The following is a 55,755-nucleotide window of genomic DNA, read 5'->3' on the forward strand; positions in this document are numbered from 1 at the left end:
AGCGGGATTGGCCGGCGCCTCCGCGGACGGACGCAGGAACGTGGCGATCGGGCGTCGCGGCGGCATCGGAGGCTCGGACATGGGCACGGGACCGGGCAGGAGACAGGCTATTCAAGCACGGCGGACGCCGGTGATGCGCATCCAGTCGCCATCCTGCGCCACGGCCAGCTGTTCGAAGGCCGGGGCGTAGCGCTCCAGCAGTTCCCCTTCCTGCCCGTGCAGGATGCCCGACAGCGCGATGCGGCCGCCCGGGGCGACGCGCGTCGCCAGCACATCGGCCAGCGCATCCAGTGCCGAGGCAAGGATGTTCGCCACCACCACCGGGTACGTCGCCTGCGGTTCGTCTTGCGGCAGATAGACCTGCACGCGATCCTGCAGGCCGTTGCGCTCGGCGTTGTCGCCGGTGGCGAGCACCGCCTGCGGATCATTGTCCACGCCGACCGCGCGGGCCGCGCCCAGCTTCAGCGCGGCCAGGGCGAGGATGCCCGAGCCGCAGCCGAAATCGAGCACGGTGGTGCCGGCCAGCGCGCCCTCGGCGGCCAGGCCGTCCAGCCAGCGCAGGCAGAGCGCGGTGGTCGGGTGGGTGCCCGAGCCGAACGCCAGGCCCGGATCCAGGCGGACCACGGCAGCATCGTCGGCCTGTGCGGCCTCCGGAAGCTCATGGTTCCACGGCACGATCCAGGTGCGATCCCCGAAGGCCATCGGCTGGAACTGGTCGATCCAGGCGCGTTCCCAGTCTTCGTCGGCCACGGCGCGGAAGCTGGCGTTGGCCCAGTCCAGGCCGGGATCGAAGGCGTCCAGCGCGGCCAGCAGGGCCAGCGCATTGGTATCGCCGGGGAACAGCGCGGTCAGTACCAGGTCGTTCCACAGCGGGGTCTCGCCCACGCCCGGTTCCAGGATCGCGCGCTCGTTGCTGGTATCGGCATCGGCATCGAGCAGGGTCACCGCCAGCGCGCCCACGTCGTCCAGCGCATTCTCATAGCGCGGCTGGGTGGCTTCGGTGCAGTGCAGGGTGAGTTCCAGGAAGGGCATGGGGGCAGGGACCGGCGGAAAACCGTGCATGTTAGACCAGTGCGGGGCGATGGTCCCGGCCGTGCCGCCGGGCGCTCGTCTCGCCGGCCGGTAAGATCGGCCCGACGGCTGGTTCAGACACCGCTGCAGCCGCTTGCTAAACTTCAACTCCTGCTGTCCATCACGGACAGCGTGTGACTTCTGCCCATGGCGCTCGTGCCGACCCTGAAAACCTGGTTGCTGGTCGTACCGGCCCTGGCGTTGCTGGGGGTGGTGGGCTATCGCGCGGGCGATCGGGTGCTGCACGCCGATCAGGCCGCCTCGCAGCTGGATGAGCCGCAGGCCGGCAGCGCGTCCACCGCGGTGCCGGCCGAAGCCCGGCAACTGGCCCGGCGCCTGCTCGGCAGCGAGCGCGGCACGGCGGTGGCCTCCGGCCTGCCGCTGGACCTGCGGGCCGATATCGAAGGCGACACCGACCTGTTCGCCTATGCGCAGCGCCTGCAGCTGCAGGCGGCCAACGGCAACGCCGAGGCCGGGTGGATGGTCAGCCGCGTCTACGACTACTGCGCGATGTATGCGATGGACCCGGGCGGCTATCAGCTCGACAACACGCTGTTGACCGGTATGGGCATGAGCGCGTCGGCGCCGATGGTCGCTGCACGCGAGCGCGTCTCGCGGCGCTGTGCGGGCTTCGTCAGCAGCGACAACCTGGGTCGGCCGCTGATCCTGGCGCAGCGCCTGCAGTCGGCCAAGGCCGGCAACCTCGCTGCCGAGGCCTCGCTGTTCGCCGAGGGCCTGCCGCTGGAAACCGGGCCGGGCTATCGCCGCGGGCTGGTCGAGCGGGTGATGGATTCCCGCGATCCGGAAGCCTTCATGGCGCTGGCACCGGGCATGGGCCAGCGTGCCAGCGGCGACAACGCGCTGAGCGGCCTGGTGGCCGGTGACCAGTTCAGCGAACTGGCCTGGCGGCTGGCCGCCTGCGAGCTGGGCATGGCCTGCGGGTCGGACAGCGTGTTGATGAATAATTTCTGCGCGAACGGAGGGATCTGTTCGCAGGACGGTGGGCAGGACTTTGCCACTTTTGTGTATGACGCTGCGGTATCGCGGCAAGGTGCGGGGAAAATGAACGTGTTGGTCGAAGAGCTGGTCAAGCTGAGGAATGGGCGATGAATTACCGTCGAATTCTGCACGGTGCCAAATTCTGGTTCTGGGTGACGTTGTTTGTCGCGTACTCGGCCGGAGCGGTGGGCCTGGTGATGATCGATACCTATGACGATCGTTACCGAAGCCTGTCCAAAGTGCAGTTGACCTCGGTGAAGGCCGATGCCGAAGTGCGTCGCGCCGGTGCCAGTCAGGTCGCTGCGGTGTATCGCGCGCAGAGTGGCATGCCGTTCGCTTCGCTGCCCACCGGCAGCACCTTCCAGGTGGTGTGGCCGGATGGCTCCACCGAAACGATGGTGATCCTGGATCCGACCTCGTCGCTGGGCGTAGAGCCGGTGAAGAACTCGCAGGTCACTGCGGCGGATACCGCCAAGTGACAGCCAGGCAGGGGCGGCGATGGCCGATCTGCCTGCGCTGATCGTATTGCCGGGCATGGATGCCACCGGCACGCTGCATACCGCCTTCATCGATGCGATGGCCGCGCGGGGCGTGGCCACCTCGGTCATCGCCTACCCGCGGGATGTTCCTCTCGATTACCCCGCGCTGTTGTCCTTCGTGCAGGCGGCGCTGCCGCGCGATGCGCCGTTCGTGTTGTTGGGGGAGTCGTTCTCGGGGCCGTTGGCGCTGACCGTCGCCGCCGCTGCGCCCTCGCGACTGCAGGGGCTGATCCTCTCCACGACCTTTGCCCGCGCGCATTGGCCCGCCGGGCGCGCGCTGCGCCCGCTGCTGCCGTATGTGCCGATGCGGGGCATGCCGTCGCCAGCGCTGTCATGGTGGCTGCTGGGTCGCTGGGCAACGCCAGCGTTGCGGGACGGCCTGCGGAAGGCGCTGGCCCAGGTCACTGTTCCGGTCCTGCGCGCGCGCCTGCGTGCCGTGCTTGACGTTGATGCGCGTGCGGCCCTGCCCGACATCGCAGTGCCGATGCTGTGTCTGCAGGCCTCGCATGACCGCCTCCTGCCTGCGCGGGCGCAGCACGAATGGGCACGCCTGCTGCCGCAGGCACAGCAGCACACCGTGGCGGGCCCTCATCTGCTTCTGCAGGCCAACCCGCAGGCGGCCGCCGACGTGGTGCGTCAGTTCATGGGCGGGCTCGGATAGGGCAGCGGAAAAACGCAGACAAACAAAAAGGCGGGGAGATCCCCGCCTTTCTGCTGTCCAGCGTCCCGCGCGAGCGCGTCGATCAGGTCAACGCGATCGACTTGTTCTTGCGTTCGGCCAGGCGCTTTTCCAGGTAGTGGATGTTCTGCCCACCGGCCTGGAAGCCCTTGTCGCGCATGATGCGCTGCTGCAGCGCGACGTTGGTCTTGATGCCGTCCACGACCAGTTCGCTCAGCGCCACGCGCATGCGCGCGATCGCGGTCTCGCGATCCGGGCCGTGCACGATCAGCTTGCCGATCATCGAGTCATAGTTCGGCGGCACGCGGTAACCACTGTAGATGTGGGTATCCACGCGCACGCCGGGGCCACCCGGCGGATGGAAGGCGGTGATCTGGCCCGGGCTCGGCACGAAGGTTTCGGCGTCTTCGGCGTTGATGCGGCACTCGATCGCGTGGCCGCTCAGCACCACGTCGCTCTGCTTGATGCTCAGCTTCTGGCCGGCGGCGATGCGCAGCTGCTCGCAGACCAGGTCGATGCCGGTCACCATCTCCGTCACCGGATGTTCCACCTGCACGCGGGTGTTCATTTCGATGAAGTAGAAACGACCGTCTTCGAACAGGAACTCGAAGGTACCCGCGCCGCGGTAGCCGATGCGGATGCAGGCTTCCACGCAGACCTTGCCGATCTCATCGCGCAGCTCGGTGGTGATGCCCGGTGCCGGCGCTTCTTCCACCACCTTCTGATGGCGGCGCTGCATCGAGCAGTCGCGTTCACCGAGATGGATGGCGTTGCCCTGGCCGTCGGCGAGCACCTGGATTTCCACGTGGCGCGGATTCTCCAGGAACTTCTCCATGTAGACCTGATCGTTGCTGAAAGCGGCCTTGGCTTCGGACTTGGTGGTCTCGATCGCCGCCTTCAACGAGGCCTCGGCATGCACCACGCGCATGCCACGGCCGCCACCGCCACCGGAGGCCTTGATGATGACCGGGTAGCCGATCTCACGGGCGATCTTGGTGTTGGCCACGATGTCGTCGGTCAGCGGGCCGCCCGAGCCGGGCACGCACGGCACGCCGGCGGCCTTCATCGCGCGGATCGCTTCCACCTTGTCGCCCATCAGGCGGATGGTGTCGGCCTTGGGGCCGATGAAGATGAAGCCGGATTCTTCCACGCGCTCGGCGAAGTCGGCGTTCTCCGACAGGAAGCCGTAGCCCGGGTGGATGGCCTGGGCGTCGGTGACTTCCGCCGCGGCGATCAGGGCCGGGATGTTGAGGTAGCTCTCCGAGGACGGTGCCGGACCGATGCAGACCGACTCGTCGGCCATGGCCACGTGCTTGAGGTTGCGGTCGACCGTGGAATGCACAGCCACCGTGCGGATGCCCAGGGTATGGCACGCGCGCAGGATGCGCAGCGCGATCTCCCCTCGGTTGGCAATAACGACTTTGTCGAGCATGGACTAATCCTTAGCCGATCACGAACAGCGGCTGGTCGAATTCGACCGGCTGGCCGTTTTCGCCCAGGATGGCGACGATGGTGCCGGAGACATCGGCTTCGATCGGGTTGAACATCTTCATCGCTTCGATGATCGCCAGCGTTTCACCGGCCTTGACGGCCTGGCCGACCGACACGAAGGCCGGCTTGTCCGGCGAGGACGACGAGTAGAAGGTGCCGACCATCGGTGCGCGCAGTACGTGGCCATCGGGCAGGGCGTTGCCGGCCTTGGCGGTGCCGCCGGTGGAGGCTTCGGTCGGCGACTGCATCGGCATCGCCGGGGCGGCGGGCTGTGCCGGCGCCGGGGCCATCATCATCTGCGGCTGGGCCTGCACCATGCCGTAGCCGGAGACGGGCGCGCGCGACAGGCGCACGGACTCTTCGCCTTCCTTGATTTCGATTTCGGCGAGGTTCGACTCTTCCAGCAGGTCGATCAGTTTCTTGATTTTGCGGAGATCCATAGGGGCCTCTTTAGCTCGTGGTGTCAGTGTGGTGGGAAGCGCGGTGCGCTCGGGTCAAAGCAATTCGTAGAAGTCGCGCAGCTGACGGATGCGGTCGCGCGTGAGGGTGGTCAGGCAGCGCATCTGCGCGCCATTGCGGGCCGAGCCGTCGGAATTCAACAGGTACACCGCGTCGCAGTCGTGGTCGCGCAGTTCGACCCAGGCGCGCTGGGCCAGCACCAGCTGCTGCTCGGCGTTGCGGCACCAGCTGCAGGCACCGCCGTCGGCCGGGGCGCGCAGCTGCCGGCGCGCCTGCGCGTACACGGCATTGAGTTCGACGTCGGCGGCGGCCGCCACGTCCGAGGCGCACAGGTCGCTCTCCATCGTGGTGACCGGGTGCGCGCAGTCGATGCCCTCGTCCTCGCGGTCGCCGGCGATGGCGGCGCCACACAGGCAGCCCCACAGCACGACGCTGGCGAGGACACGCGGCAGTGTCATCACGCGGAGGCGGCCGCCAGCCGGGTCAACGCCGCATCCATCGCATAGCGATAGCTGTCCGCACCGAACCCACAGATCACCCCGACCGCCTTGTCGCTGAAATAGCTGTGCTGGCGGAAGGGCTCGCGTGCATGCGGGTTGGACAGATGGATCTCGATGAAGGGCACGTCCACCGCGGCCAGCGCATCGCGCAGGGCCACCGAGGTATGGGTGAACGCCGCCGGATTGATCAGGATGAAGGCCGTGCCGTCGTCACGGGCCGCCTGGACCCGGTCCACCAGCACGTGCTCGGCGTTGGACTGCAGCGCCTCCACGGCGTGGCCGGTAGCCTGCGCCTGGGCCAGCAGGGCCTGGTCGATCTGCGCCAGCGTGGTGTGCCCATACACGCCCGGCTCGCGCGTACCGAGCAGGTTGAGGTTGGGGCCATGCAGGACCAGCAGTTTCGCCATGGGTGCCGAACAACAGGAAAGGGCGGAGTCTGGCGGAACTGGTGGATCGTGTCCAGTTCGACGAAGTTACGCGTGTTTCAATCGTATGTTTGAAAATTGGTGCAGATCGTTGCGCCAGCGCGGTATCGGTGCGCGGGGACGGGGGAGCGGCGACACCGCAGAAGGGCGGGTGTTGGGTGGAGCCGGGCGCTGAAGGCCCGCGCAGGTCGGGACCCTGCTGCCTTGCCCACCGGCGATCGGCGGGCAAGGCAGGGGTCGATCCGGAACGCCGGCCTCAGCCAGACCTTGGGCGTCGGCGCGGCAGGGCGCCGATCACGGTTTGAGCTGGCCCGTCCACGACTTGCTCATGATCTGCCACTTGCCATCGGTCTTCAGCAGGACAACGTAGTCCACCCCATCCCAACCGGGATAGTCCAGCATCACCTTGACCGCCGCCAGATTCGTGGTCACATCCACGATTTCATAGCGGCGCTTGCGCTGGGCCTCGTTGGCGGCGGGCTTACCGTCGAAGCCTTCCGCGAACTGTTCGCCTGTCCGCATGAGCAGCGAGCTGCCCCGGGCTTCCGAATAGCCGATCATCACGCCATCGGCCCGGAAGACCTCTTTGGCCAGCGCGTTGTCGGCGGTCTTGTAGGCGGCCATGAACGTCTGCATGACCTTGTCCACGGCCTCGCGGTCGGAGTTTTGGGCCGAGGCCATGGCGGGGAGCAGCAGGAGCAGGGAGGCTGCCAGGGCAGCGGATCGGAACGGTCTTTTCATGGTGTTCTCTCAGCACGGTGGGTGGTGGGTGTGTGGGACATCAGCGTTCCGCTGTCGTCCGGCTCGGCGGTGGATCGGCATGTGTGCGCAGCGCCTCGACGACCGCCTGGGCGACTGGCTTGGCAGAGGCATAGTTCTGCCCGGTCACCAGCCGGCCATCGACTTCGACATGCGGGTCACCGCCTTCCACGGTCCGGAATGTGCCGCCGCGGGTCGCGACGGTCTGGCGGATCAGGAACGGGAACTGTTGGAAGTACGCGGCATCCTGTTGCTCGTGCTCTTCCGGGAAGCCGCTGATCCGCTTGCCCGAGACCAGGTACTGGCCGCCGGCAAGCTGGAGGTTCACGATGCCGGCCGTGCCGTGGCAGACGGCCGAGATCACCCCGCCGTTGCGTTCGTAGACCTGCATGGCAATGCGTTGCAGGCCCATGCTCTCCGCGACGCCGTACATGGCATTGCTCCCGCCCACGTAGTACACGGCCCGGTACTGCGTCGGATCGATCTGTGCCGGGGTGGCGGTACCGCGCAGTCCGCGCATGATCCGCAGATCGTCCAGACGGTGCGCCACGTCGTCGCTGACGTAGTCACCGAGAATCGGCACGGCGCCGCCGTCGGGTGACACGAAGTCCACCGCGTAGCCGGCGGCATGGAAGACATCCCAGGCATGCACCACCTCGCCAAAGCTGATGCTGGCCGGGAGCGTTGACGTCCCATGCACCCGGCTGCTGGCGACGATGAACAGAATGCGTTCCTGGTGGCCGCGGGCAGGCGACGCGATCGGGCTGTCTGTGGAAAGGCCGGTGGCGGCGCCGGTGCTGCAGGCGCCGCCCAGCCAGACACTCAGCAGTAGCAATACGAAGGTGGCGATGGCACGTAACGTCTGCATGGCACTGACTCGCAGGAAGGAGCCAGCACCCTACCCAATCACTTTCAAATCAATGTATTGCAGCGTCTTCCCGGAGTGCGGGAATCGATTCTAGGAGTGCGCCGCAGCCGTGCGGTAGGCCGCTGGGGTGACGCCCTCGCACTTCTTGAACGCGCTGTAGAAGGTCGACATGGACTGGAACCCCGCTTCCTGCGCCACGATGTCCAGCGGCTTCGGGGGGCTCTGCTGCAGGATCGCCTTTGCTTCGACCACACGCAGCTGGGTCAGGTACTGCTTGAACGACGTCTGGTTGTTGTCGTTGAGCAACTGCGACAGGCGGGTCTGGGGCATGCCAAGCCGGCGGGCGAGGCGGGGCAGGGTCAGGGCAGGGTCCAGATGCAAGCGCTCACGCGCCATCAGCTCGGCCAGGGCCTGCAGTTGAACGGCCGCGTCGGACGCGGGAATCCGACGATCCTGATAGGGCTCGATCGGTACTTGCCCCGAGCGCAGGCGGACGGCGACCAGGACGCTCACCGCGAGAACGAAGGTGAAGGACAGGGCGCCGACGATGTAGGAGGTGTACCCGGCCGTGTAGTACGCGATCCAGATGATCCAGATACCCGTCAACGCCCCCACCAGCAGCGGGGCCGCCGGCGTGCCACGAAGGCGTGCACGGTGGTGATACATCTGGAAAGTGGTGACGACGAGATACCCCAGCCAGGCGTAGTTGATGCCCGGCGTGATCATGTGCCGCCACAGCTCGATGTTGCGGGCATACGGGAGCAGGATATTCACCGCAACGGCAAGCACCAGCAGCGCGGCGAGGTGCCACCGGCCCCTGCTATCGGTTCCCGCAGCGTCGCGCTGGCTGGAGCGCACCAGAAAGTAGAGGCAGGGCCCGATCAGGAAACACGCGGTCAACCCGAGCTGGAGAACGACAAGCGGAATATCCGGCCAGAAATGGAAGGCCACGGATTTTCCGGTTCGCACACCCACCATCAGGATCAGCAGCGCCAGCCAGCGCTGCGTGGTTTCGCCCCGTGCCCGCCACCACAGTACCGTCGCTGCCACCACGCCATTGAAGGCGCCCAGCATGGCGAAGAAGAACAGGAAGTGTTGGCTGAGCATTGCCGCAGTATTGAGAAAAACCCCTTGCCGTCAAGCGCCGCTCAGCGCACCTCGGCGAGCACCGCCCGCACCCGCAACGCCAGTTCCTCCAGCGTGAACGGCTTGCCGATCAGGTGGACATCGGGGTCGAGCACGCCATCGTTCTCCAGCGCATTGCGGCTGTAGCCGGTGGTGAACAGCACTTTCAGCGTCGGCCGCCGCCTGAGCGCCTCATCCGCCAGCTGCCGCCCGTTGACCTCCGGCATCACCACATCGGTGAACAGCAGCGCGATGTCGGGATGGCGGTCAAGCAGGGTCAGCGCCGTGGCGGCTCCCTCGGCCGCGAGCACCGGGTAGCCCAGTTCGGTCAGCGCTTCGACGGAAAACTGCCGTACGCCGGGTTCGTCTTCGACGACCAGGACGAGTTCCCGACCCCCGCTCAGGGCGCGGTTGTCCTCTCTTCCGGGCGGGGGCGATGGCGCGACATCCACCCTGCGGCGCGGAAGATACAGGGTCACCGTGGTTCCCTGGCCCGGGGTCGAATCGATGTTCACGTGGCCGGCCGACTGTTTGACGAAGCCGTACACCTGGGAAAGGCCCAGGCCGGTGCCTTGCCCCACCTTCTTGGTGGTGAAGAACGGATCGAAGGCCTTGGCGATGACCTCGGGCGGCATGCCGCTGCCGTTGTCTGCCACGGTGATCCGGACATACTCGCCCACGGGGACCTCTGCCGCTGCCGCATCGTCATCGTCGGCGATCGTGCAGTTGGCGGTCTCCACCACCAGGCGCCCGCCACCGGGCAGCGCGTCGCGCGCGTTGACCGCCAGGTTGAGGATCACGTTCTCCAGTTGGTTGGCATCGGCGAAGGTGCACCACACCTGCGCGGCCAGCACGGTTTCCAGGCGGATGCTGCTGCCCAGCGAATGCACGAGCAGGTCCGACATCCCGGCCACCAACCGGTTCACATCCAACGGCACCGGCTGCAAGGGCTGCTGCCGGGAGAACGCCAGCAGGCGCTGGGTGAGCTGCGCGGCGCGGGTCGCGCCATCGATGGCCATGTCGATGTAGCGCTTGGCGCGCGGATCGCTGTCGCCCATCCGCATCGCCAGCAGGTCCAGCGGGCCGATCACGGTGGCAAGCATGTTGTTGAAATCGTGCGCGATGCCGCCGGTCAGCTGGCCCACCGCCTCCATCTTCTGGCTCTGGCGCAGGGCGTCTTCCACGCGCGTACGCTGCGCCACTTCTTCCAGCACCCGGCTCTCCAGGTGCTCGTTCAATTCCTGCAGCCGGGCATCGGCCAGTTTGCGCGCGGTGATCTCGATCGCCACGCCCACGACCCGGACGCAGCGGTCGCCCTCGAAATGCCCGCGTCCCTTCGCCGCCACCCAGCGCACCACGCCGTCTTCCTTGCCGACGGTACGGTATTCCACGTCGTAGAGTGCGCGCCGCGCCGGGTCGGCGGCCGCCGCAAACGCGGCGACAGTGGCGGCGCGGTCGTCGGGATGCAGTCCGTCATGGAAGTCGCGCATCGACACCGCCACCTCGGGCGAGATGCCGAACATCGCCTTTGTCCGCGCCGGCCAGATCAGCGCATCGCGCACGAGGTCGACATCCCAGAAGCCCATGTCGCCGGCCTCGGTGGCAAAGCGCAGGCGCTCTTCGCTCTGCGCCAGCGCGGCTTCGGCCGCCCGGCGGACGGTCAGGTCCAGCATCGCGCCGATCATCCGCAGCGGCTCGCCCACGCCGCCGCGCAGCACGGTGCCGCGGTCGAGCACGGAGGCGAAGCTGCCGTCGGCGCGACGGAACCGGTACTCGCTGTTCCACGCGGTTCCGCCGCCCTCGATCACGGCATGGATGTCCCGGTCCACGCGCGCCCGGTCGTCCGGATGGATGTGATCCAGCCACCACTGCGCGCTGGTCTCGCGCAGCGCATGGCCGAACAGCGTGGTCAGTGCCTCGTTCCAGATGACCTGGCCATCGGAGATGCGCCAGTCCCAGATCGCATCATTGGTGGCCTGGGCGGCCAGCCGATAACGCTCCTCTGCTTCCAGATGGCGGGCCTCGGCGGCCTTGCGGTCGGTGATGTCCAGTGACGTGCCGACCAGCCCCACCACCACACCGTCGGCGTCGCGCAGGGGTGATTTGGTCGACAGCCAATGCGCACGCCTGCCATCGGGAAAACTCACTTCTTCTTCGAGCTGCTCGGTCTGCCCGCTGGCCATGACGCGCTCGTCGGTGGCCATCACGATGGCTGCCTGGGCAGGGTCGCCGAGCAGCTCGGCGTCGGTGCGGCCGACGTAGATCTCCGGCGGCAGGCCGATCAGCTCGGTGGTGCCGCGGTTGCCGATCAGCATCCGGCCCTGCCGGTCCTTGGCGTACAGCACGCCGGGCGCGGCCTCGACGAAGGAGCGCAGCAGGGTCTGCGCCTGGTCGCGCTCCGCTTCGATCCGGCGGCGCTCATCGATATCGATCAGCACCCCGGGGAAACTGACGGCCTGCCCGTGGGCGTCAAGGTCCACCCGGCCGATCGCCTCGATCCAGCGATAGGCGCCGTCGGCGCCGCGGGTTCGATACTGGTGGGCATAGCGGCCACCGCGGCGGACCGCTTCGGCAATCGCCTCGGCCAGGCCGGCGCGATCCTCGGGGTGGACGGCGGAGACGACCTGGTCCAGGCGCAGTTCGGTGCGGGCCAGGGCCGGGTCAAGGCCGTGGGCCAAGGCGAGGGCATCGTCGACGGTCAGGCTGTCCTGGGCCACATCCCAGAACCAGGTGCCGATGATCGCGCCGGCGGCCAGTGCCATCCTGACGCGCTCGGCATCACGCTCGCCGTGGGAACCGGGGGAAGGTGAAGGGCTCAAGCTGTACTCGCGGTCGGCAGGGGGCGGATGCACCGGCCTCGGGACGGCAGGCGGCGCGGGGCGGACACCATAGGGTATCGGCGCGAGGCGAACTGTGAAGCCGTCAGGCGGGCAGCTTGCCTGGGGACGCCGGCGCGCTGCAGCGCAGGCCGCGCAGCAGCAGCTCCAGCGCAACCCCGCTCTGTGCCAGCCGCGCATCGCCATCGTCGCCGTCGGCGATCCAGAACGCCGCCTCGGCGAGGCTGCCGTACACGAGGGAGGCGAGGGCCTGCGGATGGGCCTCGGCGACCACACCCAGATCGATCAGGTGCGCCAGCAGGCGCTGCATGGAATCGATGCAGTGGCGCTGCGATTCCGGCGAGGCACCGCCCAGCACGGCGCGTGCATCGCGCAGCACGATGCGCTGGATGGTGGGTTCGCGGGCCATCTCCAGGTACCCGATGCAGCGCAGCCGGAATCCCTCCCACGGGTCCACGGCGGCGTCGGAGATCGCCTTCAGGCGTGCGTCCATCTCCGCGTCGAGCTCATCGACGACCGCCGCGAGCAGCCCCTGCTTGTCGCCGAAGTGGTGGTAGAGCGCGCCACGGGTGAGGCCGGCCTGCGCGGTGAGGTCGTCCATCGAGGTATCGGCGTAGCCGCGCTCGCTGAAGACCGCGCGGGCGGTCGCCAGCAGGGTGGCGCGGGTCTGCTCCATCTCGGCGCGGGTACGACGGGCCATCGGCCTCTCCTTGGATGCGGGGGCGGACGCTGGTTTACATCCGAAGCGTATGTATATAGGATTTTAAACATACGATGTGTATGTAAAATGGAAGAGACCGGGTGAACCACCCCATGAGCCACTCTTATCGCGCGCTGTTCGCGGCCCCGGGCAGCACCGGCTTCGCCCTGGCGGGCCTGCTGGCACGGCTGCCCTTGCCGATGACCGGCATCGGCATCATCACGCTGCTCGCCCAGGTGCGCGGCAGCTATGCGCTGGCCGGCGCGGTGGCGGCCACGTTCGTGCTGACCTACGCGCTGTTGTCACCGCAGGTCTCCCGTCTAGTGGACCGGCACGGGCAGCGCCGGGTGTTGCCGGTGGCTACCGGCGTCAGTGTGCTCGGCCTGCTGCTCCTGCTCGGCGCATCGTGGTGGGCGGCACCGGCCGCACTGCTGTTCTTCGGCGCAGTGCTGGCCGGCGCCATGCCCAGCATGTCGGCGATGGTGCGGGCGCGCTGGACCGCGATCTACCGCGGGCAACCGCAACTGCAGACGGCGTACGCGCTGGAAACCGTGTTCGATGAAGTCACCTTCATCGCCGGGCCGCCGCTGTCGGTCGGCCTGGCGGTCGCGGTGCTGCCGCAGGCGGGTGTGCTTGCCGCGGCCGTGCTGCTGCCGATCGGCGCGTTTGCGCTGATCGCGCAGCGCAGGACCGAGCCCCCCGTCGAGGCAGCACGACGGAATGCCGCGCCTGTTGCGTCCGTCATCCGTCTGCCCGGCGTGCGCTGTCTGGCCGTGCTGATGGTCGCCATGGGCGTGATCGTCGGCACCGTCGATATCGTCAGCGTCGCCTTCGCCGCACACTTGGGGCAGCCCGCCGCTGCCAGCATCGTGCTGTGCGCGTATGCCGCCGGCTCCTGCCTGTCCGGCGTGCTGTTCGGTGCGCTCACCCTGCAGACGCCCCTGCGCCGCCTGTTGCTGCTGGGCGGGATCGCGACTGCGGTGACCACGGTGCCGCTGTTGCTGGTGGGAAGCATCGGCGCATTGGCCGTGACGGTGTTCGTGGCGGGCGTGTTCTTCGCCCCGACCATGATCGTGGCGATGTCGTTGACCGAGCAGCAGGTGCAGCCGCGCCAGCTCACCGAGGGCATGACCTGGCTGCTGGCGGCGCTGAACGTGGGCGTGGCGCTGGGCGCCGCGATCTCAGGCTATGGAGTGGATGCACACGGTCCGCGTGCTGGGTACCTGGTGGCGCTGTGTGCAGGAGGCGCGGTGCTGCTGACGGCGGCGATCGCGCACGGCGTGTTGCGTCCGCGCGATCCACGCAACCTGGAGGTCTGCTGATGCAGGTGCACGCGCCATCGACACCCCGCCACCCGTGGTGGGCGGTCACTGCGGTCAGTCTGGCGACCTTCTCGGTCGTCACCACGGAGATGCTGCCGGTCGGCCTGCTGACCCCGATCGCCGAAGCGCTGGCCACGAGCACCGGCACCGCGGGCCTGATGATCTCGCTGCCCGCCCTGCTGGCCGCGCTGTTCGCACCGCTGGTGGTGATCAGCGCGGGCGGACTGGATCGGCGCTCGCTGCTGTGCGCGCTGCTGGGCCTGCTGGTGATCGCGAATCTGGGCGCGGCCTTCGCACCCACCTTGGGCTGGATGCTGGCGGCCCGCGTGCTGGTCGGGCTGTGCATGGGAGGGATATGGGCGATTGCCGGCGGGCTGGCGGTGCGGCTGGTGGCGACCCGATCGGTGGGCCTGGCCACATCGCTCATCTTTGGCGGCGTGGCGGCTGCTTCCGTGCTGGGCGTTCCACTCGGCGCGCTGATCGGGGAGCTTCTCGGGTGGCGTTGGGCGTTCGGCAGCATGGCGCTGTTGGGTGCCGCCGTGCTCGCCCTGCATCTGGCCGTCATGCCCGGTCTGCCGCCGTCCGGCACGACGACCCTGCGCCAGTTCGGTCATCAACTGGGCAACCGCGCGCTGCAGCGTGGGTTGATGCTGACCTTCCTGCTGGTCGCGGGACACTTCATCGCCTTTACCTTCGTTCGGCCGCTGCTGCTGTCCGTCCCGGGGTTCGACGCGGGCTGGGTCGGGCCGTTGTTGTTCGGCTACGGCGCCGCAGGCATGGCCGGAAATTTCCTGGCCGGTATCGGGGCAGCACGACGTACCCGACTGACAGTGTCGTTGATCGCAGCGGGTCTGGTACTGGTGCCGTTGCTGTTCCTGTCCATCGGCGAATCGCGCCTGGGCGGTGCCTTGGCGCTGCTGGCGTGGGGACTGGCCTACGGCGGGGTGTCGGTGGGCTTGATGACGTGGATGATGAAGGCCGCGCCGGGGGCGGTCGAAGTCGCCTCCGCACTGTATGTCGGTGCCTTCAATGTCGGGATCGCATCCGGCGCGTGGCTGGGCGGTCAGGCGCTGGATCGGCTCGGCCTGACCGCCAATCTCTGGCTCACCAGCGGCTTCGCGGTTGCCGCTGTGGCGCTGTGCATGGCTGGCCGCTCAGGCCCTACCTCGTTCCCGTCGTCTCCAGCGCCGCCTTCTCAGCCCCGGTCAACGCGCGATGGCCGTAGCTGAGCACCCGCGTGAGCTGCCATTGCCCGTCCTTGTTCTGCCAGACCATCACGAACGTCGCGCTGCCTTCGCAGCGCACTTGTGCCCCGGCCCGTTACAGGGTGCTGGAGTCCACCCGCTGGCGGCCGGCCTGGGTCAGGTCGATGTCGCCATCTTCCGCCTGGGCCGCATAGCCGGCCTTGACGGCCCAGTTGGCCGCTTCATCGCTGACCGGACGCGTGGCGTTGATGTCGCGGAGGATCTGCCGCTGTGCTTCGGTCAGGTGGGGTGCCGCGTTCGTACCGGTGCCGCCGCTCATGGCGCGCGGGCCTCGACGCTGACCACGCCCTGGGCCAATCGGGCGCGCTTCGCCCGCCGATGGTTCACCCACCACACCAGCCCCGGCAGGCCGTACAGCAGTGCACCGGCGAGCAGAAAGATCTTGAAGGCGGCATTCATGGCGGTCTCTCTCCGTGCGGTATGGCGTCAAGCGTCGTGATCAACCTGATGTGCGGTAGAGGGCACACCAGGTCCTGCAGCGGCCCCGGCCGCGATCCCAGTGCTAGTTCAACGCAATCGCCGTGAAGGTGTTGTCCCTTCGTTCACTGTCGCGCGTTCATGCGTCGCGGACCGCCGCGCGCCCCGCCAAGGTCGCCAGCCGTAGTACCGCGCTTGTCGCCTGATCGTCATCACGTCGTCGTCTGGTCCCCTTACAACGGGGAGCCTCCGGGGAGGCCAGGGGCGCGCATCGAGATCGGCGCTAAAGTTCACCGCACGCCCGCCGATACCGATGCGTCCTTCCGCCTGGAGTACGTGATGTCGGCCGTCCCCCGCCGCCTGTCGTTGTTCGTCACCCACCTGGGTGACCGCTATCGAGTCCGCTTGTCCCCCCTGCGCCGGCTTGCCGCGCTCGGCCGTCTCAGCGTCGCACGGAAACTGACGGCCAGTCTGCTGATCTGCTGCCTGGGCTTGTTCGCGGTAGCGATGGCGTACGGCTGGACGCGCCATGATACCGAGCGCGCGGCCGAGGCGTTCGCCGCGCACCAGCAGGAGGCGGCGCTGTCCGCGACGCTGGCCACCGAGATCGCCGATGCACGGCGGCTGCAGACCCGCTATGCCGCCACCTTCGATGACGCCGACCGCGAGGCGTTGCAGACGGCGCAGCAGCGCCTGCAGGCGACCCTGACCCAGCTGCAGCGCGATCCCCACGACGCCGGCAGCGCTGATGCGCTGCGCGAGGTGTCCGCCCGCGCCGGTGACTTCGCGGAAGGCATCGCGGCCCTCAACACCCGTGTGGACGAAATGGGGCGCGGCGACGCCGGCCTGCGCGCGCAACTTGAGGCAGCGGCTGCATCGCTGGAAGCTACCGTGGAGGCAAGCGCGCGTCCCGTGCTGATCGCACAGCTGCAGAAGATGCGCCGCGAGGAGAGCCTGCTGCTGCTCACCGGGGATTCGGCGCATACCGATCGCGCCAGCGAGCAGAAGCTGCCGTTCGATCTGTCCTTGGCCGACGCGCGCCTGGGCGTAGAAGCGCAGGACACGTTGCGGACACAGATGGATGCCTACCAGGGCGCGCTGCTGGCCTACACCGCCGCCCGTATCGGGCTGGATGTGGAGGCGCAGTCACTGGCCGAGACCGCCGCCCAGATCGGCCCCGGTCTGCAGGCGCTGCAGCAGGCACAGACGCAGGCCCTGGCGGCGGCGCGCGAGCGGCAGGCCGCGCGTGCCAGCACCATGGGCATCGTGTTCGCGCTGACCCTGCTGCTGGTGGCGGTGGTGTTGATCGCAACACTGCTGCTGGTGCTGGGCGCGGTTCGTCGGCCGATCGCCGATACGCTGCGCTTCGCCGAGGACATCGCCGAGGATCGTCTCGACACCGTGCTGACCATCCACAATCCGCACGACGAGATCGGCCAGCTCGCTACGCGCCTGCGCCACATGCAGCAGCGCCTGCGCGAGCGGATCGAGGCCGAGCGCGCCGTGGCGCGCGACAACACCCGCGCCCGCCAGGCGCTGGACAGTGCGCAGACCGGGGTGATGGTGCTCGATGGCGAAGGGCGGATCGGCTTCCTCAACCAGGCGTTGCTCACCGAACTGCAACGGGTGCAGGAGGACTGGAGCGGCCAACCCGCTGCCGCCCTGCATCCGGCTTTCGCCACCTTGCTGCCCACGCTGCAGCGCGGCCAGCGTGCCAGCCGGGAGATCGAGCACGCGGGGATCCGCTACCAGCTGGTGATCACCCCGATCGTGGAGCACGACCACCTGCTCGGTGCCGCCGTGGAGTGGCGCAGCCGCGCGCTGGAAACCACGGTGGAGAATGAAGTGGCCGCGCTGGTCGATGCGGCCGCCCGCGGCGATCTGCATGGGCGGATCGCAGTGGAGGGCAAACAGGGTTTCGTGAAGACCCTGGCGCTGAGCATCAATTACCTGCTCGATACCTTCCAGAGCAACCTGTCCGGCGTGCAGGGCCTGCTCTCGGCGCTGGCGCAGGGGGATCTGCGCGTGCGCATGCAGGGCGACTTCCACGGCGTGTTCGCGCGGTTGCGCGACGATGCCAATGCGACGGTCATCCAGCTCACGGACATCGTCGCGCGCATCCAGCAGGCCTCGCTGGCGATCAACGCCGCTTCCGGTGAGATCGTCGCGGGCAACCACGATCTGTCCGACCGCACCGAGCGCCAGGCGGCACACCTGGAAGAGACCGCCTCCTCGATGGAAGAACTCTCCGCCACCGTGCGGCAGAACGCGGACTCGGCGCAGCAGGCGAACCTGCTGGCGATCCGCGCTGCCGAGGTCGCGGCCCGCGGCGGTGAATCGGTCGCGCAGGTGGTGACCACCATGGCCGACATCGCGCTGTCCTCGCGCCGGATCGGAGAGATCACCGGGGTCATCGACGGGATCGCGTTCCAGACCAACATCCTGGCCCTGAACGCCGCCGTGGAAGCGGCACGCGCGGGCGAGCAGGGGCGCAGCTTCGCGGTGGTCGCCAGCGAAGTGCGCCTGCTCGCACAACGCAGCGCCGATGCCGCGCGCCAGATCAAGCAGCTGATCGAGGCGTCGGTCGAGAAGGTCGACGCCGGCACCCGGCAGGTCGACAGCGCGGGCGCGACCATGGGCGAGATTGTCGGCAGCGTGCAGCGGGTCACCGCGATCATGGCCCGTATTTCAGCGGCCTCGCAGCAGCAGACGGTGGGCATCGAGCAGGTGAGCCAGACCCTGCTGCAGATGGATGGGAGCACCCAGCAGAATGCCGCGCTGGTCGAAGAGGCCTCCGCCTCGGCCCGCGCGCTGGAACGGCAGGCGACCGTGCTGGGCGACGCCGTCGATGCGTTCGTGGTGATCCCGACCCCAGGGGCGCGCATGTCGGCGGTAGCCTGACCGTCGCGTCAACGCGGTGCTCACCGGTCTTCACCGGCGGTGAGCCGGCGCTGTGGTTCGCTATTCTTCATCCATGAAGACTTCCACCCGCACGCGCCGCCCATCGCCCAGCACTGCCTCGGATGCCTTCGTGCGGGTCCGGGGCGCACGCGAACACAACCTCAGGAACGTGGATGTCGACATTCCACGCGATGCGCTGGTGGTGTTCTCCGGCATCTCCGGTTCGGGGAAATCCTCGCTGGCCTTCGGGACGCTGTACGCCGAGGCGCAGCGGCGTTACCTGGAATCCTTGTCGCCCTACGCACGCCGGTTGATCGACCAGGTCGGCGTGCCCGATGTGGATGCCATCGAAGGCCTGCCGCCGGCGGTGGCCCTGCAGCAGCAGCGCGGCACCGCCAGCGTGCGCTCCAGCGTCGGCAGCGTCACCACCCTGTCCAGCCTGCTGCGGATGCTGTACTCGCGTGCCGGCACCTATCCGGCCCGGCAGCCCATGTTGTACGCCGAGGATTTCTCGCCGAATACGCCGCAGGGGGCGTGCCCCAACTGTCATGGCCTGGGCTACGTGTATGAAGTCACCGAGCAGTCGATGGTGCCCGATCCGTCGCTGAGCATCCGCGAACGCGCCATCGCCGCATGGCCGCCGGCGTGGCACGGGCAGAACCAGCGCGACATCCTGGTCACGCTCGGCTACGACGTGGATGTCCCCTGGCGCGATCTGCCGAAGAAGCAGCGCGACTGGATCCTGTTCACGGAGGAACAGCCGGTGGTGCCGGTCTATGCTGGCTTTACCCCGGCCGAAACCCGCGCGGCCTTGCGTCGTAAGGAAGAGCCCAGTTACATGGGCACCTTCAGCGGGGCGCGCCGCTATGTGCTGCATACGTTCGCGACCACGCAGAGCGCGATGATGAAAAAACGCGTGGCGCGCTACATGATCGGCGCGCAGTGCCCGGTCTGCGATGGTCGTCGACTGAAGCGCGAGGCATTGTCGGTGACGTTTGCCGGCATGGATATCGGGACGCTGTCACAGCTGCCGCTGAGCGCCATGGCGCAGGCACTGCGGCCAGCCGCGGAAGGCCACTTCGATGCACCGAAAGCCACGGCCACGCGCAGCCGCAGCGCCGGCCGCCAGGCCACCGCCAAGCGCGTGGCGGCCGGCGGCAACGCGCATGCCGGCGGCAGCGACGTACGCCGCACGCCGGATCTGTCCGAGGAGAAACGCATCGCCGCCCAGCGCATCGCGCATGATCTGGTCGAGCGGATCGGCACGCTGCAGTCGCTCGGCCTGGGCTATCTGTCGATGGATCGCGCCACCCCGACATTGTCGCCAGGCGAGCTGCAGCGCCTGCGCCTGGCGACGCAGATCCGCTCCAGCCTGTTCGGCGTCGTGTACGTGCTGGATGAGCCGACTGCCGGCCTGCATCCGGCCGACGGCGAGGCCTTGTATGACGCACTGGCGCAGCTCAAGGCCGGCGGTAATACCTTGTTCGTGGTCGAGCATGATCTGGAGATGCTGCGCCGCGCGGACTGGCTGGTGGACGTCGGCCCGGGCGCAGGCCAGCACGGCGGCCAGGTGCTCTACAGCGGGCCCCCCGAAGGCCTGCGCGCCATCAAGACCTCGGTGACCGCGCCGTATCTGTTCCAGGACGATCACGGACCACGCCGCACGCCGCGGGCGCCGTCCGGTTGGCTGGGCCTGCAGGGCATTCATCGCAACAATCTGCATGGCGTGGACGCGCGCTTTCCGCTGGGCGCGTTCACGGCGGTGACCGGCGTGTCCGGCTCGGGCAAGTCCAGCCTGGTCAGCCAGGCCCTGGTCGAGCTGGTCGGCGAACACCTGGGGCAGGAGCCGGTGATCGAGGAGAACGACAGCGAACTGCCGCAGCCCAGCCGCATCGAACGTACCCGCGGCCGGTTGAACGGCGCCAAGGCGATCAAGCGCTTGGTCAACGTCGACCAGAAGCCGATCGGTCGCACGCCGCGCTCCAACCTCGCCACCTATACGGGCCTGTTCGATCATGTGCGCAAGCTGTTCGCCGGCACGCGCGCGGCCAAGGCGCGCCGCTACAGCGTGGGTCGTTTCTCGTTCAACGTCGCCGCCGGGCGCTGCGAGACCTGCGAGGGCGAAGGCTTCGTCCATGTCGAGCTGCTGTTCATGCCCAGCGTCTACGCGCCATGCCCCACCTGTCATGGCCAGCGCTACAACGCCAAGACGCTGGAGGTGCAGTGGCACGGCCGCAACATCGCGCAGGTGCTGGCGATGACGGTGGAGGAGGCGTTGGCCTTCTTCGCCGACGAGCCGCCCGTGCAGCGCCCGCTGCAGCTGCTGCGGGATATCGGCCTCGGCTATCTGCGCCTGGGCCAGCCGGCGACGGAACTGTCCGGTGGCGAGGCGCAGCGCATCAAACTGGCCACCGAGCTGCAGCGCAGCCAGCACGGCAACAGCCTGTATGTGCTGGACGAGCCGACCACCGGCCTGCATCCGGCCGACGTGGACAAGTTGATGACGCAGCTGCACGGGCTGGTCGATGCCGGCAACACGGTCGTGGTGGTCGAGCATGACCTGCGCGTGGTCGCCGACGCGGACTGGGTGATCGATGTGGGACCGGGTGCAGGCGAAGAGGGCGGCCGGATCGTGGCCGAAGGCATCCCCGCGCAGGTCAGCCGTGCCGGGCAGGGCGCGACCGCGCGCTATCTGCGCCGCTGGTTCGGGTAAGCCGGCCGACAGCAAAGAAACGTGCACGCGGGGACTGTGGATCGTCCCCGCGCTGCCGTCAGTGCCTCGCCCAGGCCTCGATCTCACCGGCCGCGAACGGCCCCAGCTTCTGTTTCACGATCCGTCCCTGCGCATCGATCAGCACCGAGTACGGCAGCAGGCCCTGCGCGTTGCCCAGCCGCACGCTGGCATCGGCCGGCCCGGGCGTCTCGAGCACGATCGGGTAGGTGACCGGAATACGGGTCAGAAAATCGCGCACGCCCTCGGGCGTATCCAGCGCCAGCCCGAGCACCTGCACCCCGCCGGCGCCCTGGCCGGCGGCAAACGCGGTCAGCGCGGGCATTTCTTCCACGCACGGGCCGCACCAGCTGGCCCAGACGTTGATCAGCAGCGGTCGCCCGCGGAAGCGGGCCAGATCCACCGGTTGGCCGTGGAGATCGGGCAGGGTGATCGCCGGCAGTGGGTCGCCGGGCCGGGCCGGGGCCACCACCGGGCGCGGCGATGGCGGGGCGGAGGCCGGACCGGTTTCCCGTCCCGGGAGCCACACGCCGGCGCCGATACCGAGCACGGCGGCGATCACGACCACCACGACCATACGGCGTGGTGGCCGCGTCCTCATCGCGCGGTCCGCAGCAGGGCTTCTTCCACCAGCGCCTGGGTCAGCACGGTCGGCAGCACGGTCGGCGGTGCGCCGGGGCCGTAGACCACGTACAGCGGCACGCCGACGGCCTTGTGTTCATCCAGGAACGCGGTGATCTGCGGGTCGACATTGGTGTAGTCGCCGCGCATGTAGACCGCGTTGGTCCGGCGCAGGGTGTCGCGGAAGGCGTTGGTGCCGAGCACGGCGCGTTCGTTGGCCTTGCAGGTCACGCACCAGTCGGCGGTCATGTTGACGAACACCACGCGGTTGTCCTGGCGCAGCCGATCAAGCATCTGCGGCGAGTACTCGACCACGTTGTCGCTGGCCGGTTGTGCGGCCTTGGCCGGTGGATCCAGGCGGGTCACGCCCCAGATCGGATACAGCGCGCCGAGGATCAGCAGCGTGGCCAGCAGGCCGGCGACGCGCTGGCTGCGCCAGCGGCTGCGCTCGAACCACCACAGCGCCAGCGACAGGATCACCAGGCCGCCCAGCACCAGCGCCATCGCATCCACGCCGCGCTGCTTGCCCAGCACCCACAGCAACCAGATCGCGGTGCCGTACATCGGGAAGGCCAGCACCAGCTTGAGGGTCTCCATCCACGCGCCCGGGCGCGGCAGGCGACGGGCCAGCGAGGGCACGAAGCCGATCAGCAGGAACGGCAGCGCCAGGCCCAGGCCGAGTGCCAGGAACACCAGCATCGCCTGCAGGCCCGGGGCGGCGAAGGCATACGCCAGCGCCGGGCCCATGAACGGGGCCACGCACGGGCTGGCGACCACGCAGGCGAGCACGCCGGTGAAGAAATCACCCACCGGGCCGCTGCGCGAGGCCAGCGACTGGCCGACACCGCCCATGCTGCCGCCCAGGGTGAACACGCCCGACAGGCTCAGGCCGACGGCGAACATCAGGTAGACCAGCGCGGCGATGAACCACGGGTGCTGCAGCTGGAAGCCCCAGCCTGCGGCCTGGCCAGCCGCACGCAGCGCGATCACCAGCGCACCGATGGCGGCGAAGGCGACCAGCACGCCGGCGGTGTACCAGAGCGCATGGCTGCGCGCGCGCTGGCGGCTCTCGCCACTCTGCGCCACGCCCAGCACCTTCAGCGACAGGATCGGCAGCACGCACGGCATCAGGTTGAGGATCAGGCCACCGGCCACGGCGAACAGCAGCAGCACCAGCAGGTTGCCCGGTGCGGCCGCCGGGGCGACCGGCGGCGGCGTGCGCTGCGCGTTGTCCGCGCTCGCATCGGGCGTGGCGGCGGTGTCGCCCGGCACGGCCAGGGCAGGTTCGTTCGGGCGGATCAGCATCGGCTGGCTGCCGGCGTCGCCGCGGGCCAGGGCACGCTTGTCACGCGTGGGCAGCAGTGCGATGACCTCGGTCTTCTGCGCGACCTCATCGGCCTTGGCGTTGATCGTGCCTGCCGGCAGCGCCAGCTTTACCCGGCGCGTCATCGGCGGGTAGCAGATGCCGTCGGTCTGGCAGCCCTGGAAGGTGATCACCAGGGTGGCATCGGAGGCACCGGCGGTACTGCGGCGCAGGGGCAGCGGCACGTCGACCTGGTCGAAATACACCGCCACATCGCCGAAGTGCTCATCGCGGTGGGATTGGGCGGCCGGCCACTTCGGCTTGTCCGCGCGGATGCCCGGGGCGCCTTCCAGCGCCAGCGAGGTGCGGTCGCGATACAGGTAGTAACCCGGCGCGGGGGTGAAGCGCAGGAGCACGGTATTGCCATCGCCGACGATCGCATCGAAGCCGAACGCGCGCTCGGACGGCAGCGGCAACGCCTGGGTGTTGCTGGTGCCCGGCAGGCGCAGCCCGGTGCCGGTGTTGCCGGCCAGCGGGTTGTTGAACGGGGAGGCGGCAGCGCCGGCGGCGGCCGGGGCGCTGCTGGCCGCCGCGCTGCCGCCGGCCGGCAGCTTCACCTGCAGCGTGCGCTTCTGCGGCGGGTAGCACACGCCCGCATCGGCGCAGCCCTGATAGCGCACTTCCAGCGTGACGGTGTCGGTGCCGTCGGCGGCCTTGCCCGGCAGCACGCCGGTCAGGCGTTCGCGGTAGGTCTCCACCTCGCCGAAGAAATCATCGTGGTGCTTCTTGCCGGCGGGCAGCTGCAGCGCCTGGGCATCGAAGCCGGCAGCGGCCTTGACCGTGGTGCGATGGCGATACAGGTAATAGCCCGGGGCGATCTTCCAGCTGATCTCCACCCGGTCGCGATCGCGCGCCTGTGCGGTGAGCCCAAAAGCCTCATCGACCGGGAGCAGGTCCTTTTCGCTGACCGCCCAGGCCGGCAGGGAGAGCACAAGCAACGCGCACAGCGCGGCAACACGACGAAACAGCGTCATCAATCACTTTCCTCACGGGTCTGGGCCCGAATCCAATCCAGGTACGCCGGCAGGCCGGCGCGGGTTTCGACCGCGATGCACTCGGGGAGTTCATACGGATGCAGGGCCTGCACGCGCGCGATCGCGGCCTCCAGGCGGCTGCCGGTGGTCTTGATCAGCAGTTGGACCTCAGGGTCCTCGGTGACCTCGCCCTGCCAGCGGTAGGTCGAGTGCGCCCCGTCCAGGCGCGTGACGCAGGCGGCCAGGCGTTCGTCCACCAGCGCATGTGCCAGCCGCGTGGCGCAGGCCACGTCGGGGCAGGTGGTGAACAGCAGGAAGACGGGATCGGCGATCGACATGACCGCCGAGTATAGGACCGTGGGAGGCCAATGGTCCGACCGGCGCCGCGAGGGGGCGCCGGTCGGCCGGGCTCAGTTGGCCAGCTGGCAGGTCGCCGGCTGGGCCGAGGTGAACAGCACCGGGGTGGCCCACTCCGGGTGGTCGATGAACGGATTGCGGTTGCCCTGGAAACTGAAGATGACCTCGTTGCGGGCGCGTTCTGCCGCATCCGGCGGGTCGGACAAGTGCCAGTCGATCAGGGTCGAGAGCAGGCCCATGTAGGCCGGCGAGGCCGAGGTCTTGACGATCCGGCTGCGGTCGTCGGTCAGCTCCAGGTCCGGCTCGGACTGCCCGGTTTTGGCATCTTTACCGCCTTCATAACGGATCGCCATGTACATCACCGCACGCGCCATATCGCCCTTGCGGTGGCCCCACACTTCGAACGAGCCGCCATTGCCATCCGGCGTGCGCACCCAGTTGGACGTGCCGGGGTAGCCGCCGCTGCCGCCGCCGAACCCGTTGTTGGCTTCGGTCGCGCGCTCACCGCAGTTGCTGTCGCATTTGGCAAAGGGCTTGTTGCCGCGGTCCGCATTCCACTGCGCATCGGTCAGATACAGCATGTGGGTGTCGGTATAGGGCGCGTAGGGCAGGCCCTTGTCGCCGGTGGTGCTGGCAAAGCCCAGCGAGTTCGGCCAGGTGTGCTCGCGGTTGTAGGTCAGCCCGCTGCCGGTGCCCGCACGGCCGCTGACCTTGGTGTAGCTGCGGTTGCGGTAGGCATCGAGGATGTTGCCGCTGTTGTTGGGATCTTCGTCGGCGATCTCCAGGATGGTCCAGGTGCTGGTGCCCGAGCCGCTGTACGGATAGGCGGTGTGGCCCTTGATGGTTTCGTGCAGCGAGCAGCGCAGCTGGCTGGGGGTGGAGGTGTTTACCCTGGCGTAGTACTCCCCGGGCGTGCCGGGATTGCCCGGATCGGGCGTAGTGGCCGTGGCCACGGTGAAGGCGATGCGTGTATCGGCGGCCGGGCGCGCGCCCTGGGCATCCTTCACGCGGGTGGCGCGGATGTCGAAGCGGCAGGCTTCACCCGCCACCAGCGCCGTGTTGGTGGCCAGGGTGAAGCGGGTGCCGGTGGTCGGGTGGCTCAGCGCCACGGTGCCGGACTGGCCGCAGCTCAGCGCAAAGGCGCCGCTGGACAGCGTCACCGGCTCACTGAAGGTCACGCTGAGGTCGGCGGCGGCGGGGAAGGTACTGGCGCCCTGCTCGGGGGTGGTGGCGGTGACCGAGGGCGCCGTGTTCGGGCCGGTCGGGCCGCCGCCGCTGAAGGTCTGCCCGTGGTTGCAGCCGCCGAAGGTCTGCGCGGCCGAGGCGGTCCAGGTGAAATGCGCGTACTGGCTGCCGGCACCGGTCAGCTGCAGGGAGGTCCCCGGCGCGGTGCCGTTGGTCTCGCTGACCGGGAGGTTCTGGCTGGTCAGGCCCGCGGCGGGCCCCCCGGCGGCGGTGATGGTGCCCTCGTAGCTGAGGAACTGGACCACCCTGCCGCTGGCATCGACCAGGGCGATGCCGTCGTTGGGGCCGTTCTGGATCCCGTTGGTCGGGTAGCTGACCGTGGCCAGCCGGGCGCTGCCGCAGCTGGCGGTGCCGGCCGGGACTGCGTTGTTGGCGTAGACCGTGGCGGCCGCAGGGTTGCTGCCGTTGTAGAGGTAGAGCCGGTAGCCGGACAGGTCTTCACCGGCGGTGGCGACCACCTCGATCGCCTCGCCGACGTCCCCGGCGGGGGTGCTGTCGTCGTAATGCAGTTCATTGATGAATACATCGGCCCGGGCCGGGCTGGTGGCCAGCGCCAGCAGGCAGGCCAGGGATAGCGGCGTCAGCAACCTCATCTACGGCTCCTTGTGATTGGTCAGTGCCGCTCGAATCTACGCAATCCAGATGACACATCGATTGGACTGTCGTGTTCGACCTTTCGCATTGAGAACTACGTCAAACATTCACATCCAGGGGCGGCCCGGCAAAAAAATCCGACCGGTTGCCCTTGAAAGGGGTGGGGCCAGCACCATCTCTGCTCTGTCCCGCACCGTCGGGTTTTTTCGTGAGCGTGGCTGGCAGTCGCCTTGTGCGAGTGCTAACATCGCCAGACTTTCCTAGACCAATCAACAACTTAAAAGGGTCTCACATGAGCATCAAGCCGCTTCATGACCGCGTCGTAGTCAAGCCGATCGAAGCCGACGAAATCTCGTCCGGCGGCATCGTGATTCCGGATTCCGCCAAGGAAAAGTCGACCAAGGGTGAAGTCGTGGCCGTCGGCCCGGGCAAGCCCCTGGACAACGGCAGCGTGCGCGCGCCGTCGCTGAAGGTCGGTGACAAGGTCATCTACGGCCAGTACGCCGGCAGCAGCTACAAGTCCGAAGGCGTCGAGTTCAAGGTCCTGCGCGAAGACGACATCCTCGCCATCGTTGGCTGAGTGGGCGTCGCCGGGCCTGGCCTGGCGCTGCCGGATGTTGCTTCGTTCCGTCATTCATGACGCCGGGCATGGCCCGGCTCTACATAAAAGGTAATCGCAATGGCTGCCAAAGATATTCGTTTCGGTGAAGATGCACGCGCCCGCATGGTGCGCGGCGTCAACGTTCTCGCCAATGCCGTCAAGGCCACCCTGGGCCCGAAGGGCCGCAACGTCGTGCTCGAAAAGAGCTTCGGCGCGCCGACCATCACCAAGGACGGCGTCTCCGTCGCCAAGGAAATCGAACTGGCTGACAAGTTCGAGAACATGGGCGCGCAGATGGTGAAGGAAGTCGCGTCGCGCACCAACGATGACGCCGGCGACGGCACCACCACCGCCACCGTGCTGGCCCAGGCCCTGATCCGCGAAGGCGCCAAGGCCGTCGCGGCCGGCATGAACCCGATGGACCTCAAGCGCGGTATCGACAAGGCCGTGATCGCCGCCGTCGCCGAGCTGAAGAACATCTCCAAGCCGACCGCTGACGACAAGGCGATCGCCCAGGTCGGCACGATCTCGGCCAACTCGGACGAGTCGATCGGCAACATCATCGCCGAAGCGATGCGCCGCGTGACCAAGGAAGGCGTCATCACCGTTGAAGAAGGCTCGGGCCTGGACAACGAGCTGGACGTCGTCGAAGGCATGCAGTTCGACCGTGGCTACCTGTCCCCGTACTTCATCAACAACCAGCAGTCGCAGACCGCTGACCTGGACGATCCGTACGTGCTGCTGCACGACAAGAAGATCTCCAACGTGCGCGACCTGCTGCCCGTGCTGGAAGGCGTCGCCAAGGCCGGCAAGCCGCTGCTGATCATCGCTGAAGACATCGAAGGCGAAGCACTGGCGACCCTGGTGGTCAACACCATCCGTGGCATCGTGAAGGTCGTGGCCGTCAAGGCTCCGGGCTTCGGCGATCGTCGCAAGGCGATGCTGGAAGACATGGCCGTGCTGACCGGCGGCACCGTGATCTCCGAGGAAATCGGTCTGTCGCTGGAAAAGGCGACGATCAAGGACCTGGGCCGCGCCAAGAAGGTGCAGGTCTCCAAGGAAAACACCACGATCATCGATGGCGCCGGCGAGAAGGCCAACATCGAAGCGCGTGTCACCCAGATCAAGACCCAGATCGAGGACACCTCGTCGGATTACGACCGCGAGAAGCTGCAGGAACGCGTGGCCAAGCTGGCCGGCGGCGTTGCCGTGATCAAGGTCGGCGCCTCGACCGAAATCGAAATGAAGGAAAAGAAGGATCGCGTCGACGACGCCCTGCACGCGACCCGTGCAGCCGTTGAAGAAGGCGTGGTCCCGGGCGGCGGCGTTGCGCTGGTCCGTGCGGTCACCGCGCTGAGCGGCCTGAAGGGTGCCAACGAAGACCAGAACCACGGCATCCAGATCGCCCTGCGCGCGATGGAAGCCCCGCTGCGCGAAATCGTGGCCAACGCCGGCGAAGAGCCGTCCGTGATCGTCAACAAGGTCAAGGAAGGCACCGGCAGCTTCGGCTACAACGCGGCCACCGGCGAATTCGGCGACATGCTGGAATTCGGCATCCTGGACCCGACCAAGGTGACCCGTTCGGCGCTGCAGAACGCTGCCTCGATCGCTGGCCTGATGATCACCACCGAAGCCATGGTTGCCGACGCCCCGAAGAAGGATGACGGTGCTGGCGCAGCTGGCGGCGGCATGGGTGGCATGGGTGGCATGGGCGGCATGGACTTCTGATGTAGAGGCCGGCCTTCGGTCGGCACGCATCGGAGCGGTAGGTGCCGACCGTTGGTCGGTACCCGCCAAGCGCCAAAGCAGTACGAAAAACCCCGCCGGAAGGCGGGGTTTTTTTGTGCGCGTGCCACTGGCTCACAGCGCGCTGGTCGGCGCATCGACTTCCTCCTGCAGCCAGCACAGGAACGCCGCAATGGCCGGATTTTCCCCGGACCCGGGCAGGGTGACAGCGTAGTACGCAAACCGCGTCGGCCACGGGTGATCCAGCACGACCGCCAGCCGCCCGCTGGCCACTTCGGATTCCACATACAGGTCACGCACCAGCGCAATCCCCTGGCCCGCTTCCGCGGCGCGGATCAGCAGCACGTCATCATCGAAGGCCGGACCACGCTCGATGCGTGGATCGGGCGGCAGGCCGAGCGCGCTGAACCACAGCGACCAGTCGCTGCGGTCCGAGTCCTGCAGTAGCGGGTACTGCAGGCAGTCCACGGCCGACCGGATCGGTGGGCCATCGGCAAGCAATGCCGGGCAGGCCACCGGCAACAGCACCGGCGCCGCGAGCGGGCGCGAGATCAGGCCGGGATACTCGCCGAGACCGTGGCGGATCGCGATGTCGATGCGGTCGCGACGCAGATCCGCCAGCGCCGACGACGCCTCCACGCGGACTTCGATCGCCGGGTGCTGTGCCGTGAAGCGCCCCAGCCGCGGCACCAGCCAGGAGGCGGCAAAGCTGGGCACGGTGCTGATCGTCAGTGTCTGCCGCGCGTGGATGGCATCCAGCATCGCCATGCTGTCCTGGATCTGATCGAACGCACGCAGCAGGGCAGGGTGCACCTGTGCGCCGGCCGGTGTGAGTGCGACGCCCTGCCGCGTGCGGGTGAACAGCTCAACGCCGGTGCGCGCCTGCAGCAGTTTGAGCTGCTGGCTGATCGCGCCCGGGGTCACGCCCATGACCGCGGCGGCGGCCTTGAGGCTGCCATGCCGTCCGGTTTCGACGAAAGCGCGGAGTGCGAGCAGGGGAAGAACGGCGCCCATGACCTTAGATTTTCTCTCTTGAGTGCGCAGGATAAATCGTTCTACAGCACGTGTTGGCGTGCGTAGCATCGTGATCATGTTGAACCGGTCGTGTTTAGTCCAGCTGCATCGGCAGAGCCCCGATGCCGCGACCACGTTCCTCCCGTCATCCATCGCCCGCCAAGGAGACCGCTGTGTCCCCCGCTTCGCTGCACCTGTACACCGACAGCTCGCCCAACGGCTTCAAGATCACCATCGCGCTGGAAGAACTCGGCATCCCTTACGTACTGCATCACGTGCGCATCGACGCCGATGAGCACCGCCATCCCGATTTCCTTCGGCTGCATCCGCACGGCCGCATTCCGGTGCTGGTCGACGAGGCAACGGATATCACGGCGTTCGAATCCGCCGCCATCCTGCTCTACCTGGCCGAGCAGAGCGGACGACTGTTGCCCCAGGCGCCCCGCGCGCGCTGGGAAGCGATCACCTGGTTGATGTTCCATGCCGCCAGCGTCGGTCCCATCCTGGGCCAGCGCGTGCACGCCGAGATCTTCGCCGAGGAGCGATATGCGCCTGCCATCGAACGTTATCGGCGCTTGAGCGCGGAGTTCTTCGCCACGCTGGACCAGCGCCTCACAGGCCGCACCTGGCTTGTAGGCGAGGAGTATTCCATCGCCGATATCGCCGGCTACGGATGGACCCACATCGCACAGCTCATCGGCTTCGACTTCAGCGCATACCCCCACCTGAGCGCGTGGCACGCGCGGATGTCGCAGCGGCCCGCGGTGCAGCGTGGCGTGCAGCTCCCCGAACCGGCCACCGGCCCCTGATCCAGGAATGACCACGATGAACCTGTTGACCGAAATCACTGCCACGCAGGCGCCGCTGACCGGTGCCTCCGCACCTGCCTTCGCCGGGCATGCCGGCTACCAGCGCATGTTCCGCGAAGGCGCACTGACGCTGGGCGTGTTCCTGCCGTTGCGCTTCTACCAGGGCGACATGCAGGTGCTGGCCGGCCAGGCCGATCTGGTGGCACAGCTGGACCGCGACGGCTTCGCCGCGACCTGGGTACGTGACGTGCCGCTGTTCGATCCCCTGTTCGGCGATGCCGGGCAGGTGTTCGATCCGTTTACCTATCTGGCCTTCCTGGCCGCACGCACCGAGCGACTGGCGCTGGCCACGGGCAGCGCGATCTTCCCGCTGCGGCACCCGATCGATCTGGCCAAGTCGGCCACCACCATCGACCAGCTGTCCGGTGGGCGGCTGGTGCTGGGCATCGCTTCCGGCGACCGCCCGGTGGAGTTCCCGGCGTACGGTCTGGAACATGCCGACCGCGGCCAGCGCTTCGCCGACTCGGTGGCGTACGTCAGGCAGTTGATGCAGACCGGTCCGCTGCATATCGACTCGCCCCTGGGCGCGCTGCAGGGGGTGGAGCTGTTGCCGAAGCCGGTGGCCGCTGCGATCCCGCTGCTGGTGACCGGCACCTCGCGGCAGACCTTGGACTGGGTGGGGCAGCACGCCGATGGCTGGCTCACCTATCCCGAGGCGACCCACCACGCAGGCGGGCCGCAGCGCCTGGCCGACAAGATCCGGGCGTGGCGCCGTCTGATTCCCGACGGTGGCTTCCGCCCGCACGTCACCAACGAGTGGCTGGATCTGGTCGAGGACCCGAACCATCCACGCACGCCGCTCAATGGCGGCTACACGTTGAAGACGGGGCGCAACGGGTTGATTGATCTGCTGGGCGAATGGCAGCGCGCCGGCGTCAACCATGCTGCGCTGGGCATCCAGTTCTCACAGCGTCCGGCGGCCGAGGTGCTGCAGGAGCTGGCCGAGTACGTGCTGCCGTTGTTCCCCTCGCATGACGGGCCCTCACCGGCCAGCACGCGCTGGTAGGCATGCCCATCGCTCCGCCCTCAGTGGCGGCACCTCAGAGGCGCGAGCAAGCGTCCTTGCGGGTGATCCTGTTGCCGATCTTCACCTGTCACCTGCAGTGCGTAACGTGCGGCGGGTCTTCCAGATGCCTTGCAGTGACGATATGATTAGCCGCCGTACTATTTCGGATCCGCCTGCATGCTGGAAATCAAACACCAGGCCTTCCTGACCGAACTGGAGCGACGTGGCCAGCCGGACGCGGGTGAGTTGGCGTTGTGTTTCCAGGTGCTGTCGCTGGCCAGCGCGATCGACCAGGACTGCGCGAGCCGCCTGGCCCCGCTCGGCCTGAGCGAAGGGCGTTTCGTGCTGCTGTTCCTGCTGCGTGGCGCCGACACCGCGCTCTCGCCCCATCAGTTGGCCGAGCGTGCCGGGGTGACCCGCGCCACCATCACCGGCCTGCTCGATGGGCTGGAGCGAGAGCAGCTGGTGAGCCGTCACAGCGATCCGGAGGACAAGCGGCGCATCCATGTGCAGTTGACCGCGGCAGGCCAGACCCTGGCCGCGCAGCTCTTCGACCAGCAGACGCACTGGATCGCCTCGCTGTTCGCCGGCATCAGTCCCAGCGAGCGCCGCACGCTCGGCACGCTGCTGCAACGCGTGTGGTCGCGCACCGACGCAGGGCGTGCCGCATGAAACAGCCCATCACCCGCGAGCGACGCGGGCAGCTGGATCGTGGTGAAGCCGAAGCCACCCATCTGGCCGAAGTGCTGGCAGTGGACTTCGCCAAGCTCATGGCCAATGTCGCGCCCGGTCTGCCAGCCTCGGCGATCACCCCGATGCGCAACGCGGCCAAGCGCGGCATCACACTGCGCATGCAGGGTGCCGCCACCCTGCTGCGCGTGCATGGACACGGTGACCACGCGTCGTGGTCGCGGCACACCAGCGACACCGTGCGTGGCTGGGCCTGCTACCTGATCGGCAGCGATCCGGCCTTGTCGCTGGAGCGCAAGCTGGATGCGCTGCGCCCGCTGGCCGATGACGCGCACTTCGGCGTGCGTGAGTGGGCATGGCTGGCGGTACGTCCGCACGTGGTGGCCGAGCCGCTGCGCGTGCTGTCGCACCTGCACGATTGGACCACCGACACCTCACCCAATGTGCGCCGGTTCGCCTGCGAAGCGCTGCGCCCGCGGGGTGTGTGGGCGGCCCATATCACCCTCTTCAAACACGAGCCGCAGCACGCGCGGTCGCTGCTGCAGGCGCTGTGCCGTGATGCCTCGCGCTATGTGCAGGACTCGGTCGGCAACTGGCTCAACGACGCGGGCAAGACCCAGCCGGACTGGGTCCGCGCGCTGTGCGGCGAATGGCAGCAACAGCACGCCGATGATCCGGCCAACACCTACATCCGCAAGCGCGCGCTGCGCTCGCTCTGACCTCAAGGAATGCCATGTCGCACATGTTGATCGAGCTGTACACCGCCACCCCTGCCTGGACCGCGCTGGATCCGGTATCGCGCGGCGCGTTCTTCGCCCGCATCGGGGCCGGCATGCAGCACGTGGATCCGGCCCGGATCACGCCGGTGGCGATGGGCCGCATCGAACAGGACGTGCCGCACACCACGGCCGAGCAGTTCTATGCGGTGTGGCAGTGCGCCGAGCGACTGGATGCCGATGCTTTGCTGGCGGCGATCGGCGCCACCGGCTGGCATGAGTATTTCACCACGACCCATGCGCTGGGTGCCGCGGGAACCCTGCAGCAGCATCTGGCCGAGCTGGCGGCACTGCCGCGCGGGTGATCGGGCGCTGGGGCGGATGACGGCTGAACGCTCATCGCAGTTGCGAATGAAACAGTTGGCACCTCCAAACCCCTGTGTTATCAATACTCCCCAATGAACGCACGCCCCGCCAATGCCTACTTTTGGTATTACTTTCCGAAGCCACCGGCGGAGGAAGGCATGCGCTCACCCTGAAGAAACCTTCAGACGCATTCCCGAAAGCCGCCAGCGCACCTGGCGGCTTTTTTGTTGCCGCCGCGCTGGGGACCCCCACTTCCAAGGAGTTACCCCATGCCCCCCCATACCGACGACCTGCGCATCCGCAAGATCGAACCGTTGACCCCGCCGGCACAGCTGCTGGCGATGCTGCCCTGCGACGATGAAGCCTCCGATACGGTCAGCGCCTCGCGCGCGGCCCTGCACGAGATCCTGCACGGCCGCGACGACCGCCTCGCGGTGGTGATCGGCCCGTGCTCGATCCATGACCCGGTGGCCGCCATCGAATACGCACAGCGCCTCAAGCCGCTGCGCGATGCCTACGCCGATGAGCTGGAAATCGTCATGCGCGTGTACTTCGAAAAGCCGCGCACCACGGTGGGCTGGAAGGGCCTGATCAACGATCCGGACCTGGATGGCAGCTTCAACATCAACAAGGGCCTGCGCGTGGCGCGCGGTCTGCTGCGCGACATCAACAAGCTCGGCCTGCCGGCCGGCGTGGAGTTCCTCGACGTGATCTCGCCGCAGTACATCGCCGACCTGGTCGCCTGGGGCGCGATCGGCGCGCGGACCACCGAAAGCCAGGTGCATCGCGAACTGGCCTCGGGGCTGTCCTGCCCGGTGGGGTTCAAGAACGGTACCGACGGCAACATCAAGATCGCCGCCGATGCGATTGGTGCGGCCTCCAATCCGCATCACTTCCTGTCGGTGACCAAGGAAGGCGGCACCGCCATCGTCGCCACCGCCGGCAATCCGGACTGCCACGTGATCCTGCGCGGCGGCAAGACGCCGAACTACGCTGCCGACCATGTTGAAACGACCAGCCAGACCCTGGCCAGGTCGCACTTGGCCGCGCGCATCATGATCGATGCCAGCCACGCCAACAGCAGCAAGAATCCGGAGAACCAGCCGAAGGTCATCGCGGACATCAACGCCCAGCTGGCCAATGGCGAAGAGCGCATCGTCGGTGTCATGGTGGAGAGCCATCTGGTGGCCGGCCGGCAGGACCTGGTCGACGGCCAGCCGCTGACCTACGGGCAGAGCATCACCGATGGCTGCATCGGCTGGGACAGCTCGCTGGCGGTGCTGGAGAGTCTCGCCGAAGCGGTACGTGCGCGGCGGGCGGTGCGGATCAGCAAGGCCGCTTGAGGCGTCGACGCGCCCCCTGCGCGGGGGCGCTCCGGCCTACGGCATTCCGGGGAAAGGCCCTATTTTTCATTGAGAACCAACGGCATACCCTTGCCTCACCGTTTGGAATGTGGGGTGTACCGTTGAGCGACCATCCGATTGTGTGTACATTGTATGCACAGACTTCCGGAATGCCTCCCATGGCCCTCGCCAGCAAAGTCATCAACTTCCGGGCGCCCGCCGACAAGCAGGCGCTGATAGACCGTGCGGTCGAGGTTACCGGCGTGAGCCGTACCGAGTTCATCCTCGATGCTGCCTGTGAGAAAGCGCGAGAGGTACTGGCGGACCAGACACAGTTCTCACTGAGTCCTCAGGAGCTGCGACGCTTCAATGCGCTGCTGGAGGCACCGCTGGAAAACAACGCCGCCATCAGGCATCTGTTGAGCACGTCTGCACCTTGGGAGCGCTGAACATTGCGGTTGTCTGCGCCACAAGCGCTTGCCCAGGGGCATCGATTGGAGCAGTTTCGATGCAGCGCGGCAGAGCTGACCTCGTGGGTGCTGGAGCGTGCGCATCAGAACCAGGCATCGGGTGCGTCGCGGTGTTTTGTTGTCTGTGATGCGCAACACAACGTGGTCGGTTACTACGCACTTGCTGCCGGCGGTGTTTCACATCAACTGGTTCCCGGTCGCCTGCGCCGGAACATGCCGCATCCCATTCCGGTCATCGTACTGGGCAGGTTGGCCGTCCATGCCGACTGGGTCGGCCAAGGCATCGGCGCGGGCCTGCTGAAGGACGCTGTGCAACGCACGCTGCAGGTCTGCGCGCAGGTCGGCGCGCGTGCGCTGTTGTGCCACGCTTTCGACGAGACGGCCAAAGCGTTCTATCTCAAGCACGGCTTCATGGAATCGCCGATGGATGCCATGACGCTGATGCTCCCGGTGACATAGGGCGTCCAGCCAAGTAGAGCCACCCCATGGGTGGCTGCGCACAATACCCAGCGCCGCAGTACCGCAGCGCCCCCACGCCGCAGCGCCGTATGCAGAAGCAGCCACGCATGGCGTGGCTCTACCCGTGGGGTGTCGCGCGTTCGATGATCACGCGGCGCGCCGCAGCTTCGCCAAGGCCAGATAGATCGCCGGCGTGGTGTACAGGGTCAGCCACTGGCTGACCAGCAGGCCGCCGACAATCGCGATGCCCAACGGCTGACGCATCTCCCAGCCCTCACCGGTCGCCAGCATCAGCGGCAGCGTGCCCAGCAGGGCCGCCACGCTGGTCATCAGGATCGGGCGGAACCGCAGTCGTGCCGCCTCGCAGATCGCGTCGTATGACGACAGGCCGCGCTCGCGTTCGGCCGACAGTGCGAAGTCGATGATCAGGATGGTGTTCTTCATCACCACGCCCACCAGCAGGAACAGGCCGAGCAGCGAGATCAGGTTCAACTCGTTGCCGAATGCCATCAGCGCCAGCAATGCGCCCACGCCCGCCGAGGGCAGGGTGGAGAGGATCGCGAGTGGCTGCACGAAGCTCTCGTACAGCACGCCCAGCACCAGATACACCGCCAGCATCGCGCCGAGGATCAGCCACAGCTGGCGCTCGCGCAGCTTCTCGAAGCCACCGGCCTCGCCACTGAGCCGCGCCTGCACATGGGTGGGCAGCATGATCCTGCCCATGGCCTGGTCCACCGCTTTCACCGCCTGGTCGAGGGTGACGCCGGGCGCCAGCGCGAACTCGATCCAGACCGAGGCGAACTGCTGGCTGTGATAGATCCGGTCCGGTGCCATGCCGTACGCCCACCGCGCGATGGACGACAGCGGCAGGCGCTGGCCGTCCTTGCCGATCACATGGATCTGCTCCAGCGTGGAGGGATCCTGGGTGTAGCGCGGGTCCAGCTCCATCACCACGCGGTACTGGTTGAGGGTGTCGTACAGCGTGGCGACCTGGCGCTGGCTGAAGGCGTTGTTGAGCACCGAGGCGATCATGCGCATGTCCACGCCCAGGCGTGCCGCGGCATCGCGGTCGATGTCGAGCACCACCTGGCGCATGCCTTCATCGCCCTTGGATTCCACATCGACCAGCTCGGGCAGGGCGCGCAGTGCATCGGCCACCCTGGGCGTCCATTGCCTGAGCGGCTCCAGTTCGCCGGAGAGCAGCTGGAACTCGTACTGGCCGCTGTCGCCGCTGCCTTCCAGCTTGATGTCCTGGTCCACCCAGAGGAACATGCCGCCGCCCGGAATCTTCGGCATGTTGGCGCGCAGGCGGTCGATGACCTGCTGGCTGGAGACCTTGCGCTCGGCCAGCGGCTTCATCTTGATCATGATGAAGGCGTTGTTGACCCCGCTGCGGCCGCCGATGTACCCGATGATGTCGCTGATCGCCGGGTCCGCCAGCAGCAGTTTGCGGTAGGCCTCGATCTTGGGCTGCATGACCTGGAACGAGAGGCCGTCGTCGCCGCGCGCGAAGCCACGCAGCTGGGCAGTGTCCTGCTTGGGCACGATGCCCTTGGGCACCTGCTGGAACAGCCACACGTTCAACGCGATCACGCCGGCGAACAGCAGTAGCGGCAGCGCGAGCCAGCGCAGCATCGTCTGCAGGCTGCCCACGTAGGCGCCGCGCAGGCGCTCGAACAGCGCGGTGCCGGCGCGCTGCAGCCCATTGCCGGGGCCGGGCCGTGCCTGACCGAGCAGGCGCGCGCACAGCATCGGGGTCAGGCTGAGCGAGACCAGCAGCGAGACGCCCATCGCTGCCACCAGGGTCAGCGAGAACTCGCGGAACAGCTTCTCGACGAAGTCATCCAGGAACAGGATCGAGATGAACACCACGGCCAGCGCGATGTTCATCGACAGCAGCGTGGCACCGACTTCACCCGCGCCGCGCAGCGCGGCGGTCATCGGCGAGGCGCCTTCCTCGCGATGGCGGGCGATGTTCTCCAGCACCACGATCGCATCGTCGACCACCAGCACCGCCGCCACGATCAGGGCCATCAGCGAGAGCGTGTTGAGCGAGAACCCGAGCAGGGCGATGATCGCCAGCGCGCCCAGCAGCGAGACCGGGATCGCCACGGTCGGCACCAGCGCTGCGCGCCAGTGGCCGAGGAAGGCCAGCACCACCAGCACCACCAGGGCGATCGCCAGCAGCAGGGTCAGTTCGGCCTCGCGCAGGGTGGCGCGGATCACCGGCGAGCGGTCCATCACCACCTGCATGTCGATGTTGGCCGGCAGCAGTGCCTGCAGCGTGTCCATCTGCGCCTGGATGGCGTCGACCGTCTCGATGATGTTGGCGTCCGGCTGGCGGCTGACGATCAGCAGCACCGCCGGGCGCTCGTTGTGGAAGCCGCTGGCGTAACGGTCCTCGACGCCTTCGCTGATCCCGGCCACGTCCTCCAGGTAGACAGGGCGGCCATCGCGCATCGCCACGATCAGGCGGCGGTACTCGGCGGCGGTGCGCAGCTGCAGCGTGGCTTCCAGCTGCCACTGCCGGGCCTGGCTGGCCACCGTCCCCAGCGGCTTGAGGGCGTTGGCATTGCGGATCGCCGCGGCGATGTCGTCCAGCGCGATGCGGTGGTGGTTCAGTGCATTGGGATCCAGCGAGACGCGCACGGCCGGCAGCGAACTGCCGCCCACCTGCACCTCGCCGACGCCGGGAATCTGCGCGAGTTTCTGCGCGATCACGGTGGAGGCCACGTCGTAGATCTGCCCCGGCGAGAGGCTATCCGAACTCAGCGCCAGCGCCATGATCGGCGCCTGCGAGGGATTCACCTTGCGGTACTGCGGCATGCCCGGCATGCCGCTGGGCAGCTGCGCGCGCGCCGCGTTGATCGCCGCCTGCACGTCGCGCGCGGCATCGTCCACGTTGCGGCCGAGCGCGAACTTCAACTCGACCTGGGTCGAGCCCTGGGTACTGGCCGAGTCGATCCCGGTCAGCCCCGGGATGGTGCCCAGGGCACGTTCCAGCGGCGTGGCGACGTTGGCCGCCATCGATTCGGGGCTCGCGCCGGGCAGGCTGGCACTGACGTTGATCGCCGGGTAGTCGACCTGCGGCAGCGGCGCGACCGGCAGCAGGCGCAGCCCGAGCAGGCCGGCCAGCACCACCGCCACTGCCAGCAGCACGGTGGCGACCGGATGCTGGACGAACCAGCCGATCGCCCGCGACAGCGGACTCACGCCAGCGCCTCGTCAGCCTCGTCGGTCACCGGCGCGGGGCGCTGGCGGAAGCGGTCGAAGAACAGATAGATCACCGGCGTGGTGAACAGGGTCAGCACCTGGCTGACGATCAGCCCGCCGACCATGACCAGGCCCAGCGGCTGGCGCAATTCCGCGCCCGAGCCACTGGCGAACATCAGCGGAATCGCGCCGAACAACGCGGCCAGCGTGGTCATCAGGATCGGGCGGAAGCGCAGCAATGCGGCCTGATGGATGGCCTGACGCGGGGCCATGCCGTGCTCGCGCTCGGCCTCCAGCGCGAAGTCGATCATCATGATCGCGTTCTTCTTGACCAGGCCGATCAGCAGCACGATGCCGATCACCGCGATCAGGTCCAGGCTGCGCCCGCTGACCAGCAGGGCAAGCAACGCCCCCACCGTGGCCGAGGGCAGGGTAGAGAGGATGGTGATCGGGTGGATGAAGCTCTCATAGAGCACGCCCAGCACCAGGTACATCACCACCACCGCCGCCAGCACCAGCCACAAGGTGCTCGACAGCGACGCGCGGAACGCATCGGCCGCACCCTGCAGGCGCAGCTCCACGCTGGTCGGCAGTCCGATCGCCGCGCGTGCGTCCTCGATCGCCTCCACCGCTTCGCCCAGCGACGCCTCCGGGGCGAGGTTGAACGAGAACGTCACCGCCGGGAACTGGCCGACGTGGTTGATCAGCAGCTGCGCGGGGCGCTGCTCGATCCGTGCGATGCCGCCCAGCGGCACCTGCCGTCCGTCCGGCCCGGTAACGTGCAGGCGGGCGATGGCGTCCGGGCCGAAGGCCACGTCCGGGCGTGCTTCCAGCACCACGCGGTACTGGTTGGCCTGGGTGAAGATGGTGGAGATCTGGCGCTGCCCGAACGCGTCGTACAGTGCGTCGGCGATGGTCTCCACGCTGATCCCCAGGCGCGCGGCAGCCACGCGGTCGATCACCACGTGCGCCTGCAGACCCTGGTTCTGCAGATCGCTGGCGACGTCGGCCAGCGCCGGTGCCTGCTGGAGGTGGGCGAGCAGGCGCGGTGTCCAGGTTTCCAGCTGCGCGATGTCCGGGCTGGTCAGGGTGAACTGGTACTGGGTCCGGCTGATCCGGTCCTCGATGCCCAGCTCCTGCACCGGCTGCAGGTACAGCTTGATGCCCGGCACATGTGCCACGCGCTGCTGCAGCCGCGCGATGATCGCCTGCGCATCGGCTTCGCGCTGCGCGTGCGGTTTCAATTCGATCAGCAGGCGCCCGCTGTTGAGCGTGGCGTTGTTGCCGTCCACGCCGATGAACGAGGACAGGCTGGCCACGTCCTCGTCGTCCAGCAACGCCGCCGACAGTGCCTGCTGGCGCTGCGACATCGCCTGGAAGGAGATCGACTGCGGCGCCTCGCTGATGCCCTGGATCAGCCCGGCATCCTGCACCGGGAAGAAGCCCTTGGGCACCCACACGTACAACAGCGCCGTCAGCACCAGCGTGGCCACGGTCGCGGCCAGCATCATCGGCTGGCGCCGCAGCACCCAGTGCAGCTGGCGGTCGTAGACCGCCACGACGCGGTCGAACGGGTCGCCCTGCTGCGCCGATTCGTGCCCGTCGGCATCGCGACGGGTGGCATGCCCGGCCTTGAGCAGGCGCGCGCACATCATCGGCGTCAGCGTCAGCGAGACCAGCAGCGAGATGCCGATCGCGACCGCGAGCGTGATCGCGAACTCATGGAACAGCTTGCCGACCACGTCGGCCATGAACAGCAGCGGGATCAGCACCGCGATCAGCGACAGGGTCAGCGAGATCAGGGTGAAGCCGATCTGCCTGGCGCCCTTGAGTGCCGCCTGCATCGGCGTCGCGCCGCGCTCCAGGTGACGGGCGATGTTCTCCAGCATTACGATCGCATCGTCGACCACGAAGCCGGTCGCGATGGTCAGCGCCATCAGGGTGAGGTTGTTGAGCGAGAAGCCGGCCAGCAGCATCACCCCGAACGTGCCCACCAGCGACAGCGGTACCGCGATGCTGGGAATGATCGTGGCCGGGATGTTGCGCAGGAACACGAAGGTGACCATCACCACCAGCGCGATCGCGATCAGCAGCTCGTGCTGCACGCCGCGGATCGAGGCGCGGATCGATTCGGTGCGGTCGCTGAGAATGGCCACATCCACGCCGGCGGGCAGCGAGGCCTGCAGCTGCGGAAGCAGCGCACGCACCTGGTCGACCACGGCGATCACGTTCGCACCGGGCTGGCGCTGGATGTTGATCAGCACGGCCGGGGTGGTGCCCGACCACGCGGCCAGCTGGCGGTTCTCGGCGCCATCTTCGATGGTGGCGACGTCGCCCAGGCGCAGCGGTGCGCCATCCTTCCAGGCCAGGATCAGGGCACGGTACTCGGCCACCGAGCGCATCTGGTCGTTGGCATCGAGCATGATCGCGCGGGTCGGACCGTCGAAGCTGCCCTTCGGCATGTTGACGTTGGCCGTGCCGATCGCGGTGCGGATGCTGGCCATGCTCAGGCCGTTGGCGGCCAGCGCGGACGGATTGACCTGGATGCGCACCGCCGGACGCTGACCGCCGGCCAGACTGACCAGGCCGACGCCGGGCAGCTGCGAGAGGCGCTGCGCCATGCGCGTATCGACCAGATCGTGCACCTGCGGCAGTGAGAGCCCCTGCGAGGTCACCGCCAGGGTCAGGATCGGGGTGTCGGCGGGATTGACCTTCCGATACACCGGGGGCACTGGCAGATCGTCAGGCAGGAAGCTGTCGGCGGCGTTGATCGCGGCCTGCACTTCCTGTTCGGCCACGCCGAGCGCGACCTCCAGCGAGAACTGCAGGGTGATCACCGACGCCCCGCCGGAGCTGGTCGAGGACATCTGCTTCAGGCCGGGAATCTGCCCGAGCTGCCGTTCCAGCGGCGCGGTGACCGCGCTGGTAGTGACGTCCGGGCTGGCGCCGGGATACAGCGTGGTGATCTGGATGATCGGGTAATCGACTTGCGGCAGTGCCGCGACCGGCAGCAGGCGGTAGGCCATCACGCCGGACAGCAGCAGCGCCACCATCAGCAGCGTGGTCGCGACCGGGCGCTCGATGAAGGGACGCGAGAGGTTCATGCGCCGGTCCGCGGCGGGTCCTGCTCCACCACCTCGACCTTGGCACCGTCGCGCAGGCCGTCGATGCCTTCCACCACCACGCGCTCGCCGGCTTTGAGTCCTTCGCGCACCGAGACGCGCTCGCCATCGGCCGGGCCGAGCACCACGTTGCGCAGATGCGAGGTGGCATCGGCGGCGATCACGTAGACGTAGCTGCCCTTGCTGCCGAACTGCACGGCCGCGTTCGGAATGACCACCGCATCGCTGCTGCTGACCTGCAGGCGCACGTTGACGAACTGGTTGGGGAACAGCGACTCATCGGCATTGGCGAACTGCGCGCGCAGCTTGAGCGTACCGGTGGCGGTGTCGATGCGGTTGTCCAGGCTGGAGAGCACGCCGTCGCCGAGCGCGGTGCGCTCTTCGCGGTCCCAGGCTTCCACAGTCAGCTGCGGATTCGCGCGTGCCGCGGCGACCACCGCCGGCAGGTCCGGCTCGGGCACGGTGAACAGCACGCTGATCGGGATGGTCTGGGTGATGGTGGCCAGCGGTTCGGTATCGCCACTACGCACCAGGTTGCCGACGTCCACGTTGCGCAGGCCCATGCGCCCGGCCACCGGTGCAGTGATGCGGGTGTACTGCAGTTGCAGGCGCGCTTCATCCACGGCCGCCTGGTCGGTCTGGCGACGGCCCTGCAACTGGCGCACTTTGCTCTGCTGATCACTCAGGTCCTGCGCGGAGACGAAGTGTTTGCTCTGCAGTTCGGCGAAGCGCTTGAGCTGGCTCTCGGCGTTGTCCAGCTCGGCCAGATTCTGCTGCTGGGTGCCCAGCGCACGCGACAGCTGTACCTGGAACGGGCGCGGATCGATCTCGGCCAGCAGCTCGCCGGCGGTGACGTGCTGGCCCTCGGAGAACGCCAGCCGCAGCAGCTCGCCATCCACGCGGCTGCGGATGCCCACCGTATGCAGCGGCGTCACCGTACCGAGCGCCTTCAGGCGCACCACCAGGTCTTCCTGCGTTGCGGTGGCCACGCGTACCGGGGTGGCGGTGCTCGCAGGCGCGGCCTCGGCGGTCGGCGCGGGCGACAACACCCGCCAGGCGATCACGGCGGCGGCAAGTACGGCCACGACCAACAGCGGTTTGAACAGACGACGGGAACGCGAGGGGAGCGGGGCAGACATGGGGCATCCTGCGCGTACGCCACACGGCGAACGCGTCCATGGTTTACCGGCCCGTGGGGGCAGGCGGGGCGAAGTGGGGTTGTCTGGCGGGGCCGCTGGTCGAATGCCGCAGCGTGGCTGGATACCGACCCGGGAGGGGCGGGGGCGTCATGGTACCGCGTGTGGGTGCCTGCACTCACATGCCCTTGGTCATGGGGCGGGGCAGGGCCCGGATGGATGGGTGCATTGCGTCATCCGTCCAAGGTGGTCACGGGAAGGCGCATGCATGCCGTCGGTAGGTACCGACCGTTGGTCGGTACACGCCGCCACCCGACCAACGGTCGGGTGCTACCGGTGCATTGAACGTTCCGTTCAATGCACCTCGTCGCGGTACACGAACTTCGGCATTTCCCATTTGAAGTGGATCGCCAGCAGGCGGAACAGGAAACCGCCGCCCAGGCACCACAGCGTCGCCGCGTTGAGCGACACACCGAGTTCCAGCAGGGTCAGGTAGGCCGCCCCGGTGAGCAGGGTGATCACCGCATACAGTTCTTTCTGGAAGATCAGCGGCACCTCGTTGCACAGCACATCGCGCAGCACGCCGCCGAACGCACCGGTGAGCATGCCGGCGATCAGAATGATCGGCACGGTGTGCCCGCCCTCGCGTGCGACCGCGCAGCCGATCAGGGTGAAGGCGATCAGGCCCAGGCCATCGAGCACCAGGAAGGTGCGCCGGAAATGGTGCATCCAGCGCGCCACCCAGGTCGCGATCAGTGCCGCGCAGATGGTGAAGCCCAGGTATTCCGGATGTTTCACCCAGCCTAGCGGGTAGTGGCCGAGCACGATGTCGCGCAGCGAGCCGCCACCGAGCGCGGTGACGCAGGCGATGATGACCACGCCGAACAGATCCATGCGGCGGCGGCCGGCCGACAGCGCGCCGGTCATGGCTTCGGCCGAGATGGCGATGAGGTAGATCAGGGAGAGCAGCATGGGGGTGGCTCCGGAAACACGGCAGGCGGGGACGGAAACGCGCACGCGTCACGCCAGCGCCGCTGCACTGTCGTGGGTGGGATTCCGTTGCCGCTCCCGCTGTCCTTTTGCCTGAGAGTTCGGTGGCCAAGGCCACGTGCCCCTTCGGCGGGTCATTGAAGACCTCTCTCCAGATCGGCGTGTCGGATGCATGGTTGGTGGCTGTGCAGCCACCGGCCTGAGCGATTATGGGAGCCTGCGCCTTCGGCGGGCGCCAGCGCGGCGCCTCTCTCCTGCATCCGGGGCGGATTCTAGCAGCCGCCGGGCCCGCACCGGGCGATAATCCCGGTATGCCCGCTGAACCCGCCCTCTGGTACCTGTACCTGCTTGAATGCCGCAACGGCAGCTATTACGCCGGCATCAGCAACGACGTGGACGCGCGCTTCCAGGCCCACCTCGCCGGTAAAGGGGCGAAATACACGCGGGCCAACCCGCCGGTGAAGGTGCTGGCGATGCGCGCCTACCCGGACCGCGCGGCGGCCTCGAAGGCCGAGTGGCAGCTCAAGCGGCAACCGCGGGAGCGCAAGCTGGCGTGGCTGGCGCTGCCCGATCCCACGTAGCGCCGCGCGCGGGTTGTTCGGGGCTCCGCTGGCGGCATACCATCGAGCATCGTTCGTTGATCCGCTTGCCCAAGCCCTGGAGTGCCATGTCCCGCGATCTGTCGTTGTACCCGGAAGATGAGAATGGCGATGTGCTCTGGAACATGCTGCAGGACGGCGACGATCTGACGATTCCGCGCGAGGTGGATTTCGCGCTGATCTTCCCGACCCAGGACGTGGCGATCGCCTTCGCCGTGCACCTGCTCAAGAACGACCAGAAGGTGTCCTTCGCCGCGTACGAAGGCAACGATGAGTTCCCATGGCAGGTGGTGGTGCATCCGCTGATGCTGCCGACGCACCAGAACATCTCGGGCTTCGAAGGTCTGCTGGCCAGCGAGGCGGTCTCCTACAGCGGCCAGGTCGACGGCTGGGGATGCCTGTCGCAGGGGTGAGCCACCGCAATGCGGCGTGATCCGTTCGAACGTCCCCCTGCCGGAGAGAATCGATGTCGACGTTGTCCCTGATGCTCGCGGTTGCCACGGCCGCCACACCGGCGGCCCATGGGCCTGATCCGGCCACGCTGGCCGCCATCGAAGCAACCTGCTTCGACTACGTGGATGGGCAGCTGGAAGGAAATCCCGAGCGCGTGGCGCGCTCGCTGCACCCGGACCTGGCCAAGCGCGCGATCCTGGGCGATACGCCGGACGAGCGGCTTGGCCTGCGCCGGATGTCGAAAGAGGAACTGGTCGGGTTGACCCGGGCCGGCGCGCTGAAGACGCCGAAGGCCGCGTGGAACCGGCAGTGCAAGGTGCTCGATGTCGTTGGCAACGCCGCCTCGGTGCGGCTGGAAACCCCGTGGTTCGTGGATTATTTCCACATGGGGCGGTTCGGCGAGCGCTGGGTGATCGTCAACGCGCTGTGGTACAGCAAACCGAAGTAAGCGATGGCAGCCATGGCACGGCCGGCTGCCACCGTTGCGGCAAGGACGATCAGGGCGTCGGCGGTCGTTTCGGCCGACGATCATCCTGTGCATCGCCGAAGATGATCCGCGCGCTGCGCTGGTAGCTCCAGTACGCCACCGCCCAGTTCAGCAGCACCACGACGCGGTTGCGGAAGCCGATCAGGAAGAACACGTGCGCGGCCAGCCAGAACCACCAGGCCAGCACGCCGGAGAGCTGCAGGCGGCCGAGGTGGACGATCGCGGCCATGCGGCCGATGGTGGCCAGGTTGCCGAAGTCCTGGTAGTTGAACGGGCCCGGCGCAGGCTTGCCGGCCAGGCGTGCCTGGATCGTGGTCGCCACGTGCTTGCCCATCTGCTTGGCCGCCGGCGCGACGCCGGGCACCGGTTTGCCGTCGGCCTGGGTCAGTGCGGCGAGGTCGCCGGCGACGAAGATCTCCGGGTGGCCGTCCAGCGTGAGATCGGGCTGCACCGGCACGCGGCCGGCGCGGTCCAGTGGGACGTCCAGCGTACGCGCCAGCGGTGAGGCGGCGACACCCGCGGCCCATACCACGGTACGGGCCTCGACGAAGCGGTCGCCGAGCTGGAAGCCTTCGGCATTGATGTCGCTGACGGGGGTGCCGGTGAGCACTTCCACGCCCAGCTTCTCCAGCTGCCGACGCGCCTTGAGCGAGAGCACTTCGGGGAACGTCGACAGCACGCGCGGGCCGGCCTCGACCAGGCGGACCTTGGCCGAGGCGGGATCGATATGGCGGAACTCATTGCGCAGCGTGTGCCGTGCGATCTCGGCCAGGGTGCCGGCCAGTTCCACGCCGGTGGGGCCACCGCCGACCACGGCGAAACTGAGCCACGCCGCCTTGCGCGCGGGATCGGGTTCGGCCTCGGCGCGCTCGAAGGCGAGCAGCAGCTTGCGGCGCAGTGCGATGGCATCATCCAGCGTCTTCAGGCCCGGCGCATCGGCGGCCCATTCGTCGTGGCCGAAATACGCGTGGGTGGCGCCGGTGCACAGCATCAGGGTGTCGTAGGCGATCTGCGTGCCATCGGCCAGGGTCGCGGTGCGCGCCGCCTTGTCGATGTCGGTCACTTCGCCCAGCCGCACTTCAACGTTGCGCTGGTCGCCGAGGATGTGACGCAGCGGCGCGGCGATATCCGGGGCCGACAGGCCCGCCGTGGCCACCTGGTAAAGCAGGGGCTGGAACAGATGGTGGTTGCGACGGTCCACCAGGGTGATGCGCACGTGCGCCGAGGCGAGGGCACGGGTGGCCCAGAGGCCGGCAAAACCACCACCGATGATGAGCAGGTGGGGCGTGGGATCGCGGGTCATGCTTCACTCCTTGGCGGGCGCCGGAGGGGGGCGGCGCAGTTCGTCTCGTGATGCGGCCCATGGTCGCACGTGAAGCGCGATGTTCACGTCGATGGCCGATACTGGGTTCAGGGGCCATCGCGCTTGCCCGATGGCCGATCCGATCCCACGCTGGAGACCGAGATGTCCGAACCGGAAAAGCGCATCGCCCTGCTGATCGATGCCGACAACGCGCCCTCGTCCAAGATCGATGCGGTGCTGGCCGAAGTCGCCCGCTACGGCGTGGCCAATGTCCGCCGCGCCTACGGCAACTGGAAGAGCCCGCGCCTGAAAGGGTGGGAATCGGTGCTGCACGAATACGCGATCCGCCCGATCCAGCAGTTCGCCTACAGCCGCGGCAAGAACGCCTCGGACATGGCGATGGTGATCGACGCGATGGACATGCTGTACGCCCGCAACCTGGACGGCTTCGCGATCGTCTCCAGCGATGCGGATTTCACCCCGCTGGTGATGCGCCTGCTGACCGACGGGGTCAAGGTGTATGGCTTCGGCGAAAAGAAAACGCCGGAGCCGTTCGTCAACGCCTGCTCGAAGTTCACCTATATCGAAGCCCTGGGTCAGCCGCATGCGGCCGATCAGGAGGTGGAGCAGGACAACGAGGAAACCCGCCCGCGCAAGAGCGGCCCGGAGCTGCGCAACGACACCCGGCTGGTGCAGATGCTGCGGCGCGCGGTGACCTCGGCCGAAGCCGAGGATGGCTGGTCGCACCTGGGCCCGGTCGGCAGCCAGATCGGCAACCAGGCCTCCTTCGATTCGCGCAATTACGGGTACGGCAAACTCAGCGATCTGCTGGCCGCGACCGGTTTGTTCGAGATGAAGAAGGACGGCAAATCGACCTATGTGCGCGCGCTGCCGAAGAAGAGTGCGGCGAAGGCGGCGAAGTAACGGCGTGCGGTTGGGCGTATCGTAGCGGCACCGCGCGACCCCGGTGCCGCGCATCGCCCGCTACGAGAGTCCGACCATGCTGAAAATCTGGGGCCGTCGCAATTCCAGCAACGTGCGCAAAGTGCTGTGGTGTGCCGAGGAGATCGGGGCGCCCTACGAGTCGATCGAGGTCGGCGGTGCATTCGGTGGCACGCAGTCGCCGGAATACCGTGCGATGAATCCCAACGGACTGGTGCCGGTGATCGAGGACCACGGCCTGCCGCTGTGGGAGTCCAATACGATCGTGCGCTATCTCTGCGCACGCTACGCGCTGGGCACGTTGTACCCGGAGGACGTGGTGGCGCGCGCGCAGTCTGAGAAGTGGATGGACTGGACCACCTCGAGCTTCGCCGGGGTGTTCCGCGATCTGTTCTGGGGCACGCTGCGGACGGCCCCGGCCGACCGCGACGAGGCCCGTATCGCGGCGGCGCTGGTGCGCTCCGGCGAGCTGCTGGCGATGGCCGATGACACGCTGTCGCGGCAGCCGTATCTGGCCGGCGAGCAGTTCGCGATGGGCGATATCCCGCTGGGCGCCTTCATCTATGCCTGGTTCGAGATGCCGATCCAGCGCCCGGACCTGCCGCATCTGGCGGCGTGGTACGAGCGGTTGAAGCAGCGGCCGGCGTATCAGCGTGGGGTCATGACGGCGTTGACCTGAGAGGCCGTGCCGGCCTAATACAGATCCATCGGATCCACATCCAGCGACCAGCGCACCTTGCGTGCCTGCGGCAGCGCGGAAATCTGCGGCGTCACCTGATCCAGCACGCCATGCAGTGGACGCCGGGCGGGTGAGGACAACAGCAGCTGGGTGCGCTGGTAGCCGGCTCGGCGGGGCATCGGTGCCGGCATCGGGCCGTAACGTTCCACCGCGGCATCGTCGGGAATCAACGCGCGCACCGCACTGAGCATCGCGTTGGCATGCTCCACCTGCTGGGCTTCGGCACGCAGCAGCGCCAGATGCGCGAACGGTGGAAAACCGGCCGCTTCGCGCTGCTGCAGTTCGGCCTCGGCGAAGGCGTGGTAGCCGCCGTTGACCAGCGTCTCCAGCAGGGGATGCCCGGGGTGATGCGTCTGCAGCCACACCTCACCGGCATCCACGGCACGCCCGGCGCGGCCGGCGACCTGGATCAGCTGCTGCGCGAGTTTTTCGCTGGCGCGGAAGTCGGCCGAGAACAGGCCTTCATCGATCCCCACCACCACCACCAGGGTCAGCTTCGGCAGGTCGTGGCCCTTGGCCAGGATCTGCGTGCCGACCAGGATGCCCGCGCGATCGCCGAGCGAGGCCAGCTGGGTTTCCAGCGCATCGCGCTTGCCGGTGGTGCCGCGGTCGATGCGGATCACCGGAAAGTCCGGGAAGGCCTCGACCAGGTGTTCTTCCAGCCGTTCGGTCCCGATGCCCTGCGGCTGCAGCGCGAGGCTGCCGCAGTCCGGGCACGCCAGCGGCGCGGACTGGCGTGCGCCACAGTGGTGGCATTGCAGGCGGCGGCCGCCGGCGTGCACAGTCATCGGCGCATCACAGCGCTGGCACGGTGCGGTCCAGCCGCAGTCGTGGCAGAGCAGCACGGGAGCATAGCCGCGGCGGTTCTTGAAGACGAGCACCTGGTGCCCGGCCTGCAGGTGCTGGGTGATGCCGGCCAGCACTTCCGGCGAGAGCCCATCGCGCAGCGGCCGTTTGCGCACGTCGAGCACGCGGACCACCGGCGGTCGCGCCGCGCCCGCGCGCTGCTTCAGGCGCAGGTGGGTGTACCGCCCGGCCTGCGCGTTGTGCAGTGATTCCAGTGACGGCGTGGCGCTGCCGAGCACCACTGCCACGTCCAGCGCCTTGGCGCGTACCAGCGCGAAATCACGCGCGTGGTAGCGGATGCCATCCTGCTGTTTGTAGCTGCCGTCGTGCTCCTCGTCGATCACGATCAGGCCCGCATTCGGCAGCGGGGTGAACACCGCCGAACGCGTGCCGACGATGACCTGTGCTTCGCCCCGCGCGGCGGCCGCCCAGACGCGGGCACGCTCGTTGTCGTTCAAGCCCGAGTGCAGCACATGCACCGGAATGCCCAGGCGGTTGCGGAAGCGCGACAGCGTCTGCGGGGTCAGCCCGATCTCCGGCACCAGCACCAGCGCCTGCTTGCCCCGCGCCAGGCAGGCGACGATCGCCTGCAGGTAGACCTCGGTCTTGCCGCTGCCGGTCACGCCATCGAGCAGGTAGGCGGCAAAACCGTCGGCGGCGGTGATCGCGGCGATCGCCTCGGCCTGTTCGGCATTCGGGGCAGGGCCGCTGGCCGGCGATGCCACGGCCGGCGCGTGCGCCAGCGCGATCCGTTCGACGAGATCGCGCTTGGCCAGCGACCGGGCAGCGCTGCGCCAGTCGTCCATCAACGTATCCAGCCGGTCTTCGTTCACCACGCCCTCGGCCAGGCATTCGGCCAGGCGCTGCGGGCGGGTACCGCTGCGCAGCCTGGGCTGCGGGTCGCGGCCAGCGTCCGTCAACTGCCAGCCCCACTGATGGGTATCCGGCACGGCCTCCCCGCGCCGCAGCGGGCCGGGCAGGGCGGTGCTGATGACTTCGCCCAGGGGGGCATGGGTGTAGCGCGCCAGCCACTGCAGCGATCGCCACAGCTCGCCGGTGACCAGCGGGGTGGTGTCGATCCACTCGATCGCCGCCCGCAGGCTGCCCGGGTCCTCCACCTGGCCGATCCCCGCCACCACCCCGACCAGCTCCCGGGAGCCGAACGGCACCCGGACCCGCTGCCCGGTCATCGCCAGATCCGGGGCCGGGCCGGGCGGCGGGGCGTAGTCGAACAAGTGCGGCAGCGGCACCGGGAGGGCGACGCGCAGGGTCGAAGACGAGGAGGTCATCGGGTCAGTGTAGCGGGCGGCGGCGGACCCGATCACGCCCATTCACCGTCTCAACGGGGTGCGCGCCGAATCATAAATCCCACCTAAATATCCGAGTTGATTGGAGATTCAGGCTTATCCACATCTTCTGTGGATAAGTCTGTGTGCCATTGCGTATGTGACCGCCCTGCGTCAGGAACTTCCGACGTTCTTCTCAGGTTGGTCAAAAAATAGCCAAGCGACAATGATCAATGAAAACAACAAGATAGCTGTGAAACAAAGTTGAAACAGACTTGACGCGGGGCTCACGTGTGGTTCCACCCCGGTTTTCCGTGGTGCTGTGCACAACCTTTTGCGCCAGAAGGCTTTGCGGACCGTGGCCGCTCACAGGAAATGAACATCGGCGCGCCGCTGGAGTGACGCAATCGCTATCATTTCCACACAATGATGGAGTTGCTATGACGGCTGCGCCCGCCCCTGTTTCCTCTACCGCAGCCGGCGCGCTGTCGGCGTTTCTCCGTGGCGTTGAACGCCGCGCCCTGGTCGTGGCCGAGCTGCAGTGCGGCGACCCGACCGTCGCCGAGCAGGCCCTGGTCGCGGTCATGCGCGCTTTTGCCGGGATCGCCAGCGACCTGCCCATGGTCCAGTGGCCGGAGCGGTTCTGGTCGCTGCTGGTGCACCGCGCGCCGCTGCGCGAGCCGACGGCGGGCCGTTGGCCGGCGCCGCTCGAGCACCTGGCTGGCCTCACCCCGCCGGCGCGGCTCGCGTTCCTGCTGCGGATCGGCGGCGGTCTGGACGAGGCGGCGGCCGCACAGGTCCTGGATCTGCCGATGGCCGACTACCAGCATGCCCTGGCCGACGCCTGCCCCCGCGATGCCCATGGCAACCCGGATGCCGCCGGCTGGCGCGCCCTGGCCGAGCAGGTCCAGCTGCGCATCCGCGATCTGCCCGCCAGCCGGCTGCAGCGCCTGCAGCAACCGGTCGCGGCGCCGGCAAGCCAGCAGCCGGATGCCGCCTCCTGGCGCACCCCGGTCAAGTCGGAAGCCCCCGCCCAGCGCGGACCGGTCAAGCGCCCGCGTGGCCGTCGCTTCCCGTGGAAGGGCGTGCTGATCGTGGCCGTCACCGCCGGCGTGCTGCTCGGTGGCGCGGCGTGGTGGAAACACGCCCGCCAGGCCGGCGGGCCTGTGGCGGATGCCCCCGAAGGCGCGGTCGCCGATGCGGGACCGGTCACCGTGGAGGCGCTGCCTGCCGACGACCTGCCGACCGTGGCCCCGAGCGCGTCGCCGTACGCTGCCAGCGATGCGGCGATGCTGGCCGATCCGGACCTGCCGACCGCCCGCGATGCCGATCTGTACGCGTGGTTCGCCGCCGGCGGCCCCGTCCCGGTCGACGAATCGCAGGCCCAGCCCAGCCGTCCCGAACCCGCTACCGCCGGCCTGGAGACGGCTGCCGCCGATGAATAAGCCTGCCTTGCTGCTGATCGCCCTGGGGCTGTCGAGCGCCGCCAGCGCCGCCCCCAACCGGGTCGAGGTTCCCCTCGCCGTGCCCGCGCCGACCAGTGCCACCGCGCCGGCCATCCCGGCGACCCCGGCGGCGCTGGACCCGGCCCAGCTGCGCGAGCTGCGCAGCCGCTATGCCGCCTGGCAGGCCATGGGCGAAAGCGAACGTGCCCGCGTCCGTGCCGCCGCGGCGCGGGTTGCGGCGCTGCCCCCGGCCCAGCAGCAGGCGCTGCGCCAGCGTTTCGCCGAGCAGGACCAGCGCTTCCGCGACGGCTGGCTGCTCGGCCCGCAGCTCGGCCACGAGTTCACCAAGCTGCAGGGCCTGTTCGGCTATCTGCCGGCCGAGCAGCGCCCGACCGCGTTGGCGGTGCTGCGCCAGCTCACGCCGTCCCAGCTCACCCAGTTGACTCTGGTCGCCCAGCGCACGCCGCCGCAGGACCGCGACCGCGTCCGCGCCGAGTTCCTGGCCGTGGCCCCGGGCGCGCGTGATAGCTGGCTGCGCGAGCACGTCGGACACTGACGGCATCGCCTCGTTTACCTGAAAGCGCGGCTTTTCCCTGGCCGCGCGCGTAAGATGTCGGGCCGCAACCCGGTGCCTGTGCCCTCCGCGCGCGACCGTAGTTGCCGTCTGTGACGTCCATGTCTACCGCTTCCTCTACGCCGCGCCTCTCCCGGGAAGTGCGCGCCACCGGTCTGCTCGCGCTGCCGCTGGTTCTGGGCCATGTCTCCACCGGCCTGATCTCCTTCGTCGACAACGTGATCGCCGGTCACCACGGCACCGACACGCTCGCGGCCGTTACCATCGGCACGGCGCTGCTATGGCTGCCGATGCTGATCCCGATCGGCACCCTGATCTCGCTGACCGCCTCGGTCTCGCAGCTGCACGGCGCGGGCCGCGAGCGCGAAATCGGCCCGCTGTTCCGGCAGGCGCTGTGGCTGGCGCTGGGCCTGGGCCTGATCATGTTCACCTTCCTCACGGTGGTGCCGCCGCTGCTGCCGGCATTCGGCATCGCGCCGGACATCGTGCCCGGCGCGACCGCGTTCCTGCATGCGGTGCGCTGGGGCGGCCCGGCGCTGACGCTGTACTTCTGCATGCGCTACCTGAGCGAGGGCATGCACTGGACGCTGCCGACGATGCTGCTTGGCTTCGGCGGCCTGCTGGTGCTGGCCCCGCTGGGCTACGTGCTCTGCTACGGCAAGCTCGGTTTCCCCGAGCTGGGCGCCGAAGGCCTGGGCATGGCCTCGGCGATCATGATGTGGCTGCAGGCACTGTGCTTTGCCGGCTATCTCTGGAAGACCAAGCGCTTCGCCCACCTGCAGCTGTTCTCGCATTTCGAGGCGCCGCGCTGGAGCGCGATCTGGGACCTGCTGCGGACCGGCCTGCCGATCGGCATCACCGTGCTGATGGAAGGCGGGTTGTTCATCGTCACCGCCCTGCTGATCGGCCGCCTCGGCGCCACCGAAGCGGCCTCGCACCAGATCGCGCTCAACGTCGCGCAGCTGTGCTTCATGATCCCGATGGGCGTGGCCGAGGCCACCACGGTGCGGGTCGGCCATGCGGTCGGCAGCGGCAACGGGCTGGGCGTGCGCCGTGCGGCGATCGCCGGGCTGCTGATCATCCTGGGCACACAGACGTTCTCGGCGCTGGTCCTGCTGTTCGGCCATGACGCCATCGTCGGTGTCTACACGAACGATCTGGGCGTGGCCGCGCTGGCCTCGACCCTGCTGCTGTACGCGGCGGCGTTCCAGTTCCCGGATGGCATCCAGGTGCTCTCGGCCGGCGCGCTGCGCGGACTGAAGGACACCCGTGTGCCGATGTTCATCGCGATGTTCTCGTACTGGGGCCTGGGCATGCCGCTCGGCGCCGGGCTGGGACTGGGCCTGGGCATGGGCCCGCAGGGCATGTGGCTGGGCCTGATCCTGGGCCTGACCGCTGCCGCCATCCTGATGGCCTGGCGACTGCGCGTGAGCAGCGCCCGCGCCGGGCTCCCTTCGACACCCTGACTTGTGTCCGATGCCGGCGCGCCCGGCACCGGCTATTCTGGCACCACGGCAAGAAGCCACTCTGGAGTTACCCCCATGAACCAACCCGCGCGTCGCAATCCCGTCGCCAGCTTCTTCATCGGGCTGTGGGATGTGATGAACTTTACCCGCCGGCTCATCCTCAACCTGGTGTTCTTCGGCCTGCTGTTCCTGATCCTGATCCTGTTCATCGTCGCGATGGGCAAGAGCGCGACCTCGAAGGCATCGCTGCAGGACCGCACGACCCTGGTGATCGCACCGGAAGGCCGCCTGGTCGAGCAGTTCAGTGCCGATCCGGTCAGCCGCGCGCTGGGCAAGGCGGTCGGTGACAAGGGCGCCGAAGAAATCCAGCTGCGCGATCTGATCCGCGCGCTGGAGGCCGCCAGGACCGACAAGAAGATCGAGCGCGTGGTGCTCGAGCTGGACAAACTGCAGCCCAGCGGTTTCGCCTCGATGCGCGAAGTGACCGTCGCGCTGCAGGAACTGCGTGCCGCCGGCAAGCAGGTGGTCGCCTTCAGCGAGAACATGAGCCAGTCGCAGTACCTGCTGGCCTCGCAGGCCAATGAGGTCTACCTGGACCCGATGGGCGGCGTGGTGCTCGAGGGCCTGGGCCGCTACCGCCAGTACTTCCGCACCGGCCTGCAGGACAAGCTCGGCGTGGACGTGCACCTGTTCAAGGTGGGCGAGTACAAGTCGGCTGCCGAACCGTACGTGCTGGATGCCGCTTCGCCGCAGGCCAAGGAAGCCGATCTGTTCTGGATGAACGATGTGTGGCAGCGCTACCTGGCCGACATCGCCAAGGCGCGCAAGCTTGACCCGGCACAGTTGGCCGCCGGCATCGACACCATGCCCGAAGGCATCGCCGCCGCCGGTGGCGACCTGGCCAAGTTCGCCCTGCAGCAGAAGCTGGTGGACGGCCTGAAGACGCGCGAGGAAGTGGACACCCTGCTGACCGAACGCGGCATCGCCGACGATGACGCCGACGGTGGCTACCGAAACGTCAACCTCGATGCCTACCTGAGCGTGCTCGACAGCCGTCGCTCGCCGATGGACTCGCGTCCGCAGGTGGCGGTGATCGTGGCCTCCGGTGAAATCTCCGGCGGCGATCTGCCGGCCGGCCGCATCGGTGGCGAGTCGACCTCGGCGCTGCTGCGCGAGGCGCGCGACGACAAGGACGTGAAGGCCGTGGTGCTGCGCGTGAGCTCGCCGGGCGGTGAAGTGTTCGCCTCCGAGCAGATCCGCCGCGAAGTGGTCGCGCTGAAGGACGCCGGCAAGCCGGTGGTGGTCTCGATGGGCGATCTGGCGGCCTCGGGCGGTTACTGGATCAGCATGAACGCCGATCGCATCTACGCCGACCCGTCCACGATCACCGGTTCGATCGGCATCTTCGGCATGATCCCGAACGTGGCCCGCTCGCTGGACAAGATCGGCGTGCATACCGATGGCGTGGGCACCACCCGCTTCGCCGGTGCGTTCGACATCACCCGCCCGATGGACCCGGCCGTGGGCCAGGTCATCCAGTCGGTGATCAACAAGGGCTACGCCGATTTCACCGGCAAGGTCGCCGCCGCGCGCAACAAGCCGGTGGAAGCGGTCGATGAAGTCGCGCGTGGT

Annotated in this window: 50 protein-coding genes and 2 riboswitches (2 of these 52 running past the window's edge); of the genes, 26 read left to right on the top strand and 24 right to left on the bottom strand. The window is 68.1% G+C overall.

All coding sequences use genetic code 11. From position 1 onward, the window contains the following. Both ABE473_RS07555 and prmA read right to left on the bottom strand, forming a co-directional pair. Positions 1-81: the 5' portion of a DUF3426 domain-containing protein gene (locus tag ABE473_RS07555; protein WP_346489032.1), read on the bottom strand. Its footprint begins 831 nt before the window's first position; 81 of the gene's 912 nt are visible here — the first part of the coding sequence; its start codon is at positions 79-81; its stop codon lies off the left edge, out of view. A gap of 30 nt (positions 82-111) precedes the next feature. Further along, on the bottom strand, positions 112-1,032 hold the full coding sequence (prmA, locus tag ABE473_RS07560; protein WP_346489033.1) for a 50S ribosomal protein L11 methyltransferase: 921 nt from the start codon (positions 1,030-1,032) through the stop codon (positions 112-114). A 186-nt stretch (positions 1,033-1,218) separates the two neighbouring features. Here prmA and ABE473_RS07565 point away from each other — a divergent pair, with 186 nt between their 5' ends. Genes ABE473_RS07565 through ABE473_RS07575 form a run of 3 tightly spaced genes read left to right on the top strand, consistent with a single transcriptional unit; the run spans position 1,219 to position 3,270 of the window. Beyond that, complete coding sequence (locus tag ABE473_RS07565; RefSeq protein WP_346489034.1) at positions 1,219-2,181, top strand: hypothetical protein; 963 nt, start codon at positions 1,219-1,221, stop codon at positions 2,179-2,181. Beyond that, a complete protein-coding gene (locus ABE473_RS07570; RefSeq protein ID WP_346489035.1) occupies positions 2,178-2,549 on the top strand; it encodes a hypothetical protein in 372 nt (123 codons plus the stop codon). The genes ABE473_RS07565 and ABE473_RS07570 overlap by 4 nt, the downstream gene beginning before the upstream one ends. A gap of 19 nt (positions 2,550-2,568) precedes the next feature. Then, entirely contained in the window at positions 2,569-3,270 is a 702-nt protein-coding gene (locus ABE473_RS07575; protein ID WP_346489036.1) for an alpha/beta hydrolase, read from the top strand. A gap of 82 nt (positions 3,271-3,352) precedes the next feature. Here the strand turns inward: ABE473_RS07575 and accC are convergent, their stop codons facing one another. The 9 genes from accC to ABE473_RS07620 form a co-directional block, all read right to left on the bottom strand. Further along, positions 3,353-4,720, bottom strand: a complete 1,368-nt coding sequence (accC, locus tag ABE473_RS07580; protein ID WP_346489037.1) for an acetyl-CoA carboxylase biotin carboxylase subunit — start codon at positions 4,718-4,720, stop codon at positions 3,353-3,355. A 10-nt stretch (positions 4,721-4,730) separates the two neighbouring features. Next, on the bottom strand, positions 4,731-5,219 hold the full coding sequence (gene accB / locus ABE473_RS07585) for an acetyl-CoA carboxylase biotin carboxyl carrier protein (protein WP_176988013.1): 489 nt from the start codon (positions 5,217-5,219) through the stop codon (positions 4,731-4,733). 54 nt (positions 5,220-5,273) lie between these two features. Continuing rightward, complete coding sequence (locus ABE473_RS07590) at positions 5,274-5,696, bottom strand: lysozyme inhibitor LprI family protein (protein WP_346489038.1); 423 nt, start codon at positions 5,694-5,696, stop codon at positions 5,274-5,276. Beyond that, the gene (gene aroQ, locus ABE473_RS07595) at positions 5,696-6,145 is read right to left on the bottom strand and encodes a type II 3-dehydroquinate dehydratase (RefSeq protein WP_319210622.1); all 450 of its coding nucleotides are present in this window, start codon (positions 6,143-6,145) and stop codon (positions 5,696-5,698) included. Before aroQ ends, ABE473_RS07590 begins: the two co-directional genes overlap by 1 nt. Positions 6,146-6,457: 312 nt before the next feature. Further along, positions 6,458-6,844, bottom strand: a complete 387-nt coding sequence (locus ABE473_RS07600) for a nuclear transport factor 2 family protein (RefSeq protein ID WP_346489039.1) — start codon at positions 6,842-6,844, stop codon at positions 6,458-6,460. 100 nt (positions 6,845-6,944) lie between these two features. After that, positions 6,945-7,790 (bottom strand): type 1 glutamine amidotransferase domain-containing protein, encoded by an 846-nt coding sequence (locus ABE473_RS07605; protein WP_346489040.1) that lies wholly within the window; start codon positions 7,788-7,790, stop codon positions 6,945-6,947. A 90-nt stretch (positions 7,791-7,880) separates the two neighbouring features. Next, entirely contained in the window at positions 7,881-8,897 is a 1,017-nt protein-coding gene (locus ABE473_RS07610; protein ID WP_346489041.1) for a helix-turn-helix transcriptional regulator, read from the bottom strand. Between the two features lie 41 nt (positions 8,898-8,938). Continuing rightward, on the bottom strand, positions 8,939-11,734 hold the full coding sequence (locus ABE473_RS07615) for a PAS domain-containing protein (protein WP_346489042.1): 2,796 nt from the start codon (positions 11,732-11,734) through the stop codon (positions 8,939-8,941). A 103-nt stretch (positions 11,735-11,837) separates the two neighbouring features. Further along, positions 11,838-12,452, bottom strand: a complete 615-nt coding sequence (locus ABE473_RS07620; RefSeq protein ID WP_319210628.1) for a TetR family transcriptional regulator — start codon at positions 12,450-12,452, stop codon at positions 11,838-11,840. A gap of 113 nt (positions 12,453-12,565) precedes the next feature. Between ABE473_RS07620 and ABE473_RS07625 the strand changes: the two genes are divergently transcribed. Both ABE473_RS07625 and ABE473_RS07630 read left to right on the top strand, forming a co-directional pair. Further along, positions 12,566-13,774 carry an MFS transporter gene (locus ABE473_RS07625; RefSeq protein ID WP_346489043.1) on the top strand — a complete coding sequence of 403 codons (1,209 nt, stop codon included), beginning with the start codon at positions 12,566-12,568 and terminating at the stop codon, positions 13,772-13,774. Beyond that, positions 13,774-15,003 carry an MFS transporter gene (locus ABE473_RS07630; protein ID WP_346489044.1) on the top strand — a complete coding sequence of 410 codons (1,230 nt, stop codon included), beginning with the start codon at positions 13,774-13,776 and terminating at the stop codon, positions 15,001-15,003. The genes ABE473_RS07625 and ABE473_RS07630 overlap by 1 nt, the downstream gene beginning before the upstream one ends. A gap of 91 nt (positions 15,004-15,094) precedes the next feature. Here ABE473_RS07630 and ABE473_RS07635 read toward each other — a convergent pair whose 3' ends face one another. Both ABE473_RS07635 and ABE473_RS07640 read right to left on the bottom strand, forming a co-directional pair. Further along, positions 15,095-15,298: a hypothetical protein gene (locus tag ABE473_RS07635; protein WP_179459898.1), complete on the bottom strand. Its 204-nt coding sequence runs from the start codon at positions 15,296-15,298 to the stop codon at positions 15,095-15,097. Then, on the bottom strand, positions 15,295-15,438 hold the full coding sequence (locus ABE473_RS07640; RefSeq protein ID WP_179459899.1) for a hypothetical protein: 144 nt from the start codon (positions 15,436-15,438) through the stop codon (positions 15,295-15,297). The genes ABE473_RS07635 and ABE473_RS07640 overlap by 4 nt, the downstream gene beginning before the upstream one ends. A 357-nt stretch (positions 15,439-15,795) precedes the next feature. Between ABE473_RS07640 and ABE473_RS07645 the strand changes: the two genes are divergently transcribed. Both ABE473_RS07645 and ABE473_RS07650 read left to right on the top strand, forming a co-directional pair. Further along, a complete protein-coding gene (locus ABE473_RS07645) occupies positions 15,796-18,357 on the top strand; it encodes a methyl-accepting chemotaxis protein (protein ID WP_346489045.1) in 2,562 nt (853 codons plus the stop codon). A gap of 73 nt (positions 18,358-18,430) precedes the next feature. Continuing rightward, complete coding sequence (locus ABE473_RS07650) at positions 18,431-21,070, top strand: excinuclease ABC subunit UvrA (RefSeq protein WP_346489046.1); 2,640 nt, start codon at positions 18,431-18,433, stop codon at positions 21,068-21,070. A 58-nt stretch (positions 21,071-21,128) separates the two neighbouring features. On the opposite strand, the gene ABE473_RS07655 is transcribed toward ABE473_RS07650, so the two are convergent. From ABE473_RS07655 to ABE473_RS07670, 4 genes are all read right to left on the bottom strand, one after another. Next, a complete protein-coding gene (locus tag ABE473_RS07655; protein ID WP_346489047.1) occupies positions 21,129-21,689 on the bottom strand; it encodes a TlpA disulfide reductase family protein in 561 nt (186 codons plus the stop codon). After that, complete coding sequence (locus ABE473_RS07660) at positions 21,686-24,046, bottom strand: protein-disulfide reductase DsbD (RefSeq protein ID WP_346489048.1); 2,361 nt, start codon at positions 24,044-24,046, stop codon at positions 21,686-21,688. The genes ABE473_RS07655 and ABE473_RS07660 overlap by 4 nt, the downstream gene beginning before the upstream one ends. Continuing rightward, positions 24,046-24,384, bottom strand: a complete 339-nt coding sequence (gene cutA / locus ABE473_RS07665; protein WP_346489049.1) for a divalent-cation tolerance protein CutA — start codon at positions 24,382-24,384, stop codon at positions 24,046-24,048. The genes ABE473_RS07660 and cutA overlap by 1 nt, the downstream gene beginning before the upstream one ends. 72 nt (positions 24,385-24,456) lie before the next feature. Next, positions 24,457-26,241 (bottom strand): endonuclease, encoded by a 1,785-nt coding sequence (locus ABE473_RS07670; RefSeq protein ID WP_346489050.1) that lies wholly within the window; start codon positions 26,239-26,241, stop codon positions 24,457-24,459. 293 nt (positions 26,242-26,534) lie between these two features. Here ABE473_RS07670 and ABE473_RS07675 point away from each other — a divergent pair, with 293 nt between their 5' ends. Further along, a complete protein-coding gene (locus ABE473_RS07675) occupies positions 26,535-26,822 on the top strand; it encodes a co-chaperone GroES (RefSeq protein ID WP_019183551.1) in 288 nt (95 codons plus the stop codon). Between the two features lie 99 nt (positions 26,823-26,921). Then, on the top strand, positions 26,922-28,571 hold the full coding sequence (groL, locus tag ABE473_RS07680) for a chaperonin GroEL (RefSeq protein ID WP_176988040.1): 1,650 nt from the start codon (positions 26,922-26,924) through the stop codon (positions 28,569-28,571). Between the two features lie 132 nt (positions 28,572-28,703). Here groL and ABE473_RS07685 read toward each other — a convergent pair whose 3' ends face one another. After that, positions 28,704-29,603, bottom strand: a complete 900-nt coding sequence (locus tag ABE473_RS07685) for a LysR substrate-binding domain-containing protein (RefSeq protein WP_346489051.1) — start codon at positions 29,601-29,603, stop codon at positions 28,704-28,706. Between the two features lie 173 nt (positions 29,604-29,776). On the opposite strand from ABE473_RS07685, the gene ABE473_RS07690 reads away from it, so the two are divergent. The 8 genes from ABE473_RS07690 (at position 29,777) to ABE473_RS07725 (ending at position 35,522) form a co-directional block, all read left to right on the top strand. Next, positions 29,777-30,412, top strand: a complete 636-nt coding sequence (locus ABE473_RS07690; protein WP_346489052.1) for a glutathione S-transferase family protein — start codon at positions 29,777-29,779, stop codon at positions 30,410-30,412. A gap of 16 nt (positions 30,413-30,428) precedes the next feature. After that, complete coding sequence (locus ABE473_RS07695) at positions 30,429-31,478, top strand: LLM class oxidoreductase (protein WP_346489053.1); 1,050 nt, start codon at positions 30,429-30,431, stop codon at positions 31,476-31,478. Positions 31,479-31,655: 177 nt separating this feature from the next. Further along, positions 31,656-32,150, top strand: coding sequence for a MarR family transcriptional regulator (locus ABE473_RS07700; RefSeq protein ID WP_346489054.1), 495 nt, complete (start codon positions 31,656-31,658; stop codon positions 32,148-32,150). Continuing rightward, positions 32,147-32,887: a DNA alkylation repair protein gene (locus tag ABE473_RS07705; RefSeq protein ID WP_346489055.1), complete on the top strand. Its 741-nt coding sequence runs from the start codon at positions 32,147-32,149 to the stop codon at positions 32,885-32,887. Before ABE473_RS07700 ends, ABE473_RS07705 begins: the two co-directional genes overlap by 4 nt. Positions 32,888-32,901: 14 nt before the next feature. After that, on the top strand, positions 32,902-33,249 hold the full coding sequence (locus ABE473_RS07710) for a DUF6616 family protein (RefSeq protein ID WP_176988045.1): 348 nt from the start codon (positions 32,902-32,904) through the stop codon (positions 33,247-33,249). A 270-nt stretch (positions 33,250-33,519) separates the two neighbouring features. Next, entirely contained in the window at positions 33,520-34,593 is a 1,074-nt protein-coding gene (gene aroG, locus ABE473_RS07715; protein WP_346489056.1) for a 3-deoxy-7-phosphoheptulonate synthase AroG, read from the top strand. Positions 34,594-34,772: 179 nt separating this feature from the next. Further along, positions 34,773-35,042, top strand: a complete 270-nt coding sequence (locus tag ABE473_RS07720) for a DUF1778 domain-containing protein (protein ID WP_346489057.1) — start codon at positions 34,773-34,775, stop codon at positions 35,040-35,042. A 3-nt stretch (positions 35,043-35,045) separates the two neighbouring features. Beyond that, on the top strand, positions 35,046-35,522 hold the full coding sequence (locus tag ABE473_RS07725) for a GNAT family N-acetyltransferase (protein ID WP_346489058.1): 477 nt from the start codon (positions 35,046-35,048) through the stop codon (positions 35,520-35,522). Between the two features lie 147 nt (positions 35,523-35,669). Here ABE473_RS07725 and ABE473_RS07730 read toward each other — a convergent pair whose 3' ends face one another. The 4 genes from ABE473_RS07730 to ABE473_RS07745 form a co-directional block, all read right to left on the bottom strand. Continuing rightward, positions 35,670-38,735 (bottom strand): efflux RND transporter permease subunit, encoded by a 3,066-nt coding sequence (locus ABE473_RS07730; RefSeq protein ID WP_346489059.1) that lies wholly within the window; start codon positions 38,733-38,735, stop codon positions 35,670-35,672. Continuing rightward, positions 38,732-41,839 (bottom strand): MdtB/MuxB family multidrug efflux RND transporter permease subunit, encoded by a 3,108-nt coding sequence (locus ABE473_RS07735; protein ID WP_346489060.1) that lies wholly within the window; start codon positions 41,837-41,839, stop codon positions 38,732-38,734. The genes ABE473_RS07730 and ABE473_RS07735 overlap by 4 nt, the downstream gene beginning before the upstream one ends. After that, positions 41,836-42,996, bottom strand: coding sequence for an MdtA/MuxA family multidrug efflux RND transporter periplasmic adaptor subunit (locus ABE473_RS07740; RefSeq protein ID WP_346489061.1), 1,161 nt, complete (start codon positions 42,994-42,996; stop codon positions 41,836-41,838). Before ABE473_RS07740 ends, ABE473_RS07735 begins: the two co-directional genes overlap by 4 nt. Before the next feature lie 351 nt (positions 42,997-43,347). After that, positions 43,348-43,965 carry a trimeric intracellular cation channel family protein gene (locus ABE473_RS07745; protein WP_019183564.1) on the bottom strand — a complete coding sequence of 206 codons (618 nt, stop codon included), beginning with the start codon at positions 43,963-43,965 and terminating at the stop codon, positions 43,348-43,350. Positions 43,966-44,056: 91 nt separating this feature from the next. Then, positions 44,057-44,148, bottom strand: a riboswitch (glycine riboswitch). A gap of 8 nt (positions 44,149-44,156) precedes the next feature. Next, positions 44,157-44,250, bottom strand: a riboswitch (glycine riboswitch). 44 nt (positions 44,251-44,294) lie between these two features. Here ABE473_RS07745 and ABE473_RS07750 point away from each other — a divergent pair. The 3 genes from ABE473_RS07750 to ABE473_RS07760 all read left to right on the top strand — a co-directional run bounded on the left by ABE473_RS07750 (position 44,295) and on the right by ABE473_RS07760 (position 45,483). Next, complete coding sequence (locus tag ABE473_RS07750) at positions 44,295-44,564, top strand: GIY-YIG nuclease family protein (RefSeq protein ID WP_121040315.1); 270 nt, start codon at positions 44,295-44,297, stop codon at positions 44,562-44,564. 86 nt (positions 44,565-44,650) lie between these two features. Beyond that, entirely contained in the window at positions 44,651-44,995 is a 345-nt protein-coding gene (locus tag ABE473_RS07755) for a ribonuclease E inhibitor RraB (RefSeq protein ID WP_176988052.1), read from the top strand. 53 nt (positions 44,996-45,048) lie between these two features. Continuing rightward, complete coding sequence (locus tag ABE473_RS07760; RefSeq protein ID WP_179459921.1) at positions 45,049-45,483, top strand: nuclear transport factor 2 family protein; 435 nt, start codon at positions 45,049-45,051, stop codon at positions 45,481-45,483. 49 nt (positions 45,484-45,532) lie between these two features. On the opposite strand, the gene ABE473_RS07765 is transcribed toward ABE473_RS07760, so the two are convergent. Further along, a complete protein-coding gene (locus tag ABE473_RS07765; protein WP_346477809.1) occupies positions 45,533-46,825 on the bottom strand; it encodes an NAD(P)/FAD-dependent oxidoreductase in 1,293 nt (430 codons plus the stop codon). A gap of 162 nt (positions 46,826-46,987) precedes the next feature. On the opposite strand from ABE473_RS07765, the gene ABE473_RS07770 reads away from it, so the two are divergent. Next, the gene (locus tag ABE473_RS07770; protein WP_123730048.1) at positions 46,988-47,749 is read left to right on the top strand and encodes an NYN domain-containing protein; all 762 of its coding nucleotides are present in this window, start codon (positions 46,988-46,990) and stop codon (positions 47,747-47,749) included. Between the two features lie 76 nt (positions 47,750-47,825). Further along, positions 47,826-48,446, top strand: coding sequence for a glutathione S-transferase (locus ABE473_RS07775; RefSeq protein WP_346489062.1), 621 nt, complete (start codon positions 47,826-47,828; stop codon positions 48,444-48,446). A 14-nt stretch (positions 48,447-48,460) separates the two neighbouring features. Here the strand turns inward: ABE473_RS07775 and ABE473_RS07780 are convergent, their stop codons facing one another. Then, complete coding sequence (locus tag ABE473_RS07780; RefSeq protein WP_346489106.1) at positions 48,461-50,641, bottom strand: primosomal protein N'; 2,181 nt, start codon at positions 50,639-50,641, stop codon at positions 48,461-48,463. 437 nt (positions 50,642-51,078) lie between these two features. Between ABE473_RS07780 and ABE473_RS07785 the strand changes: the two genes are divergently transcribed. The 4 genes from ABE473_RS07785 to sppA form a co-directional block, all read left to right on the top strand. Beyond that, positions 51,079-52,083 carry a hypothetical protein gene (locus tag ABE473_RS07785; RefSeq protein ID WP_346489063.1) on the top strand — a complete coding sequence of 335 codons (1,005 nt, stop codon included), beginning with the start codon at positions 51,079-51,081 and terminating at the stop codon, positions 52,081-52,083. Continuing rightward, positions 52,076-52,639, top strand: a complete 564-nt coding sequence (locus ABE473_RS07790; protein ID WP_346489064.1) for a DUF3106 domain-containing protein — start codon at positions 52,076-52,078, stop codon at positions 52,637-52,639. The genes ABE473_RS07785 and ABE473_RS07790 overlap by 8 nt, the downstream gene beginning before the upstream one ends. 119 nt (positions 52,640-52,758) lie before the next feature. Next, the gene (locus ABE473_RS07795; protein WP_346489065.1) at positions 52,759-54,123 is read left to right on the top strand and encodes an MATE family efflux transporter; all 1,365 of its coding nucleotides are present in this window, start codon (positions 52,759-52,761) and stop codon (positions 54,121-54,123) included. A 75-nt stretch (positions 54,124-54,198) separates the two neighbouring features. Continuing rightward, on the top strand, positions 54,199-55,755 hold the 5' portion of the coding sequence (gene sppA / locus ABE473_RS07800; RefSeq protein ID WP_346489066.1) for a signal peptide peptidase SppA. The gene runs 351 nt beyond the window's last position; only the first 1,557 of its 1,908 coding nucleotides appear in the window; it begins with the start codon at positions 54,199-54,201; its stop codon lies beyond the right edge, outside the window.

The sequence above is a fragment of the Stenotrophomonas sp. TWI700 genome, assembly GCF_039673645.1.
In the GTDB taxonomy this organism is placed as follows: domain Bacteria; phylum Pseudomonadota; class Gammaproteobacteria; order Xanthomonadales; family Xanthomonadaceae; genus Stenotrophomonas; species Stenotrophomonas maltophilia_AA.

Excerpts from the sequence above, each read along its gene's own strand:
- ABE473_RS07695 (WP_346489053.1), top strand. The coding sequence starts at position 30,429 with ATGAACCTGTTGACCGAAATCACTGCCACGCAGGCGCCGCTGACCGGT.
- ABE473_RS07795 (WP_346489065.1), top strand. The coding sequence starts at position 52,759 with ATGTCTACCGCTTCCTCTACGCCGCGCCTCTCCCGGGAAGTGCGCGCC.
- ABE473_RS07720 (WP_346489057.1), top strand. The coding sequence starts at position 34,773 with ATGGCCCTCGCCAGCAAAGTCATCAACTTCCGGGCGCCCGCCGACAAG.
- ABE473_RS07675 (WP_019183551.1), top strand. The coding sequence starts at position 26,535 with ATGAGCATCAAGCCGCTTCATGACCGCGTCGTAGTCAAGCCGATCGAA.
- aroQ (WP_319210622.1), bottom strand. The coding sequence starts at position 6,145 with ATGGCGAAACTGCTGGTCCTGCATGGCCCCAACCTCAACCTGCTCGGT.
- ABE473_RS07575 (WP_346489036.1), top strand. The coding sequence starts at position 2,569 with ATGGCCGATCTGCCTGCGCTGATCGTATTGCCGGGCATGGATGCCACC.
- ABE473_RS07640 (WP_179459899.1), bottom strand. The coding sequence starts at position 15,438 with ATGAATGCCGCCTTCAAGATCTTTCTGCTCGCCGGTGCACTGCTGTAC.
- ABE473_RS07605 (WP_346489040.1), bottom strand. The coding sequence starts at position 7,790 with ATGCAGACGTTACGTGCCATCGCCACCTTCGTATTGCTACTGCTGAGT.
- ABE473_RS07600 (WP_346489039.1), bottom strand. The coding sequence starts at position 6,844 with ATGGCCTCGGCCCAAAACTCCGACCGCGAGGCCGTGGACAAGGTCATG.
- accC (WP_346489037.1), bottom strand. The coding sequence starts at position 4,720 with ATGCTCGACAAAGTCGTTATTGCCAACCGAGGGGAGATCGCGCTGCGC.
- ABE473_RS07650 (WP_346489046.1), top strand. The coding sequence starts at position 18,431 with ATGAAGACTTCCACCCGCACGCGCCGCCCATCGCCCAGCACTGCCTCG.
- ABE473_RS07740 (WP_346489061.1), bottom strand. The coding sequence starts at position 42,996 with ATGTCTGCCCCGCTCCCCTCGCGTTCCCGTCGTCTGTTCAAACCGCTG.
- ABE473_RS07760 (WP_179459921.1), top strand. The coding sequence starts at position 45,049 with ATGTCGACGTTGTCCCTGATGCTCGCGGTTGCCACGGCCGCCACACCG.
- ABE473_RS07780 (WP_346489106.1), bottom strand. The coding sequence starts at position 50,641 with ATGACCTCCTCGTCTTCGACCCTGCGCGTCGCCCTCCCGGTGCCGCTG.
- ABE473_RS07670 (WP_346489050.1), bottom strand. The coding sequence starts at position 26,241 with ATGAGGTTGCTGACGCCGCTATCCCTGGCCTGCCTGCTGGCGCTGGCC.
- groL (WP_176988040.1), top strand. The coding sequence starts at position 26,922 with ATGGCTGCCAAAGATATTCGTTTCGGTGAAGATGCACGCGCCCGCATG.
- ABE473_RS07565 (WP_346489034.1), top strand. The coding sequence starts at position 1,219 with ATGGCGCTCGTGCCGACCCTGAAAACCTGGTTGCTGGTCGTACCGGCC.
- prmA (WP_346489033.1), bottom strand. The coding sequence starts at position 1,032 with ATGCCCTTCCTGGAACTCACCCTGCACTGCACCGAAGCCACCCAGCCG.
- ABE473_RS07765 (WP_346477809.1), bottom strand. The coding sequence starts at position 46,825 with ATGACCCGCGATCCCACGCCCCACCTGCTCATCATCGGTGGTGGTTTT.
- ABE473_RS07735 (WP_346489060.1), bottom strand. The coding sequence starts at position 41,839 with ATGAACCTCTCGCGTCCCTTCATCGAGCGCCCGGTCGCGACCACGCTG.
- ABE473_RS07685 (WP_346489051.1), bottom strand. The coding sequence starts at position 29,603 with ATGGGCGCCGTTCTTCCCCTGCTCGCACTCCGCGCTTTCGTCGAAACC.
- ABE473_RS07755 (WP_176988052.1), top strand. The coding sequence starts at position 44,651 with ATGTCCCGCGATCTGTCGTTGTACCCGGAAGATGAGAATGGCGATGTG.
- cutA (WP_346489049.1), bottom strand. The coding sequence starts at position 24,384 with ATGTCGATCGCCGATCCCGTCTTCCTGCTGTTCACCACCTGCCCCGAC.
- ABE473_RS07655 (WP_346489047.1), bottom strand. The coding sequence starts at position 21,689 with ATGAGGACGCGGCCACCACGCCGTATGGTCGTGGTGGTCGTGATCGCC.
- ABE473_RS07570 (WP_346489035.1), top strand. The coding sequence starts at position 2,178 with ATGAATTACCGTCGAATTCTGCACGGTGCCAAATTCTGGTTCTGGGTG.
- ABE473_RS07745 (WP_019183564.1), bottom strand. The coding sequence starts at position 43,965 with ATGCTGCTCTCCCTGATCTACCTCATCGCCATCTCGGCCGAAGCCATG.
- ABE473_RS07710 (WP_176988045.1), top strand. The coding sequence starts at position 32,902 with ATGTCGCACATGTTGATCGAGCTGTACACCGCCACCCCTGCCTGGACC.
- ABE473_RS07705 (WP_346489055.1), top strand. The coding sequence starts at position 32,147 with ATGAAACAGCCCATCACCCGCGAGCGACGCGGGCAGCTGGATCGTGGT.
- ABE473_RS07620 (WP_319210628.1), bottom strand. The coding sequence starts at position 12,452 with ATGGCCCGTCGTACCCGCGCCGAGATGGAGCAGACCCGCGCCACCCTG.
- ABE473_RS07770 (WP_123730048.1), top strand. The coding sequence starts at position 46,988 with ATGTCCGAACCGGAAAAGCGCATCGCCCTGCTGATCGATGCCGACAAC.
- ABE473_RS07630 (WP_346489044.1), top strand. The coding sequence starts at position 13,774 with ATGCAGGTGCACGCGCCATCGACACCCCGCCACCCGTGGTGGGCGGTC.
- ABE473_RS07785 (WP_346489063.1), top strand. The coding sequence starts at position 51,079 with ATGACGGCTGCGCCCGCCCCTGTTTCCTCTACCGCAGCCGGCGCGCTG.
- ABE473_RS07645 (WP_346489045.1), top strand. The coding sequence starts at position 15,796 with ATGTCGGCCGTCCCCCGCCGCCTGTCGTTGTTCGTCACCCACCTGGGT.
- ABE473_RS07750 (WP_121040315.1), top strand. The coding sequence starts at position 44,295 with ATGCCCGCTGAACCCGCCCTCTGGTACCTGTACCTGCTTGAATGCCGC.
- ABE473_RS07775 (WP_346489062.1), top strand. The coding sequence starts at position 47,826 with ATGCTGAAAATCTGGGGCCGTCGCAATTCCAGCAACGTGCGCAAAGTG.
- ABE473_RS07610 (WP_346489041.1), bottom strand. The coding sequence starts at position 8,897 with ATGCTCAGCCAACACTTCCTGTTCTTCTTCGCCATGCTGGGCGCCTTC.
- ABE473_RS07660 (WP_346489048.1), bottom strand. The coding sequence starts at position 24,046 with ATGACGCTGTTTCGTCGTGTTGCCGCGCTGTGCGCGTTGCTTGTGCTC.
- ABE473_RS07590 (WP_346489038.1), bottom strand. The coding sequence starts at position 5,696 with ATGACACTGCCGCGTGTCCTCGCCAGCGTCGTGCTGTGGGGCTGCCTG.
- accB (WP_176988013.1), bottom strand. The coding sequence starts at position 5,219 with ATGGATCTCCGCAAAATCAAGAAACTGATCGACCTGCTGGAAGAGTCG.
- ABE473_RS07625 (WP_346489043.1), top strand. The coding sequence starts at position 12,566 with ATGAGCCACTCTTATCGCGCGCTGTTCGCGGCCCCGGGCAGCACCGGC.
- ABE473_RS07790 (WP_346489064.1), top strand. The coding sequence starts at position 52,076 with ATGAATAAGCCTGCCTTGCTGCTGATCGCCCTGGGGCTGTCGAGCGCC.
- aroG (WP_346489056.1), top strand. The coding sequence starts at position 33,520 with ATGCCCCCCCATACCGACGACCTGCGCATCCGCAAGATCGAACCGTTG.
- ABE473_RS07635 (WP_179459898.1), bottom strand. The coding sequence starts at position 15,298 with ATGAGCGGCGGCACCGGTACGAACGCGGCACCCCACCTGACCGAAGCA.
- ABE473_RS07700 (WP_346489054.1), top strand. The coding sequence starts at position 31,656 with ATGCTGGAAATCAAACACCAGGCCTTCCTGACCGAACTGGAGCGACGT.